The 56,016-nt window shown below is 70.9% G+C and carries 53 protein-coding genes, 3 tRNA genes and 1 riboswitch (2 of these 57 running past the window's edge); of the genes, 34 read left to right on the top strand and 22 right to left on the bottom strand.

Features of this window, described 5'->3' with window-relative positions; translation table 11 throughout:
* The 7 genes from nuoI to recQ form a co-directional block, all read left to right on the top strand.
* Positions 1-583, top strand: the 3' portion of a protein-coding gene (gene nuoI / locus ACWC21_RS12475) for an NADH-quinone oxidoreductase subunit NuoI (RefSeq protein WP_450880841.1). The gene continues 68 nt to the left of window position 1, outside the view; 583 of the gene's 651 nt are visible here — the last part of the coding sequence; its start codon lies beyond the left edge, outside the window; its stop codon occupies positions 581-583.
* Positions 580-1,422, top strand: a complete 843-nt coding sequence (locus ACWC21_RS12470; protein ID WP_450880839.1) for an NADH-quinone oxidoreductase subunit J — start codon at positions 580-582, stop codon at positions 1,420-1,422. Before nuoI ends, ACWC21_RS12470 begins: the two co-directional genes overlap by 4 nt.
* Positions 1,419-1,718, top strand: a complete 300-nt coding sequence (gene nuoK / locus ACWC21_RS12465) for an NADH-quinone oxidoreductase subunit NuoK (RefSeq protein WP_361449666.1) — start codon at positions 1,419-1,421, stop codon at positions 1,716-1,718. Before ACWC21_RS12470 ends, nuoK (ACWC21_RS12465) begins: the two co-directional genes overlap by 4 nt.
* A 16-nt stretch (positions 1,719-1,734) precedes the next feature.
* Positions 1,735-3,681, top strand: a complete 1,947-nt coding sequence (gene nuoL, locus ACWC21_RS12460) for an NADH-quinone oxidoreductase subunit L (RefSeq protein ID WP_450880837.1) — start codon at positions 1,735-1,737, stop codon at positions 3,679-3,681.
* 5 nt (positions 3,682-3,686) lie between these two features.
* On the top strand, positions 3,687-5,258 hold the full coding sequence (locus ACWC21_RS12455; RefSeq protein ID WP_450880835.1) for an NADH-quinone oxidoreductase subunit M: 1,572 nt from the start codon (positions 3,687-3,689) through the stop codon (positions 5,256-5,258).
* Positions 5,255-6,904, top strand: coding sequence for an NADH-quinone oxidoreductase subunit NuoN (gene nuoN / locus ACWC21_RS12450; RefSeq protein WP_450880833.1), 1,650 nt, complete (start codon positions 5,255-5,257; stop codon positions 6,902-6,904). The genes ACWC21_RS12455 and nuoN overlap by 4 nt, the downstream gene beginning before the upstream one ends.
* A gap of 143 nt (positions 6,905-7,047) precedes the next feature.
* Positions 7,048-9,024, top strand: coding sequence for a DNA helicase RecQ (gene recQ, locus ACWC21_RS12445; protein ID WP_450881074.1), 1,977 nt, complete (start codon positions 7,048-7,050; stop codon positions 9,022-9,024).
* 12 nt (positions 9,025-9,036) lie between these two features.
* Here recQ and ACWC21_RS12440 read toward each other — a convergent pair whose 3' ends face one another.
* From ACWC21_RS12440 to fahA, 8 genes are all read right to left on the bottom strand, one after another.
* The gene (locus tag ACWC21_RS12440; protein ID WP_450880831.1) at positions 9,037-11,817 is read right to left on the bottom strand and encodes a fumarate reductase/succinate dehydrogenase flavoprotein subunit; all 2,781 of its coding nucleotides are present in this window, start codon (positions 11,815-11,817) and stop codon (positions 9,037-9,039) included.
* 11 nt (positions 11,818-11,828) lie between these two features.
* The gene (locus tag ACWC21_RS12435) at positions 11,829-12,626 is read right to left on the bottom strand and encodes an ABC transporter ATP-binding protein (protein WP_450880829.1); all 798 of its coding nucleotides are present in this window, start codon (positions 12,624-12,626) and stop codon (positions 11,829-11,831) included.
* Complete coding sequence (locus tag ACWC21_RS12430) at positions 12,610-13,536, bottom strand: ABC transporter permease (protein WP_450880827.1); 927 nt, start codon at positions 13,534-13,536, stop codon at positions 12,610-12,612. The genes ACWC21_RS12435 and ACWC21_RS12430 overlap by 17 nt, the downstream gene beginning before the upstream one ends.
* The gene (locus ACWC21_RS12425) at positions 13,533-14,888 is read right to left on the bottom strand and encodes an ABC transporter substrate-binding protein (RefSeq protein WP_450880825.1); all 1,356 of its coding nucleotides are present in this window, start codon (positions 14,886-14,888) and stop codon (positions 13,533-13,535) included. Before ACWC21_RS12425 ends, ACWC21_RS12430 begins: the two co-directional genes overlap by 4 nt.
* Positions 14,889-14,903: 15 nt before the next feature.
* Positions 14,904-15,131, bottom strand: coding sequence for a 4Fe-4S dicluster domain-containing protein (locus tag ACWC21_RS12420; RefSeq protein WP_031166915.1), 228 nt, complete (start codon positions 15,129-15,131; stop codon positions 14,904-14,906).
* A gap of 41 nt (positions 15,132-15,172) precedes the next feature.
* The gene (locus ACWC21_RS12415) at positions 15,173-15,964 is read right to left on the bottom strand and encodes a GntR family transcriptional regulator (protein ID WP_450880823.1); all 792 of its coding nucleotides are present in this window, start codon (positions 15,962-15,964) and stop codon (positions 15,173-15,175) included.
* A 155-nt stretch (positions 15,965-16,119) separates the two neighbouring features.
* Complete coding sequence (locus ACWC21_RS12410; protein WP_450880821.1) at positions 16,120-17,058, bottom strand: M56 family metallopeptidase; 939 nt, start codon at positions 17,056-17,058, stop codon at positions 16,120-16,122.
* Between the two features lie 500 nt (positions 17,059-17,558).
* Positions 17,559-18,773 (bottom strand): fumarylacetoacetase, encoded by a 1,215-nt coding sequence (gene fahA / locus ACWC21_RS12405; protein ID WP_450880819.1) that lies wholly within the window; start codon positions 18,771-18,773, stop codon positions 17,559-17,561.
* A gap of 505 nt (positions 18,774-19,278) precedes the next feature.
* On the opposite strand from fahA, the gene ACWC21_RS12400 reads away from it, so the two are divergent.
* The gene (locus tag ACWC21_RS12400) at positions 19,279-20,100 is read left to right on the top strand and encodes an HAD family hydrolase (RefSeq protein WP_450880817.1); all 822 of its coding nucleotides are present in this window, start codon (positions 19,279-19,281) and stop codon (positions 20,098-20,100) included.
* Positions 20,101-20,117: 17 nt separating this feature from the next.
* Here the strand turns inward: ACWC21_RS12400 and ACWC21_RS12395 are convergent, their stop codons facing one another.
* Complete coding sequence (locus ACWC21_RS12395) at positions 20,118-20,597, bottom strand: transglycosylase SLT domain-containing protein (protein ID WP_450880815.1); 480 nt, start codon at positions 20,595-20,597, stop codon at positions 20,118-20,120.
* Positions 20,598-20,600: 3 nt separating this feature from the next.
* Positions 20,601-20,786, bottom strand: a riboswitch (cyclic di-AMP (ydaO/yuaA leader).
* Positions 20,787-21,313: 527 nt separating this feature from the next.
* On the opposite strand from ACWC21_RS12395, the gene ACWC21_RS12390 reads away from it, so the two are divergent.
* The 5 genes from ACWC21_RS12390 to ACWC21_RS12370 all read left to right on the top strand — a co-directional run bounded on the left by ACWC21_RS12390 (position 21,314) and on the right by ACWC21_RS12370 (position 26,917).
* Entirely contained in the window at positions 21,314-22,324 is a 1,011-nt protein-coding gene (locus ACWC21_RS12390; RefSeq protein WP_450880813.1) for a polyprenyl synthetase family protein, read from the top strand.
* A gap of 240 nt (positions 22,325-22,564) precedes the next feature.
* Positions 22,565-23,806, top strand: a complete 1,242-nt coding sequence (locus ACWC21_RS12385) for a LolA family protein (protein ID WP_450880811.1) — start codon at positions 22,565-22,567, stop codon at positions 23,804-23,806.
* 65 nt (positions 23,807-23,871) lie between these two features.
* A complete protein-coding gene (locus ACWC21_RS12380) occupies positions 23,872-24,846 on the top strand; it encodes an ABC transporter ATP-binding protein (RefSeq protein ID WP_450880809.1) in 975 nt (324 codons plus the stop codon).
* Positions 24,833-25,708: an ABC transporter permease gene (locus ACWC21_RS12375; RefSeq protein ID WP_450880807.1), complete on the top strand. Its 876-nt coding sequence runs from the start codon at positions 24,833-24,835 to the stop codon at positions 25,706-25,708. The genes ACWC21_RS12380 and ACWC21_RS12375 overlap by 14 nt, the downstream gene beginning before the upstream one ends.
* Positions 25,709-25,906: 198 nt before the next feature.
* Positions 25,907-26,917: a hypothetical protein gene (locus tag ACWC21_RS12370; RefSeq protein ID WP_450880805.1), complete on the top strand. Its 1,011-nt coding sequence runs from the start codon at positions 25,907-25,909 to the stop codon at positions 26,915-26,917.
* Between the two features lie 67 nt (positions 26,918-26,984).
* On the opposite strand, the gene ACWC21_RS12365 is transcribed toward ACWC21_RS12370, so the two are convergent.
* The 3 genes from ACWC21_RS12365 to ACWC21_RS12355 form a co-directional block, all read right to left on the bottom strand.
* Positions 26,985-27,461: a VOC family protein gene (locus ACWC21_RS12365; protein ID WP_450880803.1), complete on the bottom strand. Its 477-nt coding sequence runs from the start codon at positions 27,459-27,461 to the stop codon at positions 26,985-26,987.
* Between the two features lie 29 nt (positions 27,462-27,490).
* A complete protein-coding gene (rarD, locus tag ACWC21_RS12360) occupies positions 27,491-28,522 on the bottom strand; it encodes an EamA family transporter RarD (protein WP_450880802.1) in 1,032 nt (343 codons plus the stop codon).
* 136 nt (positions 28,523-28,658) lie between these two features.
* Entirely contained in the window at positions 28,659-29,513 is an 855-nt protein-coding gene (locus tag ACWC21_RS12355; RefSeq protein WP_450880801.1) for an SDR family oxidoreductase, read from the bottom strand.
* A gap of 95 nt (positions 29,514-29,608) precedes the next feature.
* Between ACWC21_RS12355 and ACWC21_RS12350 the strand changes: the two genes are divergently transcribed.
* Complete coding sequence (locus ACWC21_RS12350) at positions 29,609-29,998, top strand: winged helix-turn-helix transcriptional regulator (RefSeq protein WP_450880799.1); 390 nt, start codon at positions 29,609-29,611, stop codon at positions 29,996-29,998.
* Between the two features lie 14 nt (positions 29,999-30,012).
* On the opposite strand, the gene ACWC21_RS12345 is transcribed toward ACWC21_RS12350, so the two are convergent.
* From ACWC21_RS12345 to ACWC21_RS12325, 5 genes are all read right to left on the bottom strand, one after another.
* Entirely contained in the window at positions 30,013-31,092 is a 1,080-nt protein-coding gene (locus tag ACWC21_RS12345; protein ID WP_450880797.1) for a 2-oxoacid:ferredoxin oxidoreductase subunit beta, read from the bottom strand.
* Positions 31,085-33,013 (bottom strand): 2-oxoacid:acceptor oxidoreductase subunit alpha, encoded by a 1,929-nt coding sequence (locus ACWC21_RS12340; RefSeq protein ID WP_450880795.1) that lies wholly within the window; start codon positions 33,011-33,013, stop codon positions 31,085-31,087. The genes ACWC21_RS12345 and ACWC21_RS12340 overlap by 8 nt, the downstream gene beginning before the upstream one ends.
* 138 nt (positions 33,014-33,151) lie before the next feature.
* On the bottom strand, positions 33,152-33,811 hold the full coding sequence (locus tag ACWC21_RS12335; protein WP_450881072.1) for a LuxR C-terminal-related transcriptional regulator: 660 nt from the start codon (positions 33,809-33,811) through the stop codon (positions 33,152-33,154).
* Between the two features lie 115 nt (positions 33,812-33,926).
* Entirely contained in the window at positions 33,927-35,297 is a 1,371-nt protein-coding gene (locus ACWC21_RS12330) for a sensor histidine kinase (protein ID WP_450880793.1), read from the bottom strand.
* Between the two features lie 112 nt (positions 35,298-35,409).
* Positions 35,410-36,594: a sensor histidine kinase gene (locus ACWC21_RS12325; protein ID WP_450880791.1), complete on the bottom strand. Its 1,185-nt coding sequence runs from the start codon at positions 36,592-36,594 to the stop codon at positions 35,410-35,412.
* Between the two features lie 229 nt (positions 36,595-36,823).
* Here ACWC21_RS12325 and ACWC21_RS12320 point away from each other — a divergent pair, with 229 nt between their 5' ends.
* The 12 genes from ACWC21_RS12320 (at position 36,824) to ACWC21_RS12265 (ending at position 48,364) form a co-directional block, all read left to right on the top strand.
* Positions 36,824-37,228: an NADH-quinone oxidoreductase subunit A gene (locus ACWC21_RS12320; RefSeq protein ID WP_450880789.1), complete on the top strand. Its 405-nt coding sequence runs from the start codon at positions 36,824-36,826 to the stop codon at positions 37,226-37,228.
* Positions 37,219-37,848 carry an NADH-quinone oxidoreductase subunit B gene (locus tag ACWC21_RS12315; protein WP_450880787.1) on the top strand — a complete coding sequence of 210 codons (630 nt, stop codon included), beginning with the start codon at positions 37,219-37,221 and terminating at the stop codon, positions 37,846-37,848. Before ACWC21_RS12320 ends, ACWC21_RS12315 begins: the two co-directional genes overlap by 10 nt.
* Positions 37,845-38,957 carry an NADH-quinone oxidoreductase subunit C gene (locus ACWC21_RS12310; protein WP_450880785.1) on the top strand — a complete coding sequence of 371 codons (1,113 nt, stop codon included), beginning with the start codon at positions 37,845-37,847 and terminating at the stop codon, positions 38,955-38,957. The genes ACWC21_RS12315 and ACWC21_RS12310 overlap by 4 nt, the downstream gene beginning before the upstream one ends.
* 188 nt (positions 38,958-39,145) lie before the next feature.
* Positions 39,146-40,114: a complex I subunit 1/NuoH family protein gene (locus tag ACWC21_RS12305; RefSeq protein ID WP_450880783.1), complete on the top strand. Its 969-nt coding sequence runs from the start codon at positions 39,146-39,148 to the stop codon at positions 40,112-40,114.
* Positions 40,114-40,806 carry a NuoI/complex I 23 kDa subunit family protein gene (locus ACWC21_RS12300; protein WP_450880781.1) on the top strand — a complete coding sequence of 231 codons (693 nt, stop codon included), beginning with the start codon at positions 40,114-40,116 and terminating at the stop codon, positions 40,804-40,806. Before ACWC21_RS12305 ends, ACWC21_RS12300 begins: the two co-directional genes overlap by 1 nt.
* Positions 40,803-41,447: an NADH-quinone oxidoreductase subunit J family protein gene (locus ACWC21_RS12295; protein ID WP_450880779.1), complete on the top strand. Its 645-nt coding sequence runs from the start codon at positions 40,803-40,805 to the stop codon at positions 41,445-41,447. Before ACWC21_RS12300 ends, ACWC21_RS12295 begins: the two co-directional genes overlap by 4 nt.
* Positions 41,447-41,827, top strand: coding sequence for an NADH-quinone oxidoreductase subunit NuoK (gene nuoK, locus ACWC21_RS12290; RefSeq protein WP_450880777.1), 381 nt, complete (start codon positions 41,447-41,449; stop codon positions 41,825-41,827). Before ACWC21_RS12295 ends, nuoK (ACWC21_RS12290) begins: the two co-directional genes overlap by 1 nt.
* Positions 41,824-43,818: an NADH-quinone oxidoreductase subunit 5 family protein gene (locus ACWC21_RS12285; RefSeq protein ID WP_450880775.1), complete on the top strand. Its 1,995-nt coding sequence runs from the start codon at positions 41,824-41,826 to the stop codon at positions 43,816-43,818. The genes nuoK (ACWC21_RS12290) and ACWC21_RS12285 overlap by 4 nt, the downstream gene beginning before the upstream one ends.
* Before the next feature lie 6 nt (positions 43,819-43,824).
* Entirely contained in the window at positions 43,825-45,399 is a 1,575-nt protein-coding gene (locus ACWC21_RS12280) for a complex I subunit 4 family protein (RefSeq protein WP_450880773.1), read from the top strand.
* Positions 45,396-46,925 carry an NADH-quinone oxidoreductase subunit N gene (locus ACWC21_RS12275; RefSeq protein WP_450880771.1) on the top strand — a complete coding sequence of 510 codons (1,530 nt, stop codon included), beginning with the start codon at positions 45,396-45,398 and terminating at the stop codon, positions 46,923-46,925. Before ACWC21_RS12280 ends, ACWC21_RS12275 begins: the two co-directional genes overlap by 4 nt.
* Positions 46,926-47,111: 186 nt before the next feature.
* Entirely contained in the window at positions 47,112-47,975 is an 864-nt protein-coding gene (htpX, locus tag ACWC21_RS12270; protein WP_450880769.1) for a zinc metalloprotease HtpX, read from the top strand.
* Positions 47,972-48,364: a YccF domain-containing protein gene (locus ACWC21_RS12265; protein ID WP_450880767.1), complete on the top strand. Its 393-nt coding sequence runs from the start codon at positions 47,972-47,974 to the stop codon at positions 48,362-48,364. Before htpX ends, ACWC21_RS12265 begins: the two co-directional genes overlap by 4 nt.
* Positions 48,365-48,457: 93 nt before the next feature.
* On the opposite strand, the gene ACWC21_RS12260 is transcribed toward ACWC21_RS12265, so the two are convergent.
* Positions 48,458-49,714, bottom strand: a complete 1,257-nt coding sequence (locus ACWC21_RS12260) for an APC family permease (protein WP_450880765.1) — start codon at positions 49,712-49,714, stop codon at positions 48,458-48,460.
* A gap of 155 nt (positions 49,715-49,869) precedes the next feature.
* Here ACWC21_RS12260 and ACWC21_RS12255 point away from each other — a divergent pair, with 155 nt between their 5' ends.
* Complete coding sequence (locus ACWC21_RS12255; RefSeq protein WP_388798409.1) at positions 49,870-50,136, top strand: GlsB/YeaQ/YmgE family stress response membrane protein; 267 nt, start codon at positions 49,870-49,872, stop codon at positions 50,134-50,136.
* 69 nt (positions 50,137-50,205) lie between these two features.
* Here the strand turns inward: ACWC21_RS12255 and ACWC21_RS12250 are convergent, their stop codons facing one another.
* Positions 50,206-50,694, bottom strand: coding sequence for a YajQ family cyclic di-GMP-binding protein (locus tag ACWC21_RS12250; protein ID WP_152778272.1), 489 nt, complete (start codon positions 50,692-50,694; stop codon positions 50,206-50,208).
* A 224-nt stretch (positions 50,695-50,918) separates the two neighbouring features.
* Here ACWC21_RS12250 and ACWC21_RS12245 point away from each other — a divergent pair.
* A tRNA-Tyr gene (locus tag ACWC21_RS12245) sits at positions 50,919-51,000 on the top strand.
* 218 nt (positions 51,001-51,218) lie between these two features.
* On the opposite strand, the gene ACWC21_RS12240 is transcribed toward ACWC21_RS12245, so the two are convergent.
* Positions 51,219-51,866 (bottom strand): hypothetical protein, encoded by a 648-nt coding sequence (locus ACWC21_RS12240; protein WP_450880762.1) that lies wholly within the window; start codon positions 51,864-51,866, stop codon positions 51,219-51,221.
* A 497-nt stretch (positions 51,867-52,363) separates the two neighbouring features.
* Here ACWC21_RS12240 and ACWC21_RS12235 point away from each other — a divergent pair, with 497 nt between their 5' ends.
* Positions 52,364-52,576, top strand: a complete 213-nt coding sequence (locus ACWC21_RS12235) for a hypothetical protein (protein WP_450880760.1) — start codon at positions 52,364-52,366, stop codon at positions 52,574-52,576.
* A 61-nt stretch (positions 52,577-52,637) separates the two neighbouring features.
* Here the strand turns inward: ACWC21_RS12235 and ACWC21_RS12230 are convergent, their stop codons facing one another.
* Together ACWC21_RS12230 and ACWC21_RS12225 are read right to left on the bottom strand one after the other, a co-directional pair.
* The gene (locus ACWC21_RS12230) at positions 52,638-53,294 is read right to left on the bottom strand and encodes an SDR family oxidoreductase (RefSeq protein WP_450880758.1); all 657 of its coding nucleotides are present in this window, start codon (positions 53,292-53,294) and stop codon (positions 52,638-52,640) included.
* A gap of 90 nt (positions 53,295-53,384) precedes the next feature.
* Positions 53,385-54,665: an amidohydrolase family protein gene (locus ACWC21_RS12225; RefSeq protein ID WP_450880756.1), complete on the bottom strand. Its 1,281-nt coding sequence runs from the start codon at positions 54,663-54,665 to the stop codon at positions 53,385-53,387.
* Between the two features lie 254 nt (positions 54,666-54,919).
* Here ACWC21_RS12225 and ACWC21_RS12220 point away from each other — a divergent pair.
* The 5 genes from ACWC21_RS12220 to ACWC21_RS12200 form a co-directional block, all read left to right on the top strand.
* A tRNA-Thr gene (locus ACWC21_RS12220) sits at positions 54,920-54,992 on the top strand.
* Positions 54,993-55,038: 46 nt separating this feature from the next.
* Positions 55,039-55,111, top strand: a tRNA-Met gene (locus ACWC21_RS12215).
* A gap of 88 nt (positions 55,112-55,199) precedes the next feature.
* Positions 55,200-55,364 carry a 50S ribosomal protein L33 gene (gene rpmG / locus ACWC21_RS12210; RefSeq protein WP_003948671.1) on the top strand — a complete coding sequence of 55 codons (165 nt, stop codon included), beginning with the start codon at positions 55,200-55,202 and terminating at the stop codon, positions 55,362-55,364.
* 100 nt (positions 55,365-55,464) lie between these two features.
* Entirely contained in the window at positions 55,465-55,920 is a 456-nt protein-coding gene (locus ACWC21_RS12205; protein WP_450880754.1) for an FAS1-like dehydratase domain-containing protein, read from the top strand.
* Between the two features lie 7 nt (positions 55,921-55,927).
* Positions 55,928-56,016 carry the 5' end (the start) of a MaoC family dehydratase gene (locus ACWC21_RS12200; protein ID WP_450880752.1) on the top strand. 340 nt of this gene lie beyond the right edge of the window, so 89 of the gene's 429 nt are visible here — the first part of the coding sequence; its start codon is at positions 55,928-55,930; the stop codon falls past the right edge of the window.

Genomic DNA, 56,016 nt, shown 5'->3' with positions numbered 1-56,016 from the left:
CGTGACCTTCAAGGCCATGTTCAAGAAGCGGCTGACCGAGCAGTACCCGGAGCAGAAGAAGACCACGGCTCCGCGGTTCCACGGACGGCACCAGCTCAACCGCCATCCGGACGGCCTGGAGAAGTGCGTCGGCTGCGAGCTGTGCGCCTGGGCCTGCCCCGCCGACGCCATCTACGTCGAGGGCGCCGACAACACCGACGAGGAGCGCTACTCGCCGGGCGAGCGGTACGGCCGCGTCTACCAGATCAACTACGCCCGCTGCATCCTGTGCGGTCTGTGCATCGAGGCATGCCCCACGCGCGCGCTGACGATGACCAACGAGTTCGAGCTGGCCGACTCCAGCCGCGCCAACCTCATCTACACCAAGGAGCAGCTGCTCGCCGGGCTCGAGGAGGGCATGGTCGACTCCCCGCACGCCATCTACCCGGGCATGGACGAGCAGGACTACTACCGGGGCCAGGTCACCGAGGCCGCGCCCGGGACGGTACGGCAGGTCGCTCGCTCCAAGGGCGAGGTGCCCCAGGAGGCCGCCTCGACCTTCGGTGAGGGCGAACCCGCCTCGGAGAAGGTGATCGGCCGATGACCGCGCAGCTAGCCGCCTACTCGACCTCCACCGGAGAGGCCTTCCAGTTCTGGGTTCTCGGGACCGTCGCCGTGATCGGCGCCCTGTGCACCGTCTTCATGAGGAAGGCCGTGCACAGCGCGCTCTGTCTCGCCGGAACCATGATCATCCTGGCGGTCTTCTACCTCGCCAACGGGGCCTACTTCCTGGGGATCGTGCAGATCGTCGTCTACACCGGCGCGATCATGATGCTGTTCCTGTTCGTGGTGATGCTCGTCGGCGTCACGGCCGCGGACTCGCTGAAGGAGACCATCAAGGGCCAGCGCTGGCTGGCCCTCCTGTGTGGGGTCGGCTTCGCGGTCCTGCTGTTCGCCGGGATCGCCAACGCCTCGCTGACCGAGTTCGCCGGCACCGGCCGGGCGAACGCCAACGGCAACGTGCAGGGCCTGGCGCAGCTCATCTTCACCAAGTACGTCTTCGCCTTCGAGATCACCGGCGCACTGCTCATCACGGCCGCAGTCGGCGCCATGGTGCTCACCCACCGGGAGCGCACCGAGCGGGCCAAGACCCAGCGCGAGCTGTCCGAACAGCGGGTGCGCGAGGGGAAGTACGTCCCGCCGCTGCCCGCGCCGGGTGTGTACGCCCGCCACAACGCCGTCGACATCGCGGGCCTGCTGCCCGACGGCACCCCGTCGGAGCTCACGGTCAGCAAGACGCTCCGTGAACGCGGCCAGATCCGCGACGTGTCGACGGAAGCCCTCAACGACCTGCGGGCCCTGGAACAGCGCGCGGAGGAGCGCCTGGAGCGCAGGACGATCGAGCCGGCGAACTTCAAGCGGGCCGAGGAGGCGTCGAAGTGAACCCCGTCAACTACCTGTATCTCGCGGCGCTGCTGTTCACGATCGGCGCGACCGGTGTGCTCATCAGGCGCAACGCGATCGTCGTGTTCATGTGCATCGAGCTGATGCTCAACGCCTGCAATCTCGCGTTCGTCGTCTTCTCCCGGATGCACGGCAACCTCGACGGCCAGATCATCGCCTTCTTCACGATGGTCGTCGCCGCCGCCGAGGTCGTCGTCGGTCTGGCGATCATCGTGTCGCTGTTCCGTGCCCGCCACTCGGCCTCGGTCGACGACGCCAGCCTGATGAAGCTGTAAGGGGTCGGGAGAAACAGTGGAGAACCTGATCGCGCTGCTGATCGCGGCGCCCCTGCTCGGAGCGGCCGTCCTGCTGGTCGGCGGCCGGCGGCTCGACGCCGTCGGCCACTGGATCGGCACGCTCCTGTCGACCACCTCCTTCGTGTTCGGCGTGATCCTCTTCGCCGACCTCCTGGGCAAGAACGCCGAACACCGCACGCTCACCCAGCACCTGTGGACGTGGATCTCCGTGGGCAGCTTCCAGGCGGACGTCACCTTCCGCCTCGACCAGCTGTCGATGACGTTCGTGCTGCTGATCACCGGCGTCGGTTCGCTGATCCACCTGTACTCGGTCGGGTACATGGAGCACGACGAGCGCCGCCGCCGCTTCTTCGGCTACCTGAACCTGTTCCTCGCCGCGATGCTGCTGCTGGTCCTCGCCGACAACTACCTGCTGCTGTACGTCGGCTGGGAGGGCGTCGGTCTCGCCTCCTACCTGCTGATCGGCTTCTGGCAGCACAAGCCCAGCGCGGCGACCGCGGCGAAGAAGGCCTTCCTGGTCAACCGGGTCGGCGACATGGGCCTGTCGATCGCGATCATGCTGATGTTCACGACCTTCGGGTCCTTCGCCTTCGGCCCGGTGTTCAGCCACGTCGGAGACGCCTCCGAGGGCAAACTCACCGCCATCGGCCTGATGCTGCTGCTCGCCGCCTGCGGCAAGTCCGCCCAGGTGCCGCTGCAGTCCTGGCTCGGGGACGCGATGGAGGGCCCGACCCCGGTCTCCGCCCTCATCCACGCCGCGACGATGGTGACCGCGGGCGTGTATCTGATCGTGCGGTCCGCCGCGATCTTCAACTCGGCACCCGACGCACAGCTCGTGGTCACCGTGGTCGGCGCGGTGACGCTCCTGTTCGGTGCGATCGTCGGTTGCGCCAAGGACGACATCAAGAAGGCGCTGGCCGGCTCGACCATGTCGCAGATCGGGTACATGGTGCTGGCCGCGGGCCTCGGCCCCATCGGCTACGTCTTCGCGATCATGCACCTGGTGACGCACGGCTTCTTCAAGGCAGGGCTGTTCCTCGGGGCCGGTTCGGTCATGCACGGCATGAACGACGAGGTCGACATGCGCAAGTACGGCGGCCTGCGCAAGTACATGCCGGTCACCTTCGTCACCTTCGGCCTCGGCTACCTCGCCATCATCGGCTTCCCGTTCCTGTCGGGCTTCTACTCCAAGGACGCCATCATCGAGGCGGCCTTCGCCAAGGGCGGCACCCAGGGCTGGATCCTGGGCGGCGTGGCCCTGCTGGGCGCGGCCATCACCGCCTTCTACATGACGCGCGTGATGCTGATGACCTTCTTCGGGGAGGAGCGCTGGAGGAACCAGCCCACCCGCTCCCCGGAGGCGCCGAGCGCGGAGCCCGCGGCGGAGCACCAGGGCGAGCACGCGGAGCCGCACCCGCACGAGTCCCCGAAGGTCATGACGATCCCGATGATCGTCCTGGCCGTCGGCTCGGTCTTCGGCGGTGCGTTCTTCAGCATCGGCGACCGCTTCCTGCACTGGCTGGAGCCGGTCACCGGGCACAGCGAGGGCAACTCCCCGGTCAGTGCCTGGGCGGTCACCGGCGCCACCATGGTGTGCCTCGTGATCGGCGTCGGCATCGCCTGGGCCCAGTACGGCCGCAAGCCCGTCCCGGCCGTCGCGCCGCGCGGCTCGCTGCTCACCCGGGCCGCCCGGCGCGACCTGCTCCAGGACGACTTGAACCACGTGGTCCTGGTGCGCGGCGGGGAGCACCTCACGCGGTCCCTGGTCTACGTCGACCACACCCTGGTCGACGGGGTCGTCAACGGCACCGCGGCCTCGTTCGGGGGCCTGTCCGGACGGCTGCGCAGGCTGCAGAACGGCTTCGCGCGCTCCTACGCGGTCTCGATGTTCGGCGGCGCGGCACTCCTGGTCGCCGCGACCCTGCTGATGAGGGCGGTCTGATACCGATGTCCTTTCCCCTGCTGACAGCGACGGCGGCGCTCCCGGCCGTCGGAGCGGTCGCCACGGCCGCCGTACCGGCCGCACGGCGCACCGCCGCCAAGTGGCTCGCGCTGCTGTTCTCGCTCGCCACGCTCGCCCTCGCGATCGTCGTCCTGGTCCGCTTCGACCCGGACGGCGCCCGCTACCAGCTCACCGAGTCCCATGCCTGGATCAAGGACTTCGGGGTCAGGTACGAGCTGGGTGTCGACGGCATCGCGGTGGCGCTCGTCGCCCTGACCGCCCTGCTGATGCCGTTCATCGTCCTCGCGGGCTGGCACGACGCCGACCCGCTGGAGACCGGAAGCCGACGCTGGCGGCCCACTCAGGGCTTCTTCGCGCTGATCCTGGCCGTCGAGGCGATGGTGATCATCTCCTTCGAGGCCACGGACGTCTTCGTCTTCTACATCTTCTTCGAAGCCATGCTGATCCCGATGTACTTCCTCATCGGCGGCTTCGGGGACCACGCCCACGAGCACGGCGAAGAGGCGGCGTCGACGCAGCGCTCGTACGCGGCGGTGAAGTTCCTGCTCTACAACCTGGTCGGCGGTCTCATCATGCTGGCCGCGGTGATCGGTCTGTACGTGGTCGCCGGGAGCTTCTCGCTCACGGAGATCGCCCAGGCACGTACCAACGGCTCGCTGCACATGGCGACGAGCACCGAACGCTGGCTGTTCCTGGGCTTCTTCTTCGCCTTCGCGGTGAAGGCGCCCCTGTGGCCGCTGCACACCTGGCTGCCCAACGCCATGGGTGAGGCCACCGCCCCGGTCGCCGTGCTCATCACGGCGGTCGTCGACAAGGTGGGCACCTTCGCGATGCTCCGCTTCTGCCTCCAGCTGTTCCCGGAGGCGAGCAAGTGGGCGACGCCCGTCATCCTCGTACTGGCGTTGATCAGCATCGTCTACGGTGCGCTGCTCGCGGTCGGCCAGCGGGACATCAAACGGCTGGTGGCCTACGCGTCGATCTCCCACTTCGGCTTCATCGTCATGGGCATCTTCGCGATGACCAGCCAGGGCCAGTCCGGCGCGACGCTGTACATGGTCAACCACGGCATCTCCACGGCCGCGCTGATGCTGGTCGCGGGCTTCCTGATCTCCCGGCGCGGCTCGCGGCTCATCGCGGACTACGGGGGTGTGCAGAAGGTCGCCCCGGTGCTCGCCGGCACGTTCCTGATCGGTGGTCTGGCCACCCTCTCGCTGCCCGGGCTCGCGCCGTTCGTCAGTGAGTTCCTGGTGCTGGTCGGCACGTTCACGCGCCACCCGGTGATCGGGATCATCGCCACCTTCGGCATCGTGCTCGCCGCGCTCTACACCCTCGTCCTGTACCAGCGGACGATGACGGGCCCGGTGAAGCCGGAGGTTTCCGCGATGCCCGACCTCCGCGCGCGTGAGCTGGTGGTCGTGGCCCCGCTGATCGTGCTGCTGATCTTCCTGGGTGTCTATCCGAAGCCCGTTACGGACATCGTCAACCCCGCGGTCAAACAGACCATGTCCGACGTACACAAGCAGGATCCCAAGCCCGAGGTGGAGGCGGCCAAGTGAGCGCAGTAGCCGTCCACAGCCTGTGGACAACAGCGGCCGAACCGATCTCGAAGATCGACGCGCCGAAGATCGAATACGGACAGCTGTCGCCGACCCTGATCGTCGTCGGTGCGGCGATCGTCGGGGTGCTGGTCGAGGCGTTCGTCCCCCGCAAGTCCCGCTACTACGCACAGGTGTTCGTCTCTGCCGTTGCGCTGGCCGCCGCCTTCGCTGCGGTGATCGGCCTCGCGGCCGACGGCTACGGCACCACGAAGGCGCACATCGCGGCGATGGGCGCCATCGCGGTCGACGGGCCGTCGCTGTTCCTGCAGGGCACGATCCTGCTGGCCGGTCTGGTCGGCCTGTTCACCTTCGCGGAACGGCGGCTCGATCCGGCGGCACACGGCAACCGGGTGGACTCCTTCGCCGCACAGGCGGCGTCCGTGCCGGGCAGCGACAGCGAGAAGGCCGCGGTGAAGGCCGGGTTCACCACCACCGAGGTCTTCCCGCTCCTGCTGTTCGCGGTCGCCGGGATGCTGGTGTTCCCCTCCGCCAACGACCTGCTGACGCTGTTCGTGGCCCTGGAGGTCTTCTCACTCCCGCTGTACCTGCTCTGCGCGCTGGCCCGCCGCAAGCGGCTGATGTCGCAGGAGGCCGCGGTCAAGTACTTCCTGCTCGGCGCGTTCGCGTCGGCGTTCACCCTGTTCGGCATCGCGCTGCTGTACGGCTACGCCGGCTCGGTGTCGTACGCGACGATCGCGCACGTCGTCGACGGCACGGTCACCAACGTCGACCCGGCGCTGGCGGGCACGATGGGCAACGACGCGCTCCTGCTGATCGGCGCCGCGATGGTGGTGATGGGCCTGCTGTTCAAGGTCGGCGCCATCCCCTTCCACATGTGGACGCCCGACGTCTACCAGGGCGCACCGACCCCGGTGACCGGCTTCATGGCGGCTGCCACCAAGGTGGCGGCATTCGGCGCGCTGCTGCGACTGCTGTACGTAGTACTGCCCGGCATGCGCTGGGACTGGCGGCCGGTCATGTGGGCCGTCGCGATCATCACGATGCTGGGCGGTGCGATCGTCGCGATCACCCAGACCGACATCAAACGGCTGCTGGCCTACTCGTCCATCGCGCACGCCGGATTCATCCTCGCGGGTGTCATCGCGACCTCGAAGGACGGTGTGTCGTCCGTCCTCTTCTACCTGGCCGCGTACTCCTTCGTGACGATCGGCGCGTTCGCCGTGGTGACCCTGGTGCGCGACGCCGGCGGTGAGGCGACGCACCTGTCCAAGTGGGCGGGTCTGGGCCGCCGGTCGCCGCTGGTGGCGGCTGTGTTCGCGGTGTTCCTGCTGGCCTTCGCCGGTATCCCGCTGACCTCCGGATTCGCCGGGAAGTTCGCCGTCTTCAAGGCGGCGGCGGAGGGCGGCGCGGTCCCGCTGGTCGTGATCGGCGTGATCTCCTCGGCGATCGCGGCGTTCTTCTACATCCGCGTGATCGTGCTCATGTTCTTCAGCGAGCCCCGGCCCGAGGGCCCCACCGTCGCCGTGCCGTCCCCGCTGACCATGGCGGCGATCGGCGTGGGCGTGGCGGTGACGCTGGTGCTCGGCGTGGCACCGCAGTACTTCCTGGACCTGGCGAGCCAGGCCGGGGTGTTCGTGCGCTGACCGTATGCGAAGGGCCCCGGTGCTTCCCTCCCGGAGGCACCGGGGCCCTTCGCATGCCCGGCCTGTGGATAACTCCGGCGCTGTCACCGCGGAGCCCTATCGTGGACGCAGTGGTCGTCGGACGACGTACGGGGGACACGACGATGGGCGGGACAGGCGGGATCGGCGAGATGCCAGGGACGACGGACAGCGAGACGCTGGCCACGCTGCACCGGGTCTTCGGATACGAGGCCTTCCGCGGCGAACAGCAAGCGGTCATCGAGCATGTGGTGGCGGGCGGCGACGCCGTCGTCCTCATGCCGACCGGCGGCGGCAAGTCGCTGTGCTACCAGATCCCGTCCCTGGTCAGACCGGGTACCGGCATCGTCGTCTCGCCGCTCATCGCGCTCATGCAGGACCAGGTCGACGCCCTGCGCGCGCTCGGGGTGAACGCCGGGTTCATCAACTCCACGCAGAACTTCGACGAGCGACGCGTGGTCGAGGCGCAGTTTCTGTCCGGCGAGCTGGACCTGCTCTACCTGGCGCCCGAGCGGCTGCGCCTGGAGTCCACCCTCGACCTGCTCTCCCGGGGCAAGATCTCGGTCTTCGCCATCGACGAGGCGCACTGCGTCTCCCAGTGGGGCCACGACTTCCGGCCCGACTACCTGGCCCTCTCCCTGCTCGGCGAGCGCTGGCCGGACGTGCCGCGGATCGCGCTCACGGCGACGGCCACCCACGCCACCCACCAGGAGATCACCCAGCGGCTGAACATGCCGACGGCCCGCCATTTCGTGGCGAGCTTCGACCGGCCCAACATCCAGTACCGCATCGTGCCCAAGGCCGACCCCAAGAAGCAGCTCCTCGCCTTCCTGCGGGAGGAACACGCCGGCGACGCGGGCATCGTGTACTGCCTCTCACGCAACTCGGTGGAGAAGACCGCCGAGTTCCTCACCCGCAACGGCATCGACGCGGTGCCCTACCACGCCGGCCTGGACGCGGGCACGCGCGCTGCCCACCAGTCCCGGTTCCTGCGCGAGGACGGCCTGGTCGTGGTGGCGACCATCGCCTTCGGCATGGGCATCGACAAGCCGGACGTGCGGTTCGTCGCCCACCTCGACCTGCCCAAGTCGATCGAGGGCTACTACCAGGAGACCGGCCGCGCGGGACGGGACGGCCTGCCGTCGACGGCCTGGATGGCGTACGGCCTGAACGACGTCATACAGCAGCGCAAGCTGATCCAGTCCGGTGAGGGCGACGAGGCGTTCCGCCGCCGGGCCGCCGCCCACCTGGACTCGATGCTCGCCCTGTGCGAGACGGCCCAGTGCCGTCGCGGCCAGCTGCTCGCCTACTTCGGCCAGGACCCGGACCCGGCCGGCTGCGGCAACTGCGACACCTGCCTCGCACCGCCGGAGACCTGGGACGGCACGGTCGCCGCGCAGAAGGTGCTGTCGACGGTGGTGCGGCTGCAGCGGGAGCGCGGGCAGAAGTTCGGTGCCGTGCAGATCGTGGACATCCTGCTCGGCAAGCGCACCGGCAAGGTGATCCAGTTCGACCACGACCAGCTGTCCGTCTTCGGCATCGGCGAGGACCTCGGCGAGGGCGAGTGGCGGGGAGTCATCCGGCAGTTGCTGGCCCAGGGACTGCTCGCGGTCGAGGGGGAGTACGGCACGCTGGTGCTCACCGAGGCGAGCGGAGCCGTACTGCGCCGGGAGCGGGAGGTGCCGCTGCGCAAGGAGCCGAAGAAGCCGGTGGCCTCACGGACCTCGTCCGCCGGGCCCTCCGGCCGGGGCGAGCGCAAGGCGAAGACGGTCGCGGCCGAGCTGCCGGAGGAACTGCTCCCCGCCTTCGAGGCACTGCGCGCCTGGCGTGCCGAGCAGGCACGTGAACAGGGCGTTCCCGCTTACGTCGTCTTTCACGACGCCACACTCCGGGAGATCGTCACGGCATGGCCGACTTCGGTGGCGCAACTGGGCACCGTCGGGGGTGTCGGGGAGAAGAAGCTGGCGACGTACGGCGAGGCTGTCCTCGAGGTCCTGTCCTCCCTGGACGCCCCGACCGCGGACCGTCCGGCCCCGGCCACCGCGGACGAGGACTGGCCGGAGCCGGACGAGGAGCCGGAGCCGGATCCCGACTGGATATAGGGCCGGAGCGCGTCACACCCCCCGCGCCGCGTACGCCCTGACGTCCGCGTCCGCGTCCGCCGTGACCGTGGCGAGGGCCATCCGGGCCTCCGCTGTGGCGTTGTGCCGGGTCAGGGCGAGCACCGCCGCCTTGCGCACATCGGCATTCGGGTCGGCGAGCGCCTTGGCCAGAGCGGGCACGGCCGTGTCGGCGGACGCGGCGGACAGGGCCGTGGCGGCACCGGCGCGTACCTGCCACGCCGGGTCGGACAGGGCCGCCACGGCACGCGCGGCGAGCGGTGCCGGGCAGCCGACCCTGGCCAGAGCCCCCAGCGCGGCACCGCGCACCAGCGGATCGGCGTCCACGATGAGGCCGTCCAAGGTGCCGGTGAGCAGCCCCAGAGCGCTAGTGGCCGGCGCTGCCGAGTTGACTGCGGACAGCGCCTTGGCGACGGTGACGCGCACTTCCCGGGAGGGGTCGTCCGCCGCACCGGCCAGCGGTTCGACCGCGTCCACCGAGACAAGTGCACGTACGGCCTCGATACGGACGGCGATGTCGGCGTCGTCCAGTGCCCCGGCGAACAGGTCGGCGTTCCCCAGGCGCAGGGCGCGGAGCACGTCCAGGGCGGCGGCGCGGACAACGGGGTCGTCGCCGGCGAGTGCCCTGGTGAGGGCGGCACCGAGAGCGGGCTCGGCCGGAAGGGTCTCGACCAGCTCGCGCAGAGAGGCCGCGGCGGCCGCCCGTACGCCGGTGTCGGGGTCGTTCAGGGCACTGGCGAGTGCCTGCCCGGTGCCGGGCGGCACGGTCTCGGTGAGGACCGACACCGCCGTACGCCGCACGGAAGGGTCGGGGTCGGTCAAGTACGGCTCGATCGCGGTCAGTTCGGGCTCCTCCTCGGCCAGTTCCAGCAGCTGAAGCAGCCGGGGTGAGGCGGTCCGTCCCGAGTCGCGGTCCGCGGCTTCGGCGACGCGTGCGGAGTCCGGGCCTGTCGCCACCGGCGCCACGTCCCGGGGCCCTGCCGTGGCCATGTCCTCGGCCTGGACCTCGCCCAGGTACCGGGACGGGCCGCCTACCGGGGTGAATTCATCGACCGGAACCAGATAGGGAGCCACGGGACGTGCCGTGAACTCCATCCCACCAGAGGGGGACTTGTGCAGATCGAGATGATGGAACCAGGACGCGTCGTCACGCCGGGGATGGTCGAGACGGTCGTGGTAGAGACCCCAGCGGGACTCCGTGCGGGCGAGGGAGGCGCGAGCGGCCATCTCCGCGCAGTCGCGGATGAAGGTGACCTCCGCGCACCGCATCAGCTCGTGCGGGGTGCGGGCGCCCATGTCCGCGATGTCCACGTGCATCCGCTCGAAGGCCTCCAGGGCCAGCGACAGCCGGGCCCCGGACTTCGGCGGGGTCACGTAGTCGTTCACGAAGCGGCGCAGCTTGTACTCGACCTGGGTTTGCGGCGGGCCGTCCGGGTTGCGCAGCGGGCGGTAGATCAGCTCGTGCGCCTCCCTCAGTTGGTCCTGCGGAAGCTCCCCTTCGTACGCCCGGTACCGGGAGGCGTCCGCCCCGGCCAGATCGCCGAAGACGAAAGCCCCGATCATGTAGTTGTGCGGGACGCATGCCAGGTCACCGGCGGCGTACAGGCGCGGGACGGTGGTACGGGCGTGGGCGTCGACCCGCACGCCGGAGGCGGAGTGACCGCCGCACAGGCCGATCTCGGAGATGTGCATCTCGACGTCGTGGGTGCGGTAGTCGTGGCCGCGCCCGGCGTGGAAGGTGCCGCGGGTGGGCCGCTCGGTGGAGTGCAGGATGGACTCCAGAGCGGAGACCGACTCCTCGGGGAGGTGGCTCAGCTTCAGGTAGACCGGGCCGCGGTCGCTGGCGACCTCGGCGGAGAACTCGGCCATCATCTGCCCGGACCAGTAGTCGGAGTCGACGAAGCGCTCGCCGTGCCGGTTGACCTGGTAACCACCGAAGGGGTTGGCGACGTAGGCGCAGGCCGGCCCGTTGTAGTCCTTGATCAGCGGGTTGATCTGGAAGCACTCGATACCGGTGAGCTCGGCGCCCGCGTGGTAGGCCATGGCGTACCCGTCACCGGCGTTGGTGGGATTTTCGTAGGTGCCATAGAGGTAGCCGGAGGCGGGCAGGCCGAGGCGGCCGCAGGCGCCGGTGGCGAGGATCACCGCGCCCGCGCGGACGGTGACGAACGCGCCGGTGCGGGTGTGGAAGCCGACGGCGCCCACGGCCCGCCCGTCGTCCGGCGCCGTCAGCACGCGCACCGGCATCACCCGGTTCTCAATGCGTATCCGCTCCCGCATCTCACGACGCCGCAACTGCCGGTACAGGACCTTCTTGACATCCTTGCCTTCCGGCATCGGCAGTACGTACGAACCGGAGCGATGCACCTGGCGGACCGCGTACGCGCCATGCTCGTCCTTCTCGAACTTGACCCCGTACGACTCCAGGCGCTGGACCATCGCGAAGCCGCGGGTGGCCGTCTGGCGGACGGTGGACTGGTCGACGATGCCGTCGTTGGCGCGGGTGATCTCCGCGACGTAGTCGTCGGGCTCGGCACGGCCCGGGATGACCGCGTTGTTGACGCCGTCCATGCCCATGGCCAGCGCGCCGGAGTGGCGGACGTGGGCCTTCTCCAGGAGCAGGACGTTCGCACCTCGCTCGGCGGCGGTCAAGGCGGCCATCGTGCCGGCGGTTCCGCCGCCGATGACCAGGACGTCGCAGGTCAGCTCCTCGGCGTCGGTGACGGCGGGGATCGCCAGGGGAGCCTGCGCGGGGGCGTTCGCGGAGATGGTCACCAGGGTGCCTTTCAGGTGCCGAGCGAGGAGAGGACGGTGCGGCGCAGGGCCGTGCGGGCCGGGTCGTCGAGGGCGCCACGATCGCGAGGGCGCGGTACCTCGCGTACGGCGGCCACGCGGCCGGCGCCGAGGAGGACGACCCGGTCGCCGAGGAACAGCGCCTCGTCGACGTCGTGGGTGACGAAGACGACCGTCGCGCCCGTGCCGCGCAACACCTCCACCAGCAGGTCCTGCATCCCGGAGCGGGTCTGGGCGTCGAGCGCGCCGAAGGGCTCGTCCATGAGGACCGCCCGGGGGCTGCCGGCCAGCGCACGGGCCAGCTGCGCCCGCTGGCGCTGCCCGCCGGAGACGCGGTGCGGCAACTGCCGTGCCTGTGACGTGAGTCCGACACGGGAGAGCCAGGACTCGGCCTGGGAACGACGCTCGGAGCGCGGAACTCTCCTGATGGCCAGCGGAAGTTCGACGTTGGCGCGCAAGGTGCGCCAAGGCAGCAGGGCGTCCTCCTGGAAGACCAGCGCGCGGTCGGCGCAAGGCCCGGCCAGCGGGCTGCCGTCCTGCTCCACCGACCCGGCCAGCGGGGACAGCAGCCCGGCCAGCGTGCGCAGCAGCGTCGACTTGCCGCAGCCGGAGGGGCCGACGACCGTGAGGATCTCGCCGGGGGCGACGTCCAGGCGGACGTCGTGCAGGACGGGGCCGTCCGACCGGCCGAGGACGGCGGCGCGCAGGGTGAGCCGGGTGCCGCGTACGGGCTGCGGTGCTGTCGCCGCCGGTGCGGCGGAGGTCTCGACCGTGTCAGACGAGGTGCTCATCGCGCGCCTCCTGCTCGGACTCGTCATGGCCCTCGTGCTGGGCCTCGGGCTGGTTCTCGGGCTTGCCGTCGGCTGGCACGGCCGGGACAGTGACTGGGGGAGCCGGAGTGCGGGATCGGCCGCCGGAGACGTACGAGGTGCGCGGCAGCCAGCGGGTCAGCCGACGGCCGAGAAGTTCGACGAGAGTCGAGGTCACCCAGCCGAGTACGCCGATGGTGACCATGCCGACGAACACACCCGGGTAGTTGACGATCGTGTAGTCCTGCCAGGTGCGGTAACCGACGCCGTACTGGCCGGAGATCATCTCGGCGGAGATCACGCAGATCCACGAGACGCCGATGCCCACCGACAGGCCTCCGAAGATGCCGGGCAGCGCCCCCGGCAGGACCACGGAGCCGAGGATCCGCCACCGGCTGCCGCCCATGGTGCGTACCGCCTCCTCCCAGACCGGGGTGAGTGCCCGGACCGCGTGCCGGGTGGAGACCAGCACGGGGAAGAAGGCGGCGGTGCAGGTGATGAAGACGATGCCCTGTTCGTTGGAGGGGAAGAGGAGGATCGCGACCGGGACGAGAGCGATCGCCGGGATCGGCCGGATCACCTCCAGGACCGGTCCGAGCAGGTCCTCGGCGAGGTGCGAGCGGGCCACGAGCACGCCCGTCGCCACGCCCAGGACGGCCGCGAGCGCGAAGCCGGTGACAATCCGGGTGAGGCTGTCGGTCAGGTCGGTCCAGTAGTCGCTTCCGGAGAGCCGGTCGGCGAAGGCATGGGCGACGTCGGTGACCGTGGGGAACTGCGAGAAGCGCAGCCACAGATCGACTTTCATGGTGGTCAGCAGCTGCCAGAGGCCGAGCGCGGCGGCCAGGGACGCCACCCGCAGCGCATACCGGGCGAGCGGGCGCCGGGCGGTCACGACGCCCGCCCGAGAGCGTCGGCGTACGAGACGGTGCGGGCGCCCTGGTGCGCGGCGACGTATGCCTCGGCGGTCGCTGGGGTGACGAACGGGAGCAGTTGGTCGCCGTCGGCCACCCACACCGCCTTGTCGGCGAACCACAGGGTGCCGGTGGTGGCGTCGGGAACGTACGCGGCGCGGATGCCGTCCCTGTGCCCGGCCACATAGGCGAGCAGCGCCTTCGGGGACTTGAAGCTCGTTGTCTTCTCGGCCCCCTTCGTCCACACCTCGCTCGCGGACGGTGCGGGGGCCGCGGCGAGCTCCTTGGTGTAGGAGGAGCCGAGGGCCTTCTTCACGTACTGGTCGTCCACGAAGGAGTCGACGTCGATGTCACCGGTCAGCTTGGCGGCTTTCAGGACCGACACGTCCTGCTTGAGCGCGGAGACGAGCTGCGGCTTGACGGCGGGGTCGAAGGTGGAGATGCCGTGGGCGCCGTTGTAGAGGTAGACGACCTCTGCGGGCAGGCCGGTGGCCTTGGCGACCTTCTCGGCGGCGAGGACGGGATGGGTGTCGAGGTAGCCGGTCGCCTGGGCCTGGGCTTTGAGGAAGGCCTGCAGGACGGCGGGCCGCTGCTTGGCGAAGTCATCGCGGGCGGTGACGCCGTGGAAGGTGGGAAGGTTCAGCTGGGCGCCGTCGTACAGGGCCTTCGCTTTGCCCTGGTAGGCGAGCAGGCCGGGCCAGGCCACGAACTGTGACAACGCGTCGATGCTGCCCGCCGAGAGGGCCGAGGCGCCGACCGCGGGCTGCTGGTTGAGTTTGGATATGCCCTTGTTCGGGTCGATCCCGGCTCGCTGCAGGGCCCGTACCAGGGTGCCGTCGGCGGCGGAGCCGATGCTGGTGGAGACCTTCTTGCCCTTGAGGTCCTTCAGGGAAGTGAGTTTCGAGTCCGGGGCGGTGACGATGGTGTTCAGGCCGCCGCGGAGGTTGTAGCCGGTGACGGACACCAGGTGGGTGGGGCGGCCGAGCTGCTTGCCGCGGGCGGCGTTGAGCAGCAGCGGGAAGTCGCCCATCGAGCCGATGTCGATCTTCCCGGCGGTCATCTGGGCGGTGATGGGGGCGCCCGTGGCGTAGTCCTGCCAGTCGACCTTGTAGGTGTGGCCGTCGTGGAGGGCGTTGAGCTGCTTCTCGAAGTAGCCGAGGGAACGCAGGAGCGTGCCCGCGGTGACCGTGTTGATGGTCTTGGACTGGTAGCCGACGGTGATGGTGACCGTGGAGCCGTCACCGGCCTCCGCTGTGCCGCCGCAGGCGGAGAGCGGGAGCAGCAGGGATGCCGCGGACAGGGCGATCGCCGTGCGTGTTGCCGTGCGCTTCATGAGAGTTCGGGCCTTTCACCGGAGCAGGTAGGGCATGTTGACCGTGACGGCTCCGGTGGGGCAGCGGGCCGCGCACGGGCCGCAGTACCAGCACTCGTCGACGTGCATGTACGCCTTGCCGTTGGTCTCGTCGATGGCGAGGGAGTCCAGCGGGCACATGTCCACGCAGAGGGTGCAGCCGTCGATGCACTTCGACTCGTCGATGGTCACGGGCACGTCGGCCCGCTGGGGCGCCAAGGGCATGGCTGTCTCCAGGAAGGTCGAGCTCTAGGGGAAGAGGGGTGTCAGAGGCAGCGGTGCAGCAGGCCGCTCATGGTGATGCGGTCGCCGCGGAAGCGGATGAACTCCAGGTCGACCGGGCGGCCGTCGGCGAGGTGGGTGAGCCGTTCCAGCATCAGCACGGCCGCGCCGCGCGGGGCCTCGAGGACGGTGGCGGAGTGCGCGTCCGCGTTCACCGCCTCCAGCGTGATCTCGGCGTGGCCGAGGCGCCGGCCGGTGGTGGCCTCGAGAAGGCGGAACACGTCGGTGTTCTCCAGGTCGGCACCGAGCAGGTCGGTGCCGATGTCCAGTGGGATGTAGGTGAGGTCGAGGGAAAGGGGCAGGCCGCCCAGACGGCGCAGACGTTCGATGTAGAGGACGTCGGCGCCGGCGGGGATCCGGAGGCGTTCGGCCACCGGGGCGGGCGCGGGAGCGGGGCCCATGGTGCGGACCTCGTTGGTGACGCGGCCGTGTTCGCGGAGGGTTTCCGCGAGGCCCATCAGACGGTCGAGCCCGTGGGGGTACTTCCGGGCGACGACCACGGTGCCCACGCCGGGCAGGCGGTCCACGAGTCCCTCGGCGCGGAGCAGGTCGAGGGCCTGGCGGACGGTGTTGCGGGAGGCGCGGTAGTCGGCGGCGAGGGCGGATTCGTGGGGGAGTGTGCCGTCGGGGTGGGCGCCGCTGAGGATCTGATGGCGGAGGAGATCGGCGAGCTGCCTGGCCTGGTCCGCACGCAGCCGGCGACGCGTCCGGTGGGCGGCGACCGTGGTGGCGGCGCCTTGACCGGCGAGGTCTCGGATGCGGTCGGCGGGTGGCATGTCGTGAACCATACCGAGCCGGTAGGGAAAGTCGTGTTGCTGGAGTGTTGCGCCATCTGACGCAGCGACCGGTTGTGGTGCTGAGCTGGGATTTTGCCTGCGGCTGGAAAGAGATGCGCCACTTGCGGCGTGATCGGCAGGCCCGCCAGGCGGCGTCAGGACAGTGCCGACAGGCCAGGAGCGAAGGTGATCAGCAGCGGCAGTAGCGGCACCAGTGCCGCCACCGTGGTGGTCAGCGCGCGCTGCCTGCGCAGCAGCCGCGGCGGGGGTTCCAGGAGGCGGTCGACGCGTTCGCCCAGGAGCCGGCGGCTGGAGGAGCAGGAGAGCACACCCCGGTGCTGGTTCAGCTCGATCAGGGCCAGGGCGGTGGTGAGGTGGCCGCAGCGGCGGGAGGCGGCGTCGTCGGCGGCCAGCTCGACCAGGCGGTGGGTCTGGTCGCAGAAGTGGGCGAACAGCGGGACACGCGGGAAACCGGTGGCGAGCGCGGTGGACAGGTGCAGCAGCCAGTCGTGGTGGGCGCGCGCGTGGCCGCGCTCGTGGGTGAGGACGGCGTCCAGCTGGTGGTCGGTGAGCCGCTGCAGGGCGCCGGTGGTGACGACCAGCTGGGGCGGGTGCCCCGGCATCCACCAGGCGTCGGGGTACTCGTCCTCGAGCACCAGCATGGGGCCCCGCGCGGCAGGCAGCCCGGCGGGCAGCTCCGGCGCGCGTTCGCGCAGATGGGCCCGGGTCACGCCGCGACGCCGACGGGCCTCGAAGAGCTCGCGGCCGAGCATCGCGGTGGTCCACGCGGCCCCGCAGGCGAGCAGCACGGTGAGCGAGACGGCCCAGACCGGGGCCGCGGACAGGTCGTACGCGGCGGTCACTGCGGGCGGCGCGGGCGCGAAGACGCGGTCGCGGACTGTGTGGAAGACGGCGGCGGCACCGAGCACGAGCGCGGTCAGACAGCACAGCAGCACGGTGGCGACGAGGCACTGCCAGACCCACAACGCGACCACGGGATCCCGTTCGGGCCACGCGGCCCGGGTCAGCGCGCGCGGCACCGGCACGGCGGCCGTCAGGGCGACGACGCTGAGCAGGAGCAGGCAGACGGTCATGCCGGGGGCTCCGGTTCCTGGTCGGAGACAGGGCGGACGGAGGGCTGGTCCGGGTGGCGGTTCAGATGGTGCACGCTGTTACGCCAGTATGACGCCGACGGGGCCCGGAGTCAGTCGTCGGCGGCAAACACAGGCCGATCTCGCCCCCCCGCCCGCTATTCCCGCAACATCCCCCTGAGAGCCCCCGCACCTCGTGGCCCGCCGCGCCGAGAGCTCGGGCCTCCGCCGTCAACCTACGTGCCGGATCGGCGAGTTCGGCCGGATCGGGACGCCCTGCCGGTGCCGGCGGCCTGCCCGGGTGAGCAGACCGTGCCCAGGGCAGGGCACGGTCACCAGGGCCACAACCGCCGGCGGTCGGAGCATGTCGTTCGCCGTGGCGCCCACGAAGGCGTCGCACGTCATGGTCACGGGTGCGCCCGAGGCGGCCGAGGCCGCGCCCAGCAAAGAGGAGGAGAGCACCAGTCCCCGGGCCGCGAGATACGGACTCCGGGGAACTCGTGTCAACTGCTTGCCACAACCCGGCCGCTGACCTCGCCCAGCCCCACCCGGGCCCCGCCCGCCCCGGGGGCCCACGCCGACAGCGTCACCAGGTCGCCGTCCTCCAGGTAGGTTCGCTTGCCGTCCGGGAGTTCGAGCGGGTCCCGCCCGTTCCAGGTCAGCTCCAGCAGCGAGCCGCGCTGCCGCTCCCCGGGCCCGCTCACGGTCCCCGAACCGTACAGGTCACCGGTGCGCAGGGAGGCTCCGTTCACGGTCATGTGCGCCAACTGCTGGGCGGCCGTCCAGTACATGGTGGAGAAGGGCGGCTCGGACACCGTATGACCGTTGATCGCGACGGAGATCCGCAGGTCGTAACCGCCGGGCCCCTCGCCGGAGTCGTCCAGGTAAGGGAGCACCGGGTGGGTCCGCGCGGGCGGCGCCACCCGTGCGTCTTCCAGGGCTTCCAGCGGGGTGATCCACGCCGACACCGACGTGGCGAAGGATTTGCCGAGGAACGGTCCGAGGGGCACGTACTCCCAGGCCTGGATGTCCCGCGCCGACCAGTCGTTCAGCAGGGTCAGTCCGAAGACGTGCTCGCGGAAGTCGCCGAGCGGAACCGCTTCGCCCCACGTCGAGGGCACGCCCACGACGAAGCCGACCTCGGCCTCGATGTCCAGGCGGGTCGACGGCCCGAACACGGGGGCCGGGTCCCCGGGAGCCTTGCGCTGGCCGTGCGGCCGTACGACGTCGGTGCCCGACACCACGACCGTGCCAGAGCGGCCGTGGTAACCGATCGGGAGGTGCTTCCAGTTGGGGGTCAGGGGTTCCTCGGCGTCCGGGCGGAAGATGTGCCCCGCGTTCAGGGCGTGGTGTTCGGAGGAGTAGAAGTCGACGTAGTCGGCGACCTCGAAGGGCAGGTGGAGGGTCACCGCGGACAAGGGATGGAACAGTCGTTCGATATCCTTCCGGTGCGCGGGTACCGTCACCCAGGCGGTCAGGGCCCGTCGCACGTCCGACCACGCCGTGCGCCCGGCGGCGAGCAGCGGGTTGAGGGTGGGGTGCGCGAGCAGGGAGGCGTAGGGCGAGCCGAGTGCCCGCGCCGCCGCGCCCGCGTCGAGCACATGGTCGCCGAGCCGGACGCCGACGCGCCGCTCGTCCGAGCCGGCCGGGGAGAACACGCCGTACGGGAGGTTGTGCGGGCCGAAGGGGTCGCCTTCGGGGACGTCGAAGGGGGGCATGGAGTGCTGCCTCGCTCTCATCCAGTGCCGTCACTGCAGGCCGTTGCATGTGGTCGGGCCACACGTTACGGGTGAGTCTCGAGTCCTGGCAGGGTGTCAGGCAGGGTGGCGCATTTGTCTGAAGAGTTTGCAATGTCTGACGGTTACAGGGGGAGCGGCCAATTGCCACCACACGGCCCCGGCCTCCGGTCCCGGCCTCGGGCCCCGGCCTCGGGCCCCGGCCTCGGGCCCCGGCCTCGGGCCCCGGCCTCGGGTCCCGGCCTCGGGTCCCGGCCTCGGGTCCCGGCCTCGGGCCCCGGCCTCGGGCCCCGGCCTCCGGCCCCTTCTCGATCGGCCTTCTGGTTTCACCGGCCCCCCGGCCGCGGCGTCCTGCCGGTCCCGGCGTGCGCTTCGTTCGCGGCACCGAGGTGACTCACAAAGCCCGGCGAAGTACCTGGCGGCGGCGCAAGGCTGAGGCTGGAAACGGCGGTGAGTTGCCGGGGCACGGTGTCCGTATTCTCTGGTCATGGCCGCACCCCCCGGATATCCGCTCCCCGCCTTCACCCTCGTCGCGACCGATCTCGACGGAACGCTCCTGCGTGGCGACGACACCCTCTCCGACCGTTCCCTGGCCGCCCTCGCGCGGGCCGGGGAGGCGGGCGCCCGCCACCTCGTGGTGACCGGGCGCCCGGCGCCGCGGGTGCGGCCGCTGCTCGACGACCTCGGTGGCGGGGGACTCGCTGTGTGCGCGCAGGGGGCGCAGGTGTACGACGCCGGTGCCGGCCGCCTGGTGTGGTCGGTCACCCTGGACCGGGAGCTGGCCGAGACCGCGCTCGGCAAGATCGAGGCAGAGGTGGGGGAGGTGTACGCGGCCGTCGACCAGGACGGAGTCGACGGGCTCACGCTCATCGAACCCGGCTATCTGATGCCCCACCCGACGCTGCCCGCCGTACGGGTCCGGCGGCGCGACGACCTGTGGTGCGAGCCGATCAGCAAGGTCCTGCTGCGCCACCACACGCTGACGGACGACGAGTTGGCTGCCACGGCCCGCGCGGCCGTGGGCTCGCTGGCGACGGTCACCATGTCGGGACCGGGAACGGTCGAGTTGCAGCCGTGCGGCGTGACCAAGGCGACCGGGCTGGCGCTGGCCGCCGACCACCTCGGGCTGAGCGCCGAAAAGGCGGTCGCCTTCGGGGACATGCCCAACGACATCCCGATGTTCGACTGGGCCGCGCACGGGGTGGCCATGGCCAACGCCCACCCGGAACTGAGGGCGGTGGCGGACGAGATCACCCTGTCGAACGAGGACGACGGCATCGCCGTCGTCCTCGAAAGACTCTTCCCCTGAGGGAACCGGCCAGCCGGTCAGTACGCGCCGTACACGTTGTCGATCGAGCCGTAGCGGTGGGCGGCGTAGTTGCAGGCGGCCGTGATGTTCGCGATCGGGTCGTAGACGTCCCAGGAGGTTCCGGACACGTGGTACGCGTTGAACGTCGGGGCGATGACCTGCAGCAGGCCCTTGGACGGGGTGCCGGCGGCGGCGTTGGAGTCCCAGAGGTTGATCGCCCGCGGGTTGCCCGAGGACTCGCGCATCACGTTGCGGTAGATGCCGTTGTAGGTGCCCGGGATGCCGTGCCGCGCCATGACAGCGAGCGAATCGCGGATCCAGCCGTCCAGGTTGTTCGGGTACGTGACCGTGCTGGGCGCGGTCGTGGGCGTGGCGGCCGAAGCGCCGGTCGCGCCGACCAGCGGGAGGGCGAGCACGGCGGCACCGGTGCCGGCGACGGCGAGCTTGCGGGCGAAGCGGGTGAAGCGGGCAGGGCGGTGCTGAGCGGCAGCAGGCATGGCGAAGTTCCTCTCCGTCGCCTGCGAGGTGAGCTGTCGGGTTCGGGCTGGGAGGTGCCCGGCCGTGCCGTCCGAAGACGGCGCGACTTCACCCCGAGCCGTCCCGGAACGACGGGTGTCGCCCGGACCGGCGGCTTACCTGGGCCCCCCGCTCCTGCCGTACGCGAATGAGTTCGTCGATGGGTGTGACGGGCGGCGGCAGGATTCGGCGTCCGCCCGACGGCCGGGAACGTATGCGAGAGCACATGTCCGGAACAAGCGTCGGATTCACATAAAGTCCTAGTTGACCTTGTTCCGTGGCGTATTGGGGGCTTGATCCTTTGCGTTTGCCAAGCCTCAACTGGCCCACCGTGAACGGGGAGACGCGATCCGGGGTGGCGGACTCCCCCCGGGGGTGGCGTGACCCAATTCACGAAATGGCAATCGCGGCAAAAAGGGCATGAAGGGCGCGGTGTCGGGTAGGTGCTGCGGGCGTGGCGCTCGGAGTCGATCGCCGGAGTCGAGGCACTCTGGTCGTACTTCTGGGTAAGCGGATAAATATCCGTCCTTATCGACCGATCGAAAACATAACGGTCGTGATCTGATAGCGCCCGTCCTGTAACGGTGGGCGCCCTCGGTGATCGAAAGCTGACCGGATACGCTGACTCGAGTGAGGGCAGCGACCTATCGACAAACCGCGTAATCGCCAGCAGACACCAGCAGACAGGAGACCCCTCGTGACCGTCGTCGGGCCATTCGGGCTGAGCGTGCGGGACCAGGCTCTGGAAGCCGATGTCCAGGCCGGAATGGCGGCTGTCGAGGAGGGCCTGCTCGAAGCCACCAAGAGTGAGGTCCCGTTCATCACCGAGGCCGCGCAGCACCTCGTGCGCGCGGGCGGGAAGCGTTTCAGGCCGCTGCTCGTGATGCTCGCGGCACAGTTCGGGGACCCGTACGCGCCCGGGATCGTGCCCTCGGCCGTCGTCGTCGAGCTCACCCACCTCGCGACGCTGTACCACGACGACGTCATGGACGAGGCCGCGGTGCGCCGCGGCGTGGCCAGCGCGAACACCCGCTGGGGCAACTCCGTCGCCGTCCTCACCGGCGACTTCCTCTTCGCCCGCGCCTCGCAGATCCTCGCCGACCTCGGCCCCGAGGCCGTACGGGTGCAGGCCCTGGCGTTCGAGCGGCTGGTCACCGGACAGATCCTGGAGACCGCGGGACCGCAGGACGGCCGGGACCCGGTCGAGCACTACCTGGACGTGCTCAGCGGGAAGACCGGCTCGCTGGTGGCGGTCTCCTGCCGCTTCGGCGCGATGATGTCCGGGGCCGACGAGACCGTGGTGGACGTCCTCACCCAGTACGGCGAGCGGCTCGGCGTCGCCTTCCAGCTCGCGGACGACGTCCTGGACATCGCGTCCGACTCCCACGAATCGGGCAAGACCCCGGGCACCGACCTGCGCGAGGGCATCCCGACCCTGCCGGTGCTGCGCCTGAGGGAGCGGGCGGCGAGGCTCGGCCTGGCCGAGGACATCGCCCTGTGCCGTCTGCTCGACTCCGACCTGACCGACGACGCCCGGCATGCCGAGGCCCTCGCCGGCCTGCGCGCCCACCCGGCACTGGAGCAGGCCCGCCGGGACACCGTGCGTTACGCCGAGGACGCGCGTGCCGCGCTGGCCCCACTGCGCGAGTGCGACGCGAAGGCGGCGCTGATGGAACTGTGCGACGCGGTGGTGCACCGGGCCGGTTGACGGGGCGCCCCGCTATCTGTGCCCCCGACCCCTACGGGTCGGGTGGATATCCCGCCTCCCCGTGTCATACCGCAGGCGTACGTCGAGTTGCCTCCCGGGGGTGACGCATCCTCACCGCCGATTTGGTCAGATGGAAACCACGGAAATCACCACTCCTCACCGATTCGGGTGAGAATGGCGGCTCAGGGTGGGACCAAATGTGCGAGGACGGCCGCCGCCGACGACGGAGGTAAGGCACACATGGCACCGTACGAATCCGACGACACCACGGCCGACGACACCACGGCCGACGACACCACGGCCGACGACACCGCGGCCGCCGGACGCCGCAAGGCGGCCCGCTATGTCGTACCGGTCGCGGTGGTGGGGGTGGCGGCGGCGACCATCGGGCTGGTCCCGGCGCTCGCCGACTCGGGTGACCCCGATCTGCCGAAGATCACCGCGCAGCAGCTCATAGACAAGATCGCCAAGTCGGACGTGCAGCAGCTCTCCGGCACGGTGCGGGTCAGCACCGACCTCGGTCTGCCGGACCTCGGCGGCCTGGAGAGCGGCCTGCTGTCCGGGACCGGCCAGGGCGGCGGCGGATCGTCGGCGGACCCGGAGTCCAAGTTCACCGAGCTGCTGACGGGCAGCCACACCCTGCGCGTGGCTGCCGACGGACCGGACCGCCAGAAGGTGTCGCTGATCGAGCGCGCCGCCGAGTACAGCCTCATCCACGACGGCAAGGACGTCTGGGGCTACGACAGCAAGTCCAACGAGGTGTACCACGGCACCGCCGATCAGCACGGCAAGGAGCAGCGGGAGAAGACGCCCGCCACGCCGAAGGACTTCGCCGACGAGGCCCTGAAGTCCGTCGACGGCACCACTTCCGTGACCGTCGACGGCACCGTCCAGGTCGCGGGCCGGGACGCCTACAAGCTGCTCGTCAAGCCGAAGCAGTCCGGCACCACGGTCGGTGCGATCAGCATCGCCGTGGATGCGAAGACGGGTCTGCCGCTGAAGTTCACCCTCACCCCGGCCGGCGGCGGTGCCGCCGTGGTGGACGCGGGCTTCACCCAGGTCAGCTTCGCCAAGCCGGCTGCCTCGACCTTCGACTTCGTCCCGCCCAAGGGGGCGAAGGTCACCCAGGAGGACGACGCCGCCAAGGCGTCCGGCAAGAGCTTCCCGAAGCCCGGGAAGAGCTCCCCCAAGCCGCCGGGGGACCTCGCCAAGGGGGCCGACGGCTTCAAGGTCGTCGGCCAGGGCTGGAACTCGATCGCCACCTTCGACAGCGGCAGTGGGGGCGGCCTGCCCTCCGGTACCGGCGGCGGCGACCTGGGCGGCTTCCTCGGCTCGATCGGCGACCACGTCACCGGTAAGTTCGGCAAGGGCACGGTGTTCTCCACCCGCCTGGTCAACGCCCTGATCACCGACGACGGGAAGGTCTACGTCGGCGCCGTGACCAAGAACGCGCTGGTGAAGGCGGCCGACACGGCCCGGTAGGCACCGGCCGGGCAGAGACGCAGGTACCCGCGCCCGACCGCACGCACGACGAATCGGGGAAGCCGATGGACGAACCGTCCGCCACGGAGCCGGACGCGCGGGACGCGGATGACAGCGTCATCCGCACCCGTGCGCTCACCAAGCGCTACCGCGGCGGACAACTCGCCGTCGACGGTCTGGACCTGACCGTCCCGGCGGGCAGCGTCTTCGGCTTCCTCGGTCCGAACGGCTCCGGCAAGACCACCACCATCCGCATGCTGATGGGGCTCATCGAACCGACCGCCGGCACCGCGCGCGTCCTGGGGCACCCCATGCCCAGGGCCACGCGCACCGTACTCCCGCAGGTCGGTGCGCTCATCGAGGGACCGGCCCTGTACGGCTTCCTCACCGGCCGGGACAATCTGCTGCGGTACGACGCCGCCGACCCGACAGCCGACCCACGCACCCGGCGCGCCCGCGTCGCGGCGGCGCTGGACCGGGTGGGGCTGACGGCCGCCGCCGGCAAGAAGGCGAAGGCCTACTCCCTGGGCATGAAACAGCGCCTGGGGCTGGCCGCCGCACTGCTCCAGCCGCGCAGGCTGCTGGTCCTGGACGAGCCGACCAACGGGCTCGACCCGCAGGGCATGCGGGAGATCCGCGCCCTGGTCCGGGAACTGGCCTCGGACGGCACCACCGTGTTCCTCTCCTCCCACCTCCTCGACGAGATCGAGCAGGTCTGCACCCACGCGGCGGTGATGTCCCGCGGCCGGCTGATCACCCAGGGACCGGTGGCAGAGCTGGCGGCCGGTACACGAGGGCGGCTGGTGGTCACCACGCCGGATCCGGGCGAAGCCGCCCGGGTGCTGAAGGAGCAGGGGGTCGGGGACGTGGTCGTGGCCGACGACCGGGTCAGCGGTGAACCGCCCGACCGTGACCTTGCCGAGCTGAACGCGGCGCTGGTGACGGCCGGGGTACGGGTGCGCGGCTTCGGAGTGGAGCGGGCCTCGCTGGAGGACGCGTTCGTGGCGCTGACGGGGGAGGGCTTCGATGTCGCCGGCTGAGGCAGTGGCCGTACGCCGTCCCACGCCGCTGTGGACCTTCGGGCTGCTGCGCAACGAACTGGCCGTCACCTTCCGTCGCTGGCGCACCCTGGCACTGCTGGGTGTGCTGGCCGCGGTGCCGGTCCTGGTCGGGGTCGCCGTGAAGATCGAGACGCGGGGCGGCTCGTCGGCAGGCGGCCGGGGCGGCGGGGGCCCGGCGTTCATCGCGCAGATCACCAACAACGGGCTGTTCCTGGTGTTCACGGCCCTGGCGGCGACGCTCCCGTTCTTCCTGCCCATGGCCGTCGGTGTGGTGGCGGGCGACGCGATCGCGGGCGAGGCGGGCACCGGGACGCTGCGCTACCTGCTGGTCGCCCCGGCCGGCCGTACCCGGCTGCTGCTCACCAAGTACACGACGGTCATGGTCTTCTGCCTGGCCGCCACCTTCGTGGTCGCCGCCTCCGCCCTCCTGGTGGGCGCCCTGCTGTTCCCGCTCGGCGACCTGACGACCATCTCGGGCACGCGGATCGGCTTCGCCGACGGTCTCGGACGTGCCCTGCTGATCGCCCTGGCCGTCGCCGCGTCACTGGTCGGTATCGCGGCGCTCGGCCTGTTCGTCTCCACGCTGACGGGCAGCGGCATCGCGGCGATGGCGACCACGGTCGGCCTGCTCATCACCGTCCAGATCCTCGACCAGATACCCCAACTGCACGCCCTCCAGCCCTACTTCTTCTCCCACTACTGGCTGTCCTTCGCCGACCTGATGCGCGATCCGGTGTACTGGGACGACCTGGTGAAGAACCTCGGTCTTCAGGTCCTGTACGCGGCGGTGTTCGGGTCGGCGGCCTGGGCGAGGTTCACCGCGAAGGACATCACCGCGTAGCGGGCGGCGGTAATCAGCGGGCCTGGTACGGGAAGCAGGCGAGCGGCGCCTAGCCCGTCCGGGTATCGAATGCCGAGTGCCGACCGGCTGGTGCGAGGCTGTGACGTCGTGGTGACGCGGGGACGGGGGTGTAGCGGGGACACTCGGGGGCAGGGACGCGTACGACCGGATCGTGATGCCGGGGGAGTGAGGAAACCGATGGCTCGACTCAGCTTCGAGAAGAAGCGGGACCAGTGGAGCGACCTCCACCCGGCAGCCCCGCTCGATGTGCGCGTCTCGGGCTCGGGCAGCGCCTCCGTCGGCGGCGTGGCCGTCGTCGCGGCCTCCGGCCAGGAGATCCAGCAGGCCGTCCTGAACCACCTGCAGCGCCTCGCCATCAGCCTCGGCCGGTCCGTGCAGGCCACGGTCCACGACGAGCGCGTCGGCTGCGTCGTCCCGCTCGAGGTCGACGTGGACGGCGCGAGCCGCTTCACGGGTGAGCCGGAACTACGCGGACGGGCCACTCCCGCGCAGCCGCCGCGGCCCACGGCCCCGCAGCCGCCCCGGACCACCGCCCCGCCGCAGCCCACCGCCCCGCAGGCCCCGAGGCCCACCGCCCCACGGCCGGCCCACGACGACACACCCGTGCCGCTCCCGGCGCGGGACCGGGAGCCCGACACCCGGCATCACACGCCCGCCCGAGGCTTCGACGCGGTCGCCGAAGCGGTCCTCGGCGACGGACCGGTGACCGCAACCGCGGAGGGCGCCGAACTGCTCACCGAGCCCATGACGCGGATCAACGAGGCCGTGAAGGACGGCCGGATCGCGACGGCCGCCGAACTCGCCGAGCGCACCGTCGTCCAGGCGTCGGACGTACTGGGCGGCGGCCACCCCGAGGTGCTCCGTCTGCGCGAACTGACCGCCTACATCGCCTACCTGGCCGGCGACCCGCTCCGTGCTTTCCATCTCTCCCTGGATCTCGCCCGCCTCCACCACCGGGCCCGCAACACCGAGGCCGCGTACGGCAATGTCCAGAGCGCCGCCACCGCCTGGCGCGCGGTCCGCGACCCCGAGCACGGCCTGCGCCTCGGGCGTGACCTGATCGACCTGTGGACCGGCCTCGCGGCGGAGCCGGGCCCGGCGGCCGACGACCTGGAACGCCTGGAGTCCGCCCGGTCCCGCATGGTCCGCCTGAGGGACCGCGCCGCCAAGGCGGCGTCGGGCGTCTGACCAGCTACTGCACCCAGTTGACGGGATACCGCATACCGAAGACCAGGTACCGCACCCGGCAGACCGGCTACTGCACGCAGAACTCGTTCCCCTCGGGGTCCGCCATCAGCACCCACTGACCGGCGGGCTCCTGCACCCGCCGCAGCAGCCGGGCCCCCAGCGTCTGGAGCCGCTCGACCTCGGCCTCGCGCCGCCCCTCAACCGGGTGCAGATCCAGGTGCAGCCGGTTCTTGCCGGTCTTCGGCTCCGGCACCCGCTGGAACAGCAGCCGCCGCCCGAGCCCGGTGCCGCGTTCCTTGTCGTACGGGTCGTCCGGATGCCGTACGGCGATCAGGTCCCGGAACGCCGGGCGGCCGTGGTGCTCCACGGTGGCCTCGCCCGGCAGCGCGCCGAGCTCCAGCAGCCGTTCGACGAAGGCGCTGTTGTCCTCGATCTCGTAGTGCAGCGCGGCGGCCCAGAAGTCGGCCTGTGCGTGCGGGTCGTGGGCGTCCACGACGAGCTTGAAGTGCAGCGGTGCCGGTGTGGTGGCAGGCGTCTGTGTCATACCGTCCACCTATAGCCGAACGGGACCGTTCAGGAGGCCGGTTCCGCTTCTGATGCGGACGCCACACCCTCCGGTTGCCGCACCACTGTGCCGGTGGGGGTGACGGGCTCGGTCGGGGCGACCATGTCCGCCGGCGCGGCGGTCGGGGTGCGGGCCGCCAGTTCCCGGGCCGTCCGGTGCGCGGTGCGCAGCGCGTCCCAGGTGAGCAGGGTCAGAGCCAGCCAGACGAGCGCGAAGCCGGCCCAGCGCTCGGGCGGCATGGCCTCGTGGAAGTAGAGGATGCCCAGCAGGAACTGGAAGACGGGCGCCAGGTACTGCAGCAGGCCCAGCGTGGACAGCGGCACCCGGATCGCGGCCGCCCCGAAGCAGACCAGCGGCAGCGCGGTGACGACGCCGGTCGAGGCGAGCAGCGCGGCGTGCCCCGTGCTGCCGGTGCTGAACGTCGACTCGCCCCGCGCGGTCAGCCACAGCAGGTAGGCGAGCGCCGGCAGGAACTGGATCGCGGTCTCCGCGGCCAGCGACTCGACACCGCCGAGGTTGACCTTCTTCTTCACCAGTCCGTAGGTGGCGAAGGAGAAGGCGAGGCACAAGGAGATCCACGGCGGCCGCCCGTATCCGACGGTGAGGACGACCACGGCCGCGAAGCCGACGCCGACCGCGAGCCACTGCGCGGGCCGCAGCCGCTCCTTCAGGAGCAGCACGCCCATCGCTATGGTGACCAGCGGGTTGATGAAGTACCCCAGCGAGGCCTCGACCACGTGCCCGCTGTTCACGGCCCAGATGTACACGCCCCAGTTGACGGTGATCACTGCGGCCGCGACCGTGACCAGCGCCAGCCGCCGCGGCTGCCGCAGCAGCTCACCGGCCCATGCCCAGCGCCGTACGGCCAGCAGTGCCGCCGCGACGAAGGCGAGGGACCACACCATCCGGTGGGCGAGGATCTCCGCCGCGCCGGCCGGCTTCAGCAGGGGCCAGAACAGGGGGACGAGGCCCCACATCCCGTACGCCGCGAAGCCGTTCAGCAGGCCTGTCCGCTGCTCAACCCTCGACTCCCGCGCCATGGGCTCCTCCTGCTCACTCCGTGCGTCCTGTCCGCCCGCTCGAAGGTAACGCCGGACACCCCCGCCTGTCATGCCCGTATCGCCATACGGTCATGACAGGCGGGGGTGGGAGGCCCAAAGGGCCGGGCGGGGGACTTCAGCCCTTGAGTGCGGCGCTGACCGCCTCGGCCAGCGGAGTGGTCGGACGGCCGGTCAGCCGGGAGAGGTCGCCGCTGGAGACGACCAGCTCGCCCTTCTCGATGGACGCGTCCACGCCCGCCAGGATCGCGGCGAACGGGGCCGGCAGGCCGGCGCCCGTCAGGATGCCCTCGAAGGCCTCGACGGAGACGGGGTTGTAGACGATCTCCTTGCCGGTCTGCCGGCTCAGCTCGGCCGCGTACTCGGCGAAGCTCCATGCCACGTCGCCGCCCAGCTCGTACGTCTTGTTCTCGTGCCCCTCGCCGGTCAGCACCGCGACCGCGGCGGCGGCGTAGTCGGCGCGGGAGGCGGAGGAGACCCGGCCGTCACCGGCGGCCGCGACGACCGCGCCGTGCTCCAGCACCGGGGCAAGGTTCTCGGTGTAGTTCTCGTGGTACCAGCCGTTGCGCAGCAGTGCGTACGGCAGGCCGGAGGCCAGCAGTGCCTTCTCGGTGCCGCGGTGGTCGTCGGCGAGCGCGGCGGTCAGGCTGCCCGGTGCGCTGGTGTAGGCGAGGAGGGCGACACCGGCCGCCTTCGCGGCGTCGATGACGACCTGGTGCTGCTGTACGCGGCCCTTGTCGAACTCGTTGCCGGAGACGAGCAGCACCTTGTCGCCGGAGGCGAAGACGCCGTCGAAGGTCTCCGGGGCGTTGTAGTCGGCGACCGCGATGCGCACGCCCCGCTCGGCGAAGTCGGCGGCCTTCTCGGGGGTGCGGACCACCGCGGTGATCTGCTCGGCCGGGACCTTCTCCAGCAGCTGCTCCACGACGTGGCGGCCCAGGTGTCCGGTGGCTCCGGTGACGACGATGCTCATGATTCAGCGAACTCCTTGTGGGGTGCGTATCTGACACTCACCCTAGAGGCTGCGCTAACTTCCGGAAAGTACCCACTTTGAAGTAAGGTACTTGCATGGCAGTAAGCAAGCTGGACCCCGTGGGTGAGGCGATGTGCCCCTACCGCCTCGTCCTGGAGCACGTCACCAGCCGCTGGGGTGTGCTGGTGCTGATCCACCTCCTCGACCGCCCCCACCGCTTCAGTGAGCTGCGCCGGGCGATCGGACGGGTCAGCGAGAAGATGCTCACCCAGACCCTGCAGACCCTGGAGCGCGACGGCCTGGTCCACCGGGACGCCCAGCCGGTCATCCCGCCGCGCGTCGACTACTCCCTGACTGGACTGGGCCGCGAGGCGGCGGAGCAGGTGCGGGGGCTCGCGTTGTGGACGCAGCAACGGATGGACGACGTGGAGCAGGCCCGCGCCGCATACGACGAGGCCCGGGCGGCACAGACCCGGGCCTCCTGAGACATCCCCCTCGTTCAGCCGACGACGGTCCAGGTGTCGCCACCGGCCAGCAGGGCGGCCAGGTCGCCCTTGCCCTGCCGTTCGACGGCCGTGTCGAGCTGCTCGGTCATCTGCTCGTCGTAGACCGGACGGTCCACGGAGCGGAACACGCCGACCGGAGTGTGGTGCAGGGTGTCGGGGTCGGCGAGCCGGGAGAGGGCGAACGCGGTGGTCGGGGACGTCGCGTGGGCGTCATGGACCAGGATGTCGGCCTCGTTCTCGGGGGTGACGGTGACCACCTCGAGATCGCCGGTCCGCTGGTCGCGCACGACCCCGCGGCTGCCGTCGGGCCCGAAGCGGATCGGCCGGCCGTGCTCGAGGCGGATCAGGGCCTCCTCCGCCTGCTGCCTGTCCTTGAGGGCGTCGAAGGCACCGTCGTTGAAGATGTTGCAGTTCTGGTAGATCTCGATCAGCGCCGTGCCCGGGTGGCCGGCCGCGGCGCGCAGGACCTCGGTGAGGTGCTTGCGGTCGGAGTCGATGGTCCGCGCCACGAAGGACGCCTCCGCGCCCAGCGCCAGTGACACCGGGTTGAAGGGGGCGTCGAGGGACCCCATCGGCGTGGACTTGGTGATCTTGCCGACTTCGGAGGTGGGGGAGTACTGGCCCTTGGTCAGGCCGTAGATCCGGTTGTTGAACAGCAGGATCTTGAGGTTGACGTTGCGGCGCAGGGCGTGGATGAGGTGGTTGCCGCCGATGGACAGCGCGTCGCCGTCACCGGTGACCACCCACACCGACAAATCCCGGCGGCTGGTGGCCAGGCCGGTGGCGATGGCGGGGGCGCGGCCGTGGATGGAGTGCATCCCATAGGTGTTCATGTAGTACGGGAAGCGCGAGGAACAGCCGATGCCGGAGACGAAGACGATGTTCTCCCTCGCCACGCCGAGCTCGGGCATGAACCCCTGCACCGCGGCCAGGATCGCGTAGTCACCGCAGCCCGGGCACCAGCGCACCTCCTGGTCGGTCTTGAAGTCCTTCATCGACTGCCTGGCCTCGGCCTTCGGCACGAGGGAGAGCGCCTCGATCGTGCCCGTGCCTTCCGTGGACGTCTCAGCCATCGATGGCCTCCTTCAGCGCGGTGGCGAGCTGTTCGGCCTTGAACGGCATGCCGTTGACCTGGTTGTAGGAGTGGGCGTCGACCAGGTACTTCGCCCGGATCAGCATGGCGAGCTGCCCCAGGTTCATCTCGGGGATCACCACCTTGTCGTATCTGCGCAGCACCGCACCGAGGTTGCGGGGGAAGGGGTTGATGTGGCGCAGGTGGGCCTGCGCCACCGACTCCCCGGCGTTGCGCAGACGGCGTACGGCGGCGGTGATCGGCCCGTAGGTGGATCCCCAGCCCAGGACCAGGGTGGATGCCTCGTGCGGGTCGTCGACCTCGACGTCGGGGACCTCGATGCCGTCGATCTTCGCCTGACGGGTGCGGACCATGAAGTCGTGGTTGGCCGGGTCGTAGGAGATGTTGCCGCTGCCGTCCTGCTTCTCGATCCCGCCGATGCGGTGCTCCAGCCCGGCCGTGCCCGGTACCGCCCAGGGGCGGGCCAGCGTCCGCGGATCCCGCTGGTACGGCCAGAACACCTCACTGCCGTCGTCCAGCGTGTGGTTCGGGCCGGTGGCGAACCGCACCCGCAGATCGGGGAGTTCGTCCGGTTCGGGGATCCGCCAGGGCTCGGAACCGTTGGCCAGGTAGCCGTCAGAGAGCAGCATCACCGGTGTGCGGTACGTCAGCGCGATCCTGGCGGCCTCCAGAGCGGCGTCGAAGCAGTCCGCGGGCGTCTTCGGGGCGATCACCGGGACCGGGGCCTCGCCGTTGCGGCCGAACATCGCCTGCAGCAGGTCCGCCTGCTCGGTCTTGGTCGGCAGCCCCGTGGACGGGCCGCCGCGCTGGATGTCCACCACCAGCAGCGGCAGCTCCAGCGACACCGCGAGACCGATCGTCTCGCTCTTGAGCGCCACACCCGGACCGGACGTCGTCGTCACCGCGAGCGAGCCGCCGAACGCCGCGCCCAGCGCCGCGCCGATCCCCGCGATCTCGTCCTCGGCCTGGAAGGTCCGCACGCCGAAGTTCTTGTGCTTGCTCAGCTCGTGCAGGATGTCGGAGGCCGGGGTGATCGGGTACGAGCCCAGGAACAGCGGCAGATCCGCCTGCCGGGAGGCGGAGACCAGCCCGTAGGCCAGAGCCAGGTTCCCGGAGATGTTGCGGTAGGTGCCCACCGGGAACGCCTTCGCCGCCGGCGCCACCTCGTAGGAGACCGCGAAGTCCTCCGTCGTCTCCCCGAAGTTCCAGCCCGCCCGGTACGCGGCGATGTTCGCCGCCGCGATCTGGGGCTTCTTCGCGAACTTCGTCTTCAGGAACTTCTCCGTGCCCTCGGTGGGCCGGTGGTACATCCACGACAGCAGACCCAGCGCGAACATGTTCTTGCTGCGCTCGGCCTCCTTGCGGGAGAGATCGAACTCCTTGAGCGCCTCGACGGTGAGGGTCGTCAGCGGCACCGGGTGCAGGCTGTAACCGTCCAGCGAGCCGTCCTCCAACGGGTCGGAGGCATAGCCGACCTTCTGCAGGGCCCGCCTGGTGAACTCGTCCGTGTTGACGATGATCTCCGCACCGCGCGGCAGGTCGGCGATGTTCGCCTTCAGGGCGGCCGGGTTCATCGCCACCAGCACGTTCGGGGCGTCACCCGGGGTGAGGATGTCATGGTCGGCGAAGTGCAGCTGGAACGAGGACACACCCGGCAGGGTTCCGGCGGGAGCACGGATCTCGGCCGGGAAGTTCGGCAGGGTGGACAGGTCGTTGCCGAAGGACGCCGTCTCCGACGTGAAACGGTCACCGGTGAGCTGCATCCCGTCCCCCGAGTCGCCGGCGAACCGGATGATCACTCGGTCGAGGCGGCGGACGTCCTTCACCCCCGCCGGTTTGCGCTGCTCTCCCACGACGGCTCCGTCGGCCTGTTCCGCTGCGCTGCTGACCTGGCTGGTCACTGAACTGGACCTCCTCGAGGCGGCTGTCCGGGGCGTGGTCGTCCCGTGGACCTTCCCAGGATCAACCCTACGTCGCTTAGGGTCGCCTTCCCTCGGCCATTCGCATGATGGACGGCGATTCGCCGGGGACCGGACGGATCAGGAATTCAGATAGGTGAGGACCGCCAGCACCCGCCGGTGGTCGCCGTCGCTCGGCGACAGGCCGAGCTTCAGGAAGATGTTGCTGACGTGCTTCTCCACGGCTCCGTCGCTGACCACCAGTTGCCGGGCGATCGCCGAGTTCGTCCGGCCCTCGGCCATCAGCCCCAGGACCTCCCGCTCCCGCGGAGTGAGCCCGGCGAGCACATCCTGCTTGCGGCTGCGCCCGAGCAGCTGCGCGACCACCTCCGGGTCCAGCGCCGTACCGCCCCCCGCCACCCGCACCACCGCGTCCACGAACTCGCGTACCTCGGCGACGCGGTCCTTGAGCAGGTAGCCGACGCCGTGACTGGAACCGGCCAGCAGTTCGGTGGCGTAGCGCTCCTCCACGTACTGTGACAGCACCAGCACACCGAGTCCGGGATGCGCCCTGCGCAGCCGAACGGCGGCCCGGACACCCTCGTCGGTGTGCGTCGGCGGCATCCGCACGTCGGCGACCACCACATCGGGCAGGGAGCCCTGCGCCTCCAGGTCGTCGATGGTCTTGATCAGTGCCTCGGCGTCCCCGACACCGGCGACGACCTCGTGACCGCGATCGGTCAGCAACCGGGTCAGGCCCTCTCTGAGCAGCACTGAATCCTCGGCGATGACCACCCGCACCCTGTACTCCACGATCTTCCGGCCCCCCACGCCCGCCGTCCCCGTCTGTTCCTACGAGGTTCAGCATTCCAGCATCGGGAGCGGGCCGTGGCCGGACAAGGGATTTCCTCGGAGGTCAGCGGCGCCAGGGCAGCTCGGCCGTCACCCGGGTGGGGCCACCGGCCGGGGAGTCCACCACCAGGATCCCGTCCACCGCGTCCAGCCGCTCGGCCAGCCCGGCGAGCCCGGAGCCGGGGGACACGCCGGCCCCGCCGACCCCGTCGTCCACGACCTGGAGCATCAGCCGGTCCTCCGACCGCCACACGTCCACGGTGGCCGACGAGGCGCGGGCGTGCTTGCTGACGTTCTGCAGCAGCTCGGACACCGTGAAGTAGGCGATCCCCTCGATGGCCGGGGCGGGTCGTTCGGTGAGTTCCACCTCGACCTGGACGGGCACGGTGCAGCGGGAGGCGACGGAGGACAGGGCGGCGTCCAGACCGCGGTCGGTGAGGACGGCCGGGTGGATGCCCCGAGCCAGATCCCGCAGCTCCTGCAGGGCCGTCTTCACCTCGCCGTGCGCGTCCTCGACCATCCGGGCCGCCGCCTGAGGGTCCTCGGTGAGCTTCTCCTTCGCCAGCCCCAGGTCCATGGCCAGTGCCACCAGACGGGCCTGAGCGCCGTCGTGCAGGTCACGCTCGATGCGCCGCAGGTCGGCCGCCGCCGTGTCGACCACGACACCCCGGTCCGACTCCAGTTCCACCACCCGCTTGGCCAGCCGCGACGGCCCGAGCAGCCCCAGCACCAGCAGCCGGTCCACCATCGTCAGGGCGCGGACGATCCACGGCGTGGCGATCGTGAAGAGCAGCCCGACCAGCGCGGTCACGGTGATCTCGAACGGGTTGTCGAGATAGACGCTGTGATGGGTGTCGCCGTACAGCTGGAGCCCGCCCTGCCCGCCGTACATTGGGAACACCCAGAACCACAGCGGGTACGTGAGCAGCGTCCAGCCGCACGTCCAGAAGCTGAGGGCGACGGAGAAGGAGAACACCGCCCACGGGAAGTGCAGCAGGGTGTACAGCAGGTGCCGCCAGGACGTGCCGCTCTTCAGGACCGCCCCCATCCAGGCCAGCGGGCCGTTCTTGCGCACCCGCAGCGGCTCGGGGTCGGCCATCTCCAGCCGGAGCAGTCCGCGCGCCCGCGCCCGCTCCATGGTCCCCAGGCTCCGGCACCCCGCCAGCGCGCCGGCCAGCACCGGGATGCCGAGGAACGTCACCAGCAGGCCCGCGCCCAGCGCCACCATCGTCACGGCGTACGTGAACGTCACGACCGCGACCGGCAGGTTCAGCAGCACGTAGCCGAACTCCCGCCAGCTGCGCGCCTCCAGCGGCGTCCGCAGCGCGGCGGGCAGCCGGCGCCGGCGGTGACCCCAGTCGTCGGTGCCGCGGTGTCCGGGGCGGTCACGGTGCCCGTAGCCCTGCCCGTACTCCTGTCCGTACCCCATGGTCATCGGTGTCGTCCCGTTCTCCTCGTCCGCCGGCGGTCCTGCCGTACGTCCAGACTGGTGCGGCGCAGGTCGACGGGCCATGGAGGCCGTCGGCGTCTTCGGTGGGGGGTTTTCCCTACCCGCGTCCGGGGGGCTCCGTCCGGTCCCGCCAGGGCAGCTCGGCGGTGACAGTGGTGGGGCCGCCCGTCGGCGAGTCCACGACGAACAGCCCGTCGACGGCACCGAGCCGTTCCGCGAGCCCCCGCATCCCGGTGCCGCCCTCCAGCCGCGCGCCCCCGCGTCCGTCGTCCCGGACCTGGATCAGCAGCCGGTCCCCGGACCGCCACACCTCGACGGAGGCGGTCCTCGCCCCGCTGTGCTTGCTGACGTTCTGCAGCAGCTCGGAGACGGTGAAGTAGGCGATCCCCTCGATCGCGGCGGCGGGTCGTTCCGTCAGGTCGGCGGTCACCTTCACCGGCACGGTGCAGCGGGAGGCGACGGAGGACAGGGCGGCGTCCAGGCCACGGTCGGTGAGGACGGCCGGATGGATGCCCCGGGCCAGGTCGCGCAGCTCCTGCAGCGCCAGTTTCACCTCGCCGTGCGCCTCCGCGACCATGACGGCCGCCGAGTCGGGATCCTCCAGCAGCTTCTCCTTCGCCAGGCCGAGCCCCATCGCCAGGTTGACCAGGCGGGCCTGCGCGCCGTCGTGGAGGTCGCGCTCGATGCGTCGCAGGTCGGCCGCCGCCGTGTCCACCACCAGCCCGCGATCGGACTCCAGTTCGGCGATACGGCGTTCGAGTTCATTCGAGGGCGACAACAACCCGCGCACCATCGCCCGGTCCGCGTTCGCCAGGCCCCGCGCGATGAACGGCAGCACCGGCCACAGCACGAACAGCGAGGTCAGCGTGGTGACGAAGGTGAGGATGCCCCAGGGCAGCCGGATGAAGTCGTACAGCAGAGTCCGCCAGCCGACCGGATCCTTCAACGCCATCCACAGCCGCTGGAACAGCCCGCCGCCCTTCCTGAGCGGCAGCGGGGTCGGCTCCTCCACCCGGACCCCGAGCAGCACCCGCGACCGGCCCCGCTCGAGCTTCCCCAGCTGACGAGCGCCCAGCAGACTCGCCGCCAGCAGCGGGAACCCGACCACGGTGACGGTCAGCAGGCCGCTGACGAACAGCACGCAGACGACGTAGGTGAAACCGAGGAGCGCCACCGGCAGATTGGCCAGGAGATGGGCGATCTCCTTCCAGGTGTGCTTGTCGTAGGCGAAGCGCGCCGGCGGCAAAGGGCGCTCGTCGGCAGTCGAGTCGGGTGCGGTCATACCGCGTAGCGTGCCGTGCCCGGCGCCGCGGCGCCATGAGGTCCGCCGCCCCCCGTGAGCGGGGGAAAACCCCACCCTCGCCGTGCCCACCCCGTCTCACGCCGTGACGGGCTGCTTACCCGCTCTTTATCAGGGCCTAGACTCCCGTGCGTACACATCGTCGAATCGCGTCAACCACCACGGTGCACGATTCGTCGCGGTCACCAGGTCAGGGAGCGAGGGACGCACGGTGCGGGAGACGTTGGGGGGCTCGACCGTAGTCGCGGCGGACTATTTCCGGTCCTATTCGGTCGTCGGACTGCTGGCCCTGGTCGGCGTGCTGTTCGTCGCGGTCGCCTTCGGCGCCGGCCGTCTGCTGCGGCCGGTCGTCCCCACCCCGGAGAAACTGCTGACCTACGAGTGCGGCGTCGACCCCGTCGGCGAGGGCTGGGCCCACACCCAGGTCCGCTACTACGTCTACGCCTTCCTCTACGTGATCTTCGCGGTCGACTCGATCTTCCTGTTCCCCTGGGCGACCGTCTTCGCCGCCCCCGGCTACGGCGCGACCACGCTGGTGGAGATGTTCATCTTCCTCGGCTTCCTCGCCGTCGGCCTGCTGTACGCATACAAGAAGGGCGTCCTGGCATGGACGTGACCCCCACTCCTTCCGAGCCCGTCCTGCTTCCCGAGCCGAAGCGGCTGGGCGCGCTCGCCCGCCTGGCCCCCGAGCCGATGAAGGTGGTCCTGAACTGGGGCCGCCGGTACTCGCTGTGGGTCTTCAACTTCGGTCTCGCCTGCTGCGCGATCGAGTTCATCGCCGCGTCCATGGCCCGCCACGACTTCATCCGCCTCGGCGTCATCCCGTTCGCACCGGGCCCGCGCCAGGCCGACCTGATGGTGGTCTCCGGCACGGTCACGGACAAGATGGCCCCGGCCGTCAAGCGCCTGTACGAGCAGATGCCCGAGCCCAAGTACGTCATCTCCTTCGGCGCGTGCAGCAACTGCGGCGGGCCGTACTGGGACTCCTACTCGGTGACCAAGGGCGTCGACCAGATCATCCCGGTCGACGTGTACGTGCCCGGCTGCCCGCCCCGGCCCGAGGCCCTCCTCCAGGGCATCCTGAAGCTCCAGGAGAAGATCGCCCGGGAGTCGCTCGGGGAGCGCTACGGCACCGGCGAAGCCGCACGCCCCTCGGCGGCGGCACTGCAGAGCGGCCTCGTGCGACCACCGGCGCGGCCGTCCGGCGAGTCCGGCGAGGGGGGCGACGCCCGATGAGCACCGTCGGCTGGCTCCCCGCCCCCGTCGAGGACCTCTTCGGTGCGCAGGCGACGGCCGAGGAGTCCTACGAGGTCCTGACGGTCGACGTCCCGCCGTCCTCCTGGATCACCGCGTTGGAAACGGCGCGTACGACGCTCTCCTGCACCTACTTCGACTGGCTGAGCGCGGTCGACGAACCCGGCACCGGCTTCCGCGTGGCGGCGCACGTCGTCGCCCTCTCCCCGGTCCGCCGTCTGCTGCTGCGCACCACGGTCGCGCACGAGGCACCGACGCTCGCCTCCGCCGTCGGCGTGTACGCGGGCGCGGCCTGGCACGAGCGCGAGACGCACGAGATGTTCGGTGTCCGCTTCGACGGCCATCCCGCCCTGGACCACCTCCTCCTCCCCGAGAACTTCGAGGGTCACCCCCTGCGCAAGGACTTCGTCCTGGCCGCGCGGGTCGCCAAGGCCTGGCCGGGCGCCAAGGAACCCGGCGAATCGGACCACGGCGGCCCCAAGCGCCGCCAGATGCTTCCCCCGGGCGTCCCCGACCCGAACGAGTGGGGCCCGCTCAAGGGCCAGCTCCCCCCTGCCCCGGCCCGCCCGGCCCGGGGGGCCGGCCGTGCGGCGGCCGCCGGGGAACGGCCCGTGCGCGCGGCGGGCGAACGGCCGGTACGGCGGACCCGCACGGCCGGGGAGGGCTCGGTGAGCCAGGCCCCGGAGACGGAGGCGGCCCCCACGACACCCCGCCGGGCGCGCAGCGCGTCGCAGGGGTCGGCCAGCCAGCGGGACGCCGCCGGCCCGGCCGGGCCACGCCGGGCGCGCAGCGCGAGCGCGGGGTCCGCCTCGCAGCGTGCGCAGGGCGCGGAACCGGCGGAACCCGCGGAGCCGGCCGTGCCACCGCCGGGTGCCTCCACCAGGCCCTCGCGCGGCGCCGCCCCCCACAGCTCGGACGCACCCTGGCACCACGCCCGCCCGGCTTTCGACGAGCCGGAGGCCAAGCGCGAGCCGCAGCCCGAGCCCGGGACGGCACCCGAGACGGGGCCTGGAACCGGGCCGGAGACGCAGCCCGGAGCTGCTCCCGAGACCAAGCCCGATTCCGGTGCCAGGCCCGATTCCGGGAACTAGCCCGATTTCGGGAATGAGCCTGTGCCCGAGCCCGGGAACGAGCCCGAGACCAAGCCCGAGCCCGAGACCAAGCCCGATTCCGGGAACGGACCCGAGACCAAGCCCGGAACCACGCCCGACCCTGGGAACGGACCCCGCGAGGAGTCCTCACCCGGGGACGCGCGTAACGACTCCCCAGGAGGCCCGCAGTGAACGGCGCGCTCGACGTCGCCCTGCGACTCCTGGTCGTGTTCGTCGTCTTCCTCACCTTCCCCCTGATCGTCGGCCAGACCGAGCACAAGGTGATGGCCCACATGCAGGGCCGCCTCGGCCCGATGTACGCGGGCGGCTTCCACGGCTGGGCGCAGCTCATCGCGGACGGCGTGAAGTTCGCGCAGAAGGAGGACGTCGTACCCGCGGGCGCGGACCGCCGCATCTTCCAGCTGGCGCCCGCCGTGGCCCTCCTGCCGTACCTCCTGGTGCTCCTCGCCATCCCCGTCGGCCCGAGCGAGAGCGCGGTCGGCCAGGTGCTGGACGCGGGCGTGTTCTTCGTGCTCGCGGTGATGGGCGTCGGCGTCCTCGGCTCGCTCATGGCCGGCTGGGCCAGCGCCAACAAGTTCTCCCTCCTCGGTGGACTGCGCACCGCCGCCCAGCTCCTCGCCTACGAACTCCCGATGCTCCTGGCAGCCGCCTCGGTGGCCATGGCGGCCGGGACCGTGTCGATCCCCGGCATCCTCCACGCCTTCCACTGGTGGTGGCTGCCCTGGCAGATCGTCGGCGCGGTCGTCTTCTTCGTGGCGGGACTGGCCGAACTGCAGCGCCCTCCCTTCGACATGCCCGTCGCCGACTCGGAGATCATCTTCGGTGCGTACACCGAGTACACCGGCCTGCGCTTCGCCCTGTTCCTGCTCGCCGAGTACGCCGGCATCGTCGTCCTGTGCGGCCTGACCACCGTCCTCTTCCTCGGCGGCTGGCACGGCCCGTGGGGCGCCGACGGCCTCGGCTGGGTCTGGACCCTGCTGAAGACCGCGATCCTCGCCTTCGTGGTGATCTGGCTCCGCGTCACCTACCCGCGCCTGCGCGAGGACCAGCTGCAGAAACTCTCCTGGACGCTTCTCGTGCCCCTTTCCCTCGCCCAGATCGCCCTCACCGGCATCGTCAAGGTGGTGATCTCCTAGTGGCCCCCATCCCCGGCTCCGGCCTCGCCAAGGGCCTGGCCGTCACCCTCCGCACGATGACGAAGAAGACCGTCACCGAGCAGTACCCGGACGTCCAGCCCGACCTGCCGCCCCGCACACGAGGCGTCATCGGCCTGTTCGAGGAGAACTGCACGGTCTGCATGCTGTGCGCCCGTGAGTGCCCGGACTGGTGCATCTACATCGACTCCCACAAGGAGACGATCCCGGCGGCGACCCCCGGCGGCCGTGAACGCAGCCGCAACGTCCTCGACCGGTTCGCCATCGACTTCTCGCTCTGCATGTACTGCGGTATCTGCATCGAGGTCTGTCCTTTCGACGCGCTCTTCTGGTCCCCGGAGTTCGAGTACGCCGAGACCGACATCCGCGACCTCACCCATGAACGCGACAAGCTCCGCGAGTGGATGTGGACGGTCCCGGCCCCGCCCGCCCTCGATCCAGGCGCGGAGGAGCCGAAGGAGATCGCCGCCGCCCGCAAGACCGCCGAGAAGCTGGCGGCCCAGCAGCAGGAGGCGGCCCAGCAGGAGGTGGCCCAGCAGAGCGCCGCAGCCGGCGAGCCGCATGCCGGCGAGCCGCACGCCGACGAGCAGGCCCGCGCCGCCGAGCAGCCGACCCGGCCGGCGGGGGACTCCAAGCAGCAGACGGACCAGCCGAGGCAGGAGGGCCGGGAATGACCCTCGCCGCAGCCACCGGCCTCGTCACGGCGCACTCCACCACCGCCGCCGAAGCGCACGGCTTCCTATCCCCGAACGGCGTCGAGATCGCCTTCCTCCTCGTCGGCCTGGTCACCTTCGGCGCCGCGCTGGTCAGCGTCACCACCCGGCAACTGGTACACGCCGCCCTGTGGCTGGTCGTCGCCCTCGGCGGCCTCGCCGTGGAGTACCTCCTGCTCACCGCCGAGTTCATCGCCTGGGTGCAGGTCCTCATCTACGTCGGTTCCGTCGTCGTCCTCCTCCTGTTCGGCCTGATGCTCACCAGGGCCCCCATCGGCCGTTCACCGGACGCCGACTCCGGCAACCGCTGGGCCGCCCTCACCGTGGCCGTCGCCGCCGCGGCCGCTCTGGTCTGGGTGGTCGTCGACGCCTTCCGCACCACCTGGATCGACCTGGACGGCCCGGCCGCCGGATCGACCAAGGTCACCGGCGCGAGCCTCTTCCAGAACTGGGTCCTCCCCTTCGAGGCCCTCTCCGTCCTCCTCCTCGCCGCCCTGGTCGGCGCGATCGTGCTGTCCCGCAAGGCCAAGGCGGACACGGCCGGCACTCCGGACGCCCCCGGCACGCGGCAGGACCAGGCCGACAAGGAAGGTGTCCGCTGATGCACCTCGCCTATCCCGCCGTACTCTCCGCCCTCCTGTTCTGCACCGGCCTGTACGGCGTACTCGCCCGCCGCAACGCGATCCTGGTCCTGATGTCGGTCGAGCTGATGCTCAACGCCGTCAACCTCAACCTGGTCGCCTTCGACGTCTGGCTCAGCAAGGCCGCCCGGGAGACCCTGCACTCCGGCCAGGCCCTGACCCTGTTCACCATCGCCATCGCCGCCGCCGAGATCGGCATCGGTCTGGCGATCGTCCTCTCCGTGTACCGCAACCGCGGCACCTCCGACATCGACCGCCTCCGCGACACCGCCGAGGGGCACGGCACGGACGGCCCCGACAGCGACGCCCCCACGGCCGAGAAGGCTGAGGCCACCGCGTGAGCACGACCACCCTCGCCCTCCTAGTCCCCCTCCTTCCGTTCCTGGGTGCGGCGGCCGGCCTCCTGCTGGGCCGCACGGCCCCCGGATTCGTCCGCCCGCTCGCCGTCCTGCCGACCCTGGTCTCCCTGGTACTCACCGTGCTCGTCGCCGTCCGCCAGGGCGGGGGCCAGGCGATCACCTCCGCCACCGAGCTGACGCCCACCGGCTCCGTCCCGATCGAGCTGGCCCTCTACGTCGACGGCTTCGCCGCCCTCGTCGCGATCCTGGTCGGCGTCGTCGCCACCTGCGTGCAGGTCTACTCGACCGGCTACCTCCGTGACGACCCGCGCTACCCCTCGTACGCGGCTCTCGTCTCCTTGTTCACCTCCGCGATGTTCCTGGTCGTCTACTCGGGCGACCTGATCGTGCTGCTGGTCGGCTGGGAAGTCATGGGCATCTGCTCCTACTTCCTCGTCGGCCACTACTGGGAGACCCCGGAAGCCCGCGCCGCCTCCCTCAAGGCCTTCCTGGTCACCAAGCTCGGCGACGTGCCCTTCCTCATCGGCCTGTTCGCGCTCGGGACCGACGCCGGGTCCTTCCGGATCACCCGCGTCCTCGGGACCGTCGCGAGCGGCGGCCTCCACCACCCCACGCTGATCGCCCTGCTGCTCCTGGCGGGCGTGGCCGGCAAGTCGGCACAGTTCCCGCTCCACACCTGGCTCCCCGACGCGATGGCGGGCCCCACACCCGTCTCCGCGCTGATCCACGCCGCGACCATGGTGGCCGCGGGCGTCTACTTCATCGCCCGTCTCCTCCCGGTCTTCGAAGCCTCCACGGCCGCGATGCTCGTCCTCGCCGTCATGGCCGCCGTCACGATGACCGGTTCGGGCCTGGCCGCGCTCGCCCAGGACGACATCAAGCGCGTCCTCGCCTACTCGACGATCGGCCAGCTCGGCTACATGACCGGCGCCCTCGCCGTCGGTGACCGCGGCGCCGCCGTCTTCCACCTCCTCTCGCACGGCGCCTTCAAAGCGCTGCTGTTCCTCGCGGCCGGCGTGATCATCCACGCCGCCGGCACCAACTCGCTCGCCGGCATGTCCCGCATGAGCCATCTGCGCGACCGCATCCCCGACGCCTACTGGACGATGACCGTGGCGCTCCTCGCGCTCGCCGCGATCCCGCCCTTCAGCGGCTTCTTCTCCAAGGAGTCCGTCCTCGGCGCGGCCGAGCACGTCGCCACCGGCCACACCGAGCACGCCCCCGCCGCCGCGGGCTGGCTGATCCTCGTCGCCGGACTGCTCACCGCCCTGCTCACCGCCGCCTACGCCACCCGCCTGTGGCTGCTGGCCTTCCGCGGACGCGGCGCCGAGGCCCCGGAGCACGGCCGCCAGCCGCTCAGCATGACCGTCGTGCTGTGGGTGCTCGCCGTCCCGTCCCTAGCCTTCGGCGCCTTCGCCTACCGGACGCTGCCCGGCTGGTTCGACGGCCGCGACCTCACCCCGACCCTCCTCACATCCATCCTCGGGACCGGCCTGGCCCTGGTCGGCGGACTCGTCACCTACGGCGCCTGGCAGCGCACCACCGCACTCGCCGCCCGCGCCCCGCTGGGCGCGGTCGCCGCCCACCCGGAGGGCGACGCCGCACTGGTCGAGGCGGAAGCCATCGCCAGCCACGCCCCCGTCTACGGAGACGTGGCCTACGCGCCCGACCCGGCCGACCCCGGACGGCTGCTGCTCGGTCCGCTGCACCGGCACGCGGCCGTCGGCTTCCACCTGGACGCCGTGTACACGGCGCTGTTCGTCCGCCCGGTCCAGGCCGGAGCGAGCCTCGTCCGGTTCCTGGACCGCGAGGTCGTCGACACCTACGTACACGGCGCGGCCGCACTGCCCCGCCTGCTCGGGGCCGCCGTACGGCGAGCCCAGACCGGCAACGTCCAGACCTATGTGAGCGCGCTGCTCGCCGGCACCGTCGTCCTGGCGGTCGCCGTCCTCCTCGTCGCCTCGGGAGCGTGAGCAGGCGTGATCGATATGAACGAGTCCGTGATGCAGTTCCTTCTGGCGTTCGTCGTCGTCGGCCCGCTCCTCGGCGCCGTCGCCGCCCTCCTGCCCGCCCCGCCCGGACTGAAGGGGAAGTCCCCCGAGCAGGCCGTACTACGGCACGGCGTCACCGTCACCGGCGCCGTCCTCATCGCCGCGATCGTCCTCGCGCTCGGCTTCGACCACCACCATCCGTCGAAGATGCAGGCCACGACCGACATCAGCTGGATCCCCGCACTCGACGTGCGGATCCACCTCGGCATCGACGGCATCTCCCTCCCCCTTCTGGTACTGACCGCGCTGCTGACCTTCCTCTGCGCGCTCTACTCGTACTTCAAGCCGCCCGCGGGCCCGACCCCGAAGGCGTTCGTCGCACTGCTGCTCGTCCTCGAGTCCGGCACCCTCGCGACCTTCGCCGTCCTCGACCTGCTGCTGTTCTTCCTCGCGTTCGAGACGGTGCTCATCCCGATGTACTTCCTCATCGCCCGCTGGGGCGGCGAGGGGCGGACCCGGGCCGCCTGGAAGTTCATCCTCTTCACACTGCTCGGGTCCGTCGTCATGCTGCTCGGCCTGCTCCTGATCGGGATCAAGGCGGGCACGTTCGACATGGTGGCACTCGCCACTGACAACGGCCGGTCGCTGAGCACATCCGTGCAGGTCATCGCCGTCCTGGCGATCGGGATCGGACTCGCGGTCAAGACCCCGATGTGGCCGCTGCACAGCTGGCTGCCGGACGCCCACACCGCCGCGCCCACCGTCGGCTCGGTCCTGCTGGCCGGCGTCCTGCTGAAGATGGGCACGTACGGGTTCGTCCGGATCCTGCTGCCGGTCGCACCCGACGGCTTCCACACCTTCGCGCCCTACCTCGCCGCCCTCGCCGTCGTCGGGATCATCTACGGCTCCCTGGCCTGCCTGGCCCTGGCCAAACAGGGCGTGAAGGGCGACCTGAAGCGGCTCATCGCCTACTCGTCCGTCGGCCACATGGGCTTCGTCCTGCTCGGCATCGCCACCACCACCCCGACCGGGGTCAACGGCGCGCTGTTCGCCAACATCGCCCACGGACTCATCACCGGCCTCCTCTTCTTCCTGGTCGGCGCCCTGAAGGACCGCACCGGCAGCACCGACCTCGACACCCTTGCCGAGGAAAGCGGCGCCGCGCTGTACGGCAAGGCCCCCCGCCTCGGCGGTCTGCTCGCCTTCGGCGCCGTCGCCTCGCTCGGCCTGCCGGGCCTCGCCGGATTCTGGGGCGAGATGCTGGCACTGTTCGGTGCGTTCGACCCCGCCGCCGGCCTCAGCCGTCCCGCGTTCCTCACCTTCATGGCGATCGGCGCGTTCGGCACACTGCTGACGGCCGCGTACATGCTCGTCGTGGTCCGCCGCGTGTGCATGGGCTCCGTACCGCGGGACCTTCCGAAGCTCCCCGACGTCCGCGGCTACGAGTTCGCGGCCTGGACCCCGCTCGTCGCCCTCACCGTCGTCGCCGGGCTCTGGCCGAAGGTGCTCCTCGGCCTGACCGACCCGGCCGTGCAGCAGCTCCTCGCAGGAGGCACCCGATGAGCGCCCTGGCCCAGCCCCTGTTGGCCGAGTCGGCCGTCCAGTCCGTCGACTGGCTCGCGATCGCCCCGCCCACCCTCGCGGCCGTCGTAGCCCTCGCCGTCCTCGTCGCCGACCTGTTCGTGCCGGACGCCCGCAAGGCGGTCCTCGGCTGGGTGTCCGTCGCCGGGCTCGCCGCATCAGCCGTCCTGCTGCTGCCCCTCCTGGACGGCGACCGCAGCACCTTCTGCCTCACCGGTTCCACGCACGCGTGCAGCTACACAGCCGACCGGTTCACCCTCGTCATCCAGTTCCTCGTGCTCGGCGGCGCCCTCCTCGCGGCCCTGCTGTCGGTCACCACGCTCAAGGACGCGGACCGGCGCGTACCCGAAGGGGAGTACTGGTTCCTGCTGCTCTCCTCGGCCGCGGGCGCCGCCCTCCTGCCCGCCTCCCGTGACCTCGCGACGCTGATCGTCGCCCTGGAGGTCGCCTCCCTGCCCGCCTTCGCCCTCGTCGGCATCCGGCACGGCGACCGGCGCTCCTCCGAAGCGGCCCTGAAGTTCTTCCTGTCCTCCGTCACCGCGACCGCGGTCAGCCTGCTGGGCATCAGCTTCGTCTACGCCTCCACCGGCACCCTCTACCTCACCCAGGTCGCCGACCGGATCCAGCACGTCGACGGGCAGCTCCACACCCTCGCCCAGACGGGCGTCGTCCTCACCCTGATCGGTTTCGCCTTCAAGACGGCCGCCGTCCCCTTCCACTTCTGGGTGCCCGACACCTACGTCGGAGCCCCGCTGCCCATCGCCGCCTACCTGTCGGTCGTCGGCAAGGCCGTCGGCTTCTCGGGCCTGATCCTCGTCACCGTCGTCGCCTTCCCGTCGTACGCCGACGTCTGGGGCCCGGCGCTCGCCGTACTGGCCGCCCTCACCATGACCGTCGGCAACGTCGGCGCCCTACGGCAGCAGGCCACGCGCGCGTACAGCGCCGTACGGCTGCTCGCCTGGTCCTCCGTCGGCCAGGCCGGCTACCTGCTGGTGCCGATCGCCGCGGCCGGATACACCAAGGACGCCCAGAGGGCCGTCGGCTCCACCGTCGCCTACGCGCTGATGTACGCCGCCGTGAACCTCGGCGCCTTCGCCGTGGCCGCACTGGTGGGCCGTACCAGGCCCCGCAACCGGATCACCGACTACCGGGGCCTTTACGCGTCGAACCCGCTCACCGCCCTCCTGCTGGCCTTCTTCCTGCTGTGCCTCGCCGGACTGCCGCCGGGCATCATCGGCCTGTTCGCCAAGGTCACCGTCTTCTCCGCGGCCGTCGACGCGGGCCTCGGGTGGCTCGCCGTCGTCATGGCCGTCAACGTGGTGATCGCCCTCTTCTACTACCTCCAGTGGACGGCCGTGCTCTTCCGGGCCCCCGAGGGCGAGCCCGGCCGCCACCTGATCCCGGCCCCCCTCACCGCCGCGCTCACCCTCACCGGCGTCCTCGGCGTCGCCCTCTCCGGCGCACCCCAACTGGTCCTGCGCTTCGCCGCCACCGGCCTGTTCGGATGACTCGCCACGCGCGCACGGGGCACCCGTAGCCCCACGCGCGCGGGGCCATAAGGGCACGTCACCCGTACGGCCGACACGCGCCGCCGCCTGTACCAGGGAACTCGCGGCGGCCACCTGGCGTTGACCAGAGCGGGAGGGTCCACTGGACCAAAGGGTTCCCCTGATGCACGACTTGGAGGGCGCACCGTGCACCGCCGGCACAACGGGCTCAGGACCGCAGTACTCCTCGGGGGACTGTCCGCACTCATCATCGTCATCGGCAGCCTCTTCGGCCGCACGGGGCTGATCATCGCGGTCATCGTCGCCCTCGGGACGAACGCGTACGCGTACTGGAACAGCGACAAGCTGGCGCTACGCGCGATGCGCGCCCGGCCGGTCAGCGAGTTCGAGGCCCCCGGGCTGTACCGCATGGTCCGCGACCTCTCCACCCAGGCCCGCCAGCCCATGCCGCGTCTGTACATCTCCCCGACCGAGGCACCCAACGCCTTCGCCACGGGCCGCAACCCGCGCAACGCCGCCGTGTGCTGCACGGAAGGCATCCTGCGGATGCTGGACGAGCGCGAGCTGCGCGGAGTCATCGGCCACGAGCTCAGCCACGTCTACAACCGCGACATCCTCATCTCGTCGGTCGCCGGCGCGCTCGCCTCGGTGATCATGTTCCTGGTCAACTTCGCCTGGCTGATCCCGGTCGGCCGCTCCGACGACGACGAGGGCCCCGGCCTGCTCGGCATGCTGCTGATCATGATCCTGGGCCCGCTCGCCGCGTCCCTGATCCAGCTGGCCATCAGCCGGTCCAGGGAGTACGAGGCCGACGCCTCCGGCGCCCAGCTCACCGGTGACCCGCTCGCCCTCGCCAGCGCCCTGCGCAAACTCGAGTCCGGCACCCAGCAGCTTCCGCTGCCCCCGGAGCCCCGCATCGAGACCGCCAGCCACATGATGATCGCTAACCCCTTCCGCCCGGGGCAGGGTCTGTCGAAGATGTTCTCCACCCACCCGCCGATGGCGGACCGCATCGCCCGGCTCGAGAAGATGGCAGGTCGATACCAGTGAGAACCATTCTGAACGTCATCTGGCTGATCCTGAGCGGCTTCTGGCTGTTCCTCGGCTACCTGCTCGCGGGTGTGCTGCTCTGCATCACCATCATCGGGATCCCGTTCGGCATCGCTGCTTTCCGTATCGGCGTCTACGCCCTGTGGCCCTTCGGGTACACCACGGTCGAGCGCCGCGACGCGGGTGCCGCCTCCTGCGTCGGCAACGTCCTGTGGCTGGTCCTGGCCGGCTGGTGGCTGGCCATCGCCCACATCGTCACCGGTATCGCCCTCTGCCTCACGATCATCGGCATTCCGTTCGGCATCGCGAACTTCAAGCTGATCCCGGTCTCCCTGTTCCCGCTGGGACGCGAGATCGTGCCGACGGACGAGCCGTTCGCGACGCGCTGACGGCTGACCACCTCGCCTGACCGGCCTTCAGGGGCGTTCCGTCCGCGCCGGGTTGTCCACAATCGGCTCGTCGTCCACAGGCCCGCCCGGTTGTCAGTGGCGGCCCGCATCATGGGTACCGAGTCCCACCCACCGCCGTACCGCGAAGGCCAGCACTCCCGCCGCCAGCACACCCGCCCCCACGGCCACCGAGACCGCCGGCAGGGCGAACGCCAACGTCACGCACCCCACCAGCCCGACCGCCGGCACCGCACGGGCCCACAGAGCCGGGCTCAGCGTCCAGGCCGACGCGTTGGCGATCGCGTAATAGACCAGCACACCGAAGGAGGAGAAGCCGATGGCGCCCCGTACGTCCACTGTCGCTGCCACCACGGCGACCACTGCGCCCACCGCCAGCTCCGCGCGGTACGGGACCTGGAAGCGCGGGTGCACGGCGGCCAGTGCCCCGGGCAGATGGCGGTCGCGGGCCATGGCCAGCGTGGTCCGTGAGACGCCGAGGATCAACGCGAGCAGCGAGCCGAGCGCGGCCACAGCCGCCCCCACCCGCACCAGTCCCGCCGCCCCCGCCGCCCGTACCGCGTCGGCCAGCGGTGCCTCCGCGTGCCCCAGACGGCCCGCGCCGAGCACGGACAGGGCGGCGACGGCCACGCACGCGTACACCACCAGCGCGATACCGAGGGCGAGCGGGATCGCGCGGGGGATGGTGCGCGCCGGATCCCGCACCTCCTCACCGAGGGTCGCGATCCGCGCGTACCCCGCGAAGGCGAAGAACAGCAGCCCGGCCGCCTGAAGCACCCCGCCCCCGCCGGACGACAGCCCGATGCCCAGCCTCCCCGCGTCGGACCGTCCGGACGCCAGGCACACGACCACCACGCAGGCGAGGACCGCCAGCACCACGGCCACGATCACCCGCGTCAGCCAGGCGGACTTCTGGATGCCGCCGTAGTTCACGGCGGTCAGCACCACGACGGCCGCGACCGCCACCACGTGCGCGTGCCCGGGCCAGACGTACGCGCCCACGGTGAGTGCCATCGCCGCGCAGGAGGCTGTCTTCCCGACGACGAAGGCCCAGCCCGCGAGGTAGCCCCAGAAAACCCCGAGGCGTTCCCTCCCGTACACGTACGTACCGCCCGAGGCCGGATACAGGGCCGCGAGCCGAGCGGACGAGGTGGCGTTGCAGTAGGCCACCAGGGCCGCGACGGCCAGCCCGAGCAGCAGGCCCGACCCGGCGGCGCGGGCTGCGGGCCCGAGTGCGGAGAAGACGCCCGCCCCGACCATCGAGCCGAGTCCGACGATCACGGCGTCTCGTACCCCCAGGGTGCGGCGCAGCTCTGAACCGGAGAGTGCCATGCGCTGGACCCTACTGACCGATGCAACCACCCGGTGTGCCCGGGACGTCCTGTTCATCAACACGGCACGAACACGTGCACGCCGGACAGCCGGTCCTCACCGAATTCTCAAGCACCGGACAGTGCGGGCACAGTACGGAAGGGCAGGTTCACGGCATGAGCATCGTCGGTTGGATCATCCTCGGGCTTCTGGCCGGAGCCATTGCCAAGGTCCTGCTGCCCGGGCGCGACCCGGGCGGTTTCATCGGTACGACCCTCATCGGCATCGCGGGCGCGTTCATCGGCGGCTGGATCTCGGCCCGCTGGCTCGACCACCCGGTGTCCAAGCACTTCTACGACGGCGCGACCTGGGCCGCCGCGATCGGCGGCTCGCTGGTCCTGCTGATCGTCTACCGCATCCTGTTCGGCAACTCGCGCGACTGACTCGACGGAAAGGGCGGGCGCCGTCGGGTGCCCGCCCTTCCTGGCAGGGGAGTTCCCTGTCGGAGTCCTCTACCGGTAGTTCACGAACTGCAGCGCGAAGTCGAAGTCCTTGCCCTTCAGGAGTGCGATCACGGTCTGCAGGTCGTCGCGGCTCTTGGAGCTGACGCGCAGCTCGTCGCCCTGCACCTGCGCCTTCACGCCCTTCGGGCCCTCGTCGCGGATGATCTTCGCCACCTTCTTCGCGTTCTCCTGGGAGATGCCCTCCTCGATCGACGCGAAGATCTTGTACTCCTTGCCGGAGAGCTGGGGCTCGCCCGCGTCCAGCGCCTTCAGCGAGATGCCGCGCTTGATCAGCTTGGACTGGAAGACGTCGAGGATGGCCTTGACCCGATCCTCGGAGTTCGCCTCCATCAGGATCTTCTCGCCGGACCACGAGATGGAGGCGCCCACGCCCTTGAAGTCGTAGCGCTGCGAGATCTCCTTGGCGGCCTGGTTGAGGGCGTTGTCGACCTCCTGCCGCTCGACCTTCGAGACGATGTCGAAACTGGAGTCGGCCATGTCCTGTGGCTCCTTGTGTCCGGGGGTGTATCGGGTGCGTGTCGGCGTGCGCGGCGGCGGCCGCCGAGCCCGGCACGGGGCCGGACCGCATCCGCACCAGCCTAGCCACCCCGCGTCGTCGAGGGGCCGATCAACGGAGTGGCGAAGCACCCCTCCCCATCGGGTATTGTTTACGTCGTTGCCAGGGAGCACCGCCGAAAAGCGGTTCGACCGGCATCACCCCCGGCGGTGTGCCCGAGCGGCCAAAGGGAGCAGACTGTAAATCTGCCGGCTCAGCCTTCCCAGGTTCGAATCCTGGCGCCGCCACACGGGAACGAGGGGCCCGTGACCTGCGAATTGCAGGTCACGGGCCCCTCGTCGTGCTCATGGGCGATCAGTGGACTGTGCCGCAGGCGGGCCGAGGTCTTCGCGTTCGTCACGGTTCTTCCCGCAGGGCCTGGAACACGCGGCCGTACTCGCACGCCTCCCCGTGCAGCGGCGTGACCCGCTGGAATGCACAGTTTCGGACCCTCCGACGGTGGCGGTCAGTGCCAGTCGGTGTCGTGGGTGAGTCGGTTGTCGTGGGTGTCGTACTGGTCGACCGCGGTGATGGTCTGTCCGTTGGGGATGGGTGCGGCCCAGGCGCGGTAGGTGGTGCCGGGGAGGGTGACGGTGGTGGCTTTGACCTGGGTTCCGTCGGTGAGGGAGATCACGCCGTAGGCGACTTCGGCTTCGGGGTTGGAGACCATGAGGCGGCTTCCGCTGAGGCCTTTGTCGTGCAGGCCCCACAGTCCCATTTCGCCTGCGGCGCGGGGGTCGTGTGTGCCGGTGACGGGTTGGCAGTCGGCCCAGGGGCCGCCTTGGTGGTCGATGCGGACGCCGCCGATGTACATGCGCTGGCACAGCAGTGAGGTGCCCTGTGCTTTTGTTCCGTCGGGGTATGTGGGCAGGGTGTAGTCCTTGGGCAGTGTCCGGTGGAACTCCAGCGCCACCGACCAGCGGTGCCCGTCCATTCGGCCGCTGCCGATCACCTGCGTGACCACCGGCGGCTCCTGCCGGTGAGCGGAAGCAGACCGTTTGGCGACGCCGGAGGCCGGTGCGGACGCCGGGTGGACCGTCGGGCCCGACGCCGCTTCGCTCGCGGAGGCGCCGAACGAGACCCCTCCGAGCGCGGCGACTGCGACGGTCGCCATGACTGCCTTCCTGGCAAAGCTGAGAGCCACGGAGCATTTCTCCTTCAAAGCCGCCGCCCGGCACCACGCCGGGCGGTCCTCGACGGCCGGCACGCCGGGCCCGCGTGCCGACCTGCGGCGACCACCGGGAGCGGTGGCCGCCGCTTGGACGTCCGCCCATAGGTACTCCCAAACACTCACTGTGGGTTGCACGCCGCGCGACATCGCTTCGCGGCATCCCCGCTCGCTCGGGTCGGGGACATGTCAGGTGCCGGGGCCGGCCGGTGGAAGCAGGCTTTGCTCGTGTGGTGGCCGTCCGCCGCGATCGCGAAGGGGGCGCCGAAGGTGATCAGAACAGGAACAGGGGTCCCCTGTGCCGGGCCGACGCCCGGCATGGCGAGTTCTCCCAAGTGCGCGGCCGAGGCCTGTGATCTCCCTCGTCGCCCGAACGTCGTTGATCGCAGACGGGCTGTGAGTCCGGCCGGTACGCCGTTGCCCGCACGGGGGACACTGGCCGTATGTCATCCCGTCGCAGAACCTGCCCCGTGTGCCGCCGCGAAATCGCCGTCGTCGCGGGGCGCTTCGCGCGACATGATCCGCCCGGCGCGCGGCGCAGCGGGGAACTCGTCTCGTGTTCCGGGTCCCGGCGGCAAGCGGAACTCGGAGCCGCCCAGCCGTCGTTGGACGGGTACGAGCTGCCGGAATTCCCCGGGCAGCTGCCCCTGTTCTGAGTGCCGCCCACCCGCTCGGACCCGGATGTCAGGCAGTCGACTCAGTTGTCAGGCAGTCGACTCAGTTTCCCGCCACGGACTTCACCGCCACCGTCACCGGGGTCGACCCGCTGATCAGTTCCAGCGTCAGGCCCGCCGTCGCCGGAGTCTCCACGAGTTCCACCAGGACGGCCGCCACGTCGTCGCGGGGGACGGGGCCGCGGCCGGTGTGTGCCTCCAGGCGGACCAGGCCGGTACCGGAGTCGTCCGTCAGCGAACCGGGGCGCAGGATCGTCCAGTCCAGGGCGTCCAGGCCACGGACGTAGGCGTCGGCCTCGCCCTTGGCGCGCAGGTACACGTCGAAGACCTCGTCGCCCTGGTGGGCCGGATCCGCGCCCATGGAGGAGACGACCACGAACCGGCGTACGCCCGCCCGCACGGCAGCGTCCGCGAACAGCACGGCGGCCCCCTTGTCCACCGTCTCCTTGCGGGCCGTGCCGCTGCCCGGGCCGGCGCCCGCCGCGAAGACCGCCGCGTCCGCGCCGTGCAGATACGCCGCGACCTCCTCCACCGACGCCGACTCCAGATCGAGCAGAACCGGTTCGGCGCCGACCTCCCGCAGGTCGTTGCCCTGTTCGGCCTTGCGGATGATGCCCGCTACCTCGTATCCGCGCACGGCGAGCAGCCGCTCCAGCCGCAGCGCGATCTGACCATGGCCCCCAGCGATGACAATGCGCATGTTTCCGACCGTACGCCCGAAGGGACGCATCCGCCGCACGACTTCGGCTCCGCCCCACCGGCGGCCACCGGTGGCTCCCGGCCGCCGGTTTCAGGACAGCTCGCCCCGGCCCTGCCGCGGCAGCCCCAGTTCCGCCGCCGCGGCCGAGTTGCAGTACTCGCGCACCGCGCTGGTGCGTGCCACCACACGCCCCCGGTGCACCACGATGCGGCTGTACGCCAGGGACAGCGCCGCGGCGAGCTGGTCGCCGCGCACGGCGAGCAGCTCGGCGGGGAAACCGGCCTCGACGCGCACTTCGGGCAGGCCGAGCACCGCGCGGGCGGAGGCGCTGACCGTGTCGTAGGCGTCCTCGGGGCGCAGGCCGTGCCGGGAGGCCAGCAGGTAGGCCGCTTCCAGGGGGTCACCGCGCCCCACCGGGTTGGACACGTCCCGCAGCGCGCCGCTGCCGGCCGCTACCCGGACCCCGGCCGCGCGCAGCAGCCGTACCGGAGCCGTGCCGAGTCCCTCGACGCTCCCGCAGCCGCCCTGGGGCAGGCAGACGACGGTCACGCCGGCCGCGGCCAGCCGGTCGGCGATGCGTGCGGCCGCCTCGGTGGGCAGCCGGGCCAGCCCGGCGCACGGTCCGAGCGTCACGCCGGGGCGCAGGCCGCCCGCCATGGCCGCGAGCCGGGACAGACGGGCCGGGTCGGCGGCGTCCGTGTGCAGGTCGACGGGGCAGCCGTGCTCGGAGGCGATCTCCAGCACCGCCTCCACGTAGCCGGTCGGGTCAGGGTCCAGATCCGGACATCCGCCCACCACGGAGGCGCCCATCTTCATCGCGTCCCGCAGCACCGCCAGCCCGTCCGCCCCCGCCACCCCGGTCAGCACGCGCGGCACGGCCACGGCCGACAGCTCCACCAGCCCGCGCAACGAGCGCCGCGCCCGCAGCACGGCGGTCAGCGCGCCCAGACCCTGGACGTCGCCCACGCGCACGTGCGCCCGCAGCGCCGTCGCCCCGTGGCCGAGCTGCAGCAGGGCGGCCTCGGTGGCCCGGCGCTGGACGTCGTCGGGTGTGTACGAGACCGGGCCTTGGCTCTCGGCCGACAGGGCCGTGTCGCCGTGGGCGTGCGGCTCGGCCGGGGCCGGGAGCAACAGGTACCCGGCGAGGTCCACGCGCGCGAAGCCGGCCCGGGCCGGTCCCGGCGCGAGGCTGCCGGCCGTACCGACCGCCTCGATGCGTCCGCCGCCCAGCCGTACGTCCACGGTCCGGCCGTCGGTCAGCCGTGCCCCGCACAGCAGGAGGGGCGCGGCGTCGGGCTGCCCCGGCGAGCCCGGGGAGCGGGACGACGGGTCCGACGACGAGGAAGGCGGCTGCGGCTGGCTCTCGGGCATCGCGCTCCAGGGTTCGGGGCTGCGTGAACGGGGGGCATGATCACGCAGAGTGAGTCGAGCCTAGGGCGGTGAGTCGAGCCCGGCGGGGAGGAGCGCAATAGTCGTACCGGCGTGGTCCCGCGCGGGCGGTGCTGGTCGCGGGGCACACGGGAGGGGCCGAGGGGGCCGGGAGAGCCCTGCCGGACCGGGGCGGGTCGGTCGCCCGCAATGGATTTGGGTGAACGGCAGCCGAGCGTGTAATGTCTTCATCGCTCGCCCCAATAGCTCAGTCGGCAGAGCGTCTCCATGGTAAGGAGAAGGTCTACGGTTCGATTCCGTATTGGGGCTCTGATGGGAGAGGTTCCCGCCGTGAGGCGGGATCCGATCGCATCGCAGCGGTGTAGCTCAGTCGGTAGAGCAAGCGGCTCATAATCGCTGTGTCACCGGTTCAAGTCCGGTCACCGCTACACACAGTAGCCGATTGCGGGGTCGGTCCTTCAGTCGGCTACTCTTTCTTGCGTTGAATAACCTACCCGTTCGTCAAGGAGCACTCACGTGGCTGCCACCGACGTCCGCCCGAAGATCACGCTGGCCTGCGTGGAGTGCAAGGAGCGGAACTACATCACCAAGAAGAACCGGCGTAACAACCCGGACCGTCTTGAGATGAAGAAGCACTGCCCGCGTTGCAATGCGCACACCGCGCACCGCGAGACGCGATAAATCAGGCTCGTACGTGAGGCCGTCCCCGAGTATCGGGGGCGGCCTCACGTCGTTGAACGACCCGTACCGGTCAGTAGAGCAAGCAGGAGGTGCCGAGCCCATGGCGCTCGACCAGTCCTTCGTGGGGCGGACCTACCCGCCCACCGAGCCCTATGAGGTGGGCCGGGAGAAGATCCGCGAGTTCGCCGAGGCGGTGGGGGACACCAACCCGGCGTACACGGACGCGGAGGCCGCCAAGGCGCTCGGCCACCCCGACGTGATCGCCCCGCCGACCTTCGTCTTCGCGATCAGCTTCAAGGCCGCGGGGCAGGTCATCGAGGACCCGCAGCTCGGTCTCGACTACAGCCGGGTCGTGCACGGCGACCAGAAGTTCGTCTACACCCGCCCCGTGCGCGCCGGTGACCGGCTCACGGTCACCTCGACGATCGAGGGGATCAAGTCCCTCGCGGGCAACGACATCCTGGACATCCGCGGCGAGGTCCACGACGAGGCGGGCGAGCACGTCGTGACCGCCTGGACCAAGCTCGTGGCCCGTGCGGCGGACACGGAGGCGTGAGGAAGCGATGACGGCGAAGATCGCGTACGAGGACGTCGAGGTCGGCACCGAACTGCCGGCGCAGACCTTCCCTGTGACCCGTGCCACCCTCGTGCG

The organism is Streptomyces sp. NPDC001348 (assembly GCF_053597535.1).
Note: the sequence above shows the minus strand (reverse complement) of the source record. Positions and strands in the feature narration are given on the sequence as shown.

Coding starts and splice junctions, on each gene's coding strand:
- ACWC21_RS12370 (WP_450880805.1), top strand. CDS start 25,907: ATGGCTCGACTCAGCTTCGAGAAGAAGCGGGACCAGTGGAGCGACCTC.
- fahA (WP_450880819.1), bottom strand. CDS start 18,773: ATGCCCCCCTTCGACGTCCCCGAAGGCGACCCCTTCGGCCCGCACAAC.
- ACWC21_RS12250 (WP_152778272.1), bottom strand. CDS start 50,694: ATGGCCGACTCCAGTTTCGACATCGTCTCGAAGGTCGAGCGGCAGGAG.
- ACWC21_RS12420 (WP_031166915.1), bottom strand. CDS start 15,131: ATGCCCTTGGCGCCCCAGCGGGCCGACGTGCCCGTGACCATCGACGAG.
- ACWC21_RS12385 (WP_450880811.1), top strand. CDS start 22,565: ATGGCACCGTACGAATCCGACGACACCACGGCCGACGACACCACGGCC.
- ACWC21_RS12205 (WP_450880754.1), top strand. CDS start 55,465: ATGGCGCTCGACCAGTCCTTCGTGGGGCGGACCTACCCGCCCACCGAG.
- ACWC21_RS12315 (WP_450880787.1), top strand. CDS start 37,219: ATGGACGTGACCCCCACTCCTTCCGAGCCCGTCCTGCTTCCCGAGCCG.
- ACWC21_RS12295 (WP_450880779.1), top strand. CDS start 40,803: ATGACCCTCGCCGCAGCCACCGGCCTCGTCACGGCGCACTCCACCACC.
- ACWC21_RS12235 (WP_450880760.1), top strand. CDS start 52,364: ATGTCATCCCGTCGCAGAACCTGCCCCGTGTGCCGCCGCGAAATCGCC.
- ACWC21_RS12345 (WP_450880797.1), bottom strand. CDS start 31,092: ATGGCTGAGACGTCCACGGAAGGCACGGGCACGATCGAGGCGCTCTCC.
- rarD (WP_450880802.1), bottom strand. CDS start 28,522: ATGGCGCGGGAGTCGAGGGTTGAGCAGCGGACAGGCCTGCTGAACGGC.
- ACWC21_RS12425 (WP_450880825.1), bottom strand. CDS start 14,888: ATGAAGCGCACGGCAACACGCACGGCGATCGCCCTGTCCGCGGCATCC.
- ACWC21_RS12410 (WP_450880821.1), bottom strand. CDS start 17,058: ATGACCGTCTGCCTGCTCCTGCTCAGCGTCGTCGCCCTGACGGCCGCC.
- ACWC21_RS12355 (WP_450880801.1), bottom strand. CDS start 29,513: ATGAGCATCGTCGTCACCGGAGCCACCGGACACCTGGGCCGCCACGTC.
- ACWC21_RS12415 (WP_450880823.1), bottom strand. CDS start 15,964: ATGCCACCCGCCGACCGCATCCGAGACCTCGCCGGTCAAGGCGCCGCC.
- ACWC21_RS12350 (WP_450880799.1), top strand. CDS start 29,609: ATGGCAGTAAGCAAGCTGGACCCCGTGGGTGAGGCGATGTGCCCCTAC.
- ACWC21_RS12230 (WP_450880758.1), bottom strand. CDS start 53,294: ATGCGCATTGTCATCGCTGGGGGCCATGGTCAGATCGCGCTGCGGCTG.
- ACWC21_RS12255 (WP_388798409.1), top strand. CDS start 49,870: ATGAGCATCGTCGGTTGGATCATCCTCGGGCTTCTGGCCGGAGCCATT.
- ACWC21_RS12400 (WP_450880817.1), top strand. CDS start 19,279: ATGGCCGCACCCCCCGGATATCCGCTCCCCGCCTTCACCCTCGTCGCG.
- ACWC21_RS12275 (WP_450880771.1), top strand. CDS start 45,396: ATGAGCGCCCTGGCCCAGCCCCTGTTGGCCGAGTCGGCCGTCCAGTCC.
- ACWC21_RS12380 (WP_450880809.1), top strand. CDS start 23,872: ATGGACGAACCGTCCGCCACGGAGCCGGACGCGCGGGACGCGGATGAC.
- ACWC21_RS12375 (WP_450880807.1), top strand. CDS start 24,833: ATGTCGCCGGCTGAGGCAGTGGCCGTACGCCGTCCCACGCCGCTGTGG.
- ACWC21_RS12330 (WP_450880793.1), bottom strand. CDS start 35,297: ATGACCATGGGGTACGGACAGGAGTACGGGCAGGGCTACGGGCACCGT.
- ACWC21_RS12240 (WP_450880762.1), bottom strand. CDS start 51,866: ATGGCGACCGTCGCAGTCGCCGCGCTCGGAGGGGTCTCGTTCGGCGCC.
- ACWC21_RS12470 (WP_450880839.1), top strand. CDS start 580: ATGACCGCGCAGCTAGCCGCCTACTCGACCTCCACCGGAGAGGCCTTC.
- nuoK (WP_450880777.1), top strand. CDS start 41,447: ATGCACCTCGCCTATCCCGCCGTACTCTCCGCCCTCCTGTTCTGCACC.
- ACWC21_RS12395 (WP_450880815.1), bottom strand. CDS start 20,597: ATGCCTGCTGCCGCTCAGCACCGCCCTGCCCGCTTCACCCGCTTCGCC.
- ACWC21_RS12435 (WP_450880829.1), bottom strand. CDS start 12,626: ATGAGCACCTCGTCTGACACGGTCGAGACCTCCGCCGCACCGGCGGCG.
- ACWC21_RS12365 (WP_450880803.1), bottom strand. CDS start 27,461: ATGACACAGACGCCTGCCACCACACCGGCACCGCTGCACTTCAAGCTC.
- ACWC21_RS12225 (WP_450880756.1), bottom strand. CDS start 54,665: ATGCCCGAGAGCCAGCCGCAGCCGCCTTCCTCGTCGTCGGACCCGTCG.
- ACWC21_RS12455 (WP_450880835.1), top strand. CDS start 3,687: ATGTCCTTTCCCCTGCTGACAGCGACGGCGGCGCTCCCGGCCGTCGGA.
- ACWC21_RS12310 (WP_450880785.1), top strand. CDS start 37,845: ATGAGCACCGTCGGCTGGCTCCCCGCCCCCGTCGAGGACCTCTTCGGT.
- recQ (WP_450881074.1), top strand. CDS start 7,048: ATGGGCGGGACAGGCGGGATCGGCGAGATGCCAGGGACGACGGACAGC.
- ACWC21_RS12325 (WP_450880791.1), bottom strand. CDS start 36,594: ATGACCGCACCCGACTCGACTGCCGACGAGCGCCCTTTGCCGCCGGCG.
- ACWC21_RS12260 (WP_450880765.1), bottom strand. CDS start 49,714: ATGGCACTCTCCGGTTCAGAGCTGCGCCGCACCCTGGGGGTACGAGAC.